The organism is Shewanella sp. 10B (assembly GCF_023475885.1).
Taxonomy (GTDB): domain Bacteria; phylum Pseudomonadota; class Gammaproteobacteria; order Enterobacterales; family Shewanellaceae; genus Shewanella; species Shewanella mangrovisoli.
The window spans coordinates 1-57,671 of record NZ_JAMDJO010000003.1; the positions used below are offsets into that span (position 1 = coordinate 1).

55 protein-coding genes, 3 tRNA genes and 1 rRNA gene (1 of these 59 running past the window's edge) are annotated in these 57,671 nt (G+C 48.0%); 33 read left to right on the forward strand and 26 right to left on the reverse strand.

The genetic code is table 11. The features are described from left to right. Nucleotides 1-329: ribosomal RNA gene (locus tag M0415_RS12300) — 16S ribosomal RNA — on the reverse strand; the annotation flags it as partial. Nucleotides 330-1,036: 707 nt separating this feature from the next. Further along, nucleotides 1,037-1,855, reverse strand: coding sequence for a CDP-diacylglycerol--serine O-phosphatidyltransferase (gene pssA / locus M0415_RS12305; protein WP_086904714.1), 819 nt, complete (start codon nt 1,853-1,855; stop codon nt 1,037-1,039). Between the two features lie 91 nt (nt 1,856-1,946). Here pssA and M0415_RS12310 point away from each other — a divergent pair, with 91 nt between their 5' ends. Next, nucleotides 1,947-2,411 carry a DUF4124 domain-containing protein gene (locus M0415_RS12310; RefSeq protein ID WP_086904721.1) on the forward strand — a complete coding sequence of 155 codons (465 nt, stop codon included), beginning with the start codon at nt 1,947-1,949 and terminating at the stop codon, nt 2,409-2,411. A gap of 183 nt (nt 2,412-2,594) precedes the next feature. On the opposite strand, the gene clpB is transcribed toward M0415_RS12310, so the two are convergent. The 3 genes from clpB to rluD form a co-directional block, all read right to left on the reverse strand. Next, a complete protein-coding gene (gene clpB, locus M0415_RS12315) occupies nt 2,595-5,168 on the reverse strand; it encodes an ATP-dependent chaperone ClpB (protein WP_249556057.1) in 2,574 nt (857 codons plus the stop codon). 117 nt (nt 5,169-5,285) lie between these two features. Beyond that, entirely contained in the window at nt 5,286-6,071 is a 786-nt protein-coding gene (gene pgeF, locus M0415_RS12320; protein ID WP_249556058.1) for a peptidoglycan editing factor PgeF, read from the reverse strand. 3 nt (nt 6,072-6,074) lie between these two features. Beyond that, nucleotides 6,075-7,046 carry a 23S rRNA pseudouridine(1911/1915/1917) synthase RluD gene (rluD, locus tag M0415_RS12325; RefSeq protein ID WP_011623739.1) on the reverse strand — a complete coding sequence of 324 codons (972 nt, stop codon included), beginning with the start codon at nt 7,044-7,046 and terminating at the stop codon, nt 6,075-6,077. A gap of 122 nt (nt 7,047-7,168) precedes the next feature. Between rluD and M0415_RS12330 the strand changes: the two genes are divergently transcribed. The 6 genes from M0415_RS12330 to hmpA all read left to right on the forward strand — a co-directional run bounded on the left by M0415_RS12330 (nt 7,169) and on the right by hmpA (nt 11,647). Then, the gene (locus M0415_RS12330; RefSeq protein ID WP_088210383.1) at nt 7,169-7,930 is read left to right on the forward strand and encodes an outer membrane protein assembly factor BamD; all 762 of its coding nucleotides are present in this window, start codon (nt 7,169-7,171) and stop codon (nt 7,928-7,930) included. 219 nt (nt 7,931-8,149) lie between these two features. Further along, nucleotides 8,150-8,225 (forward strand) — tRNA-Phe (locus M0415_RS12335). 55 nt (nt 8,226-8,280) lie between these two features. Next, nucleotides 8,281-8,367 (forward strand) — tRNA-Leu (locus M0415_RS12340). 44 nt (nt 8,368-8,411) lie between these two features. Continuing rightward, a tRNA-Leu gene (locus tag M0415_RS12345) sits at nt 8,412-8,498 on the forward strand. 163 nt (nt 8,499-8,661) lie between these two features. Then, on the forward strand, nt 8,662-10,287 hold the full coding sequence (locus tag M0415_RS12350; RefSeq protein ID WP_249556059.1) for a methyl-accepting chemotaxis protein: 1,626 nt from the start codon (nt 8,662-8,664) through the stop codon (nt 10,285-10,287). Between the two features lie 166 nt (nt 10,288-10,453). Beyond that, nucleotides 10,454-11,647, forward strand: a complete 1,194-nt coding sequence (hmpA, locus tag M0415_RS12355) for an NO-inducible flavohemoprotein (protein WP_249556060.1) — start codon at nt 10,454-10,456, stop codon at nt 11,645-11,647. A 98-nt stretch (nt 11,648-11,745) separates the two neighbouring features. Here hmpA and M0415_RS12360 read toward each other — a convergent pair whose 3' ends face one another. Together M0415_RS12360 and M0415_RS12365 are read right to left on the reverse strand one after the other, a co-directional pair. Then, a complete protein-coding gene (locus M0415_RS12360) occupies nt 11,746-12,471 on the reverse strand; it encodes a pseudouridine synthase (protein ID WP_249556061.1) in 726 nt (241 codons plus the stop codon). Nucleotides 12,472-12,485: 14 nt separating this feature from the next. Continuing rightward, the gene (locus M0415_RS12365) at nt 12,486-13,106 is read right to left on the reverse strand and encodes a helix-turn-helix transcriptional regulator (RefSeq protein WP_249556062.1); all 621 of its coding nucleotides are present in this window, start codon (nt 13,104-13,106) and stop codon (nt 12,486-12,488) included. A gap of 146 nt (nt 13,107-13,252) precedes the next feature. On the opposite strand from M0415_RS12365, the gene M0415_RS12370 reads away from it, so the two are divergent. The 3 genes from M0415_RS12370 (at nt 13,253) to M0415_RS12380 (ending at nt 14,949) form a co-directional block, all read left to right on the forward strand. After that, nucleotides 13,253-13,867 (forward strand): NADPH-dependent FMN reductase, encoded by a 615-nt coding sequence (locus M0415_RS12370; protein ID WP_249556063.1) that lies wholly within the window; start codon nt 13,253-13,255, stop codon nt 13,865-13,867. Nucleotides 13,868-13,917: 50 nt separating this feature from the next. Next, nucleotides 13,918-14,334: a VOC family protein gene (locus M0415_RS12375; protein WP_086904221.1), complete on the forward strand. Its 417-nt coding sequence runs from the start codon at nt 13,918-13,920 to the stop codon at nt 14,332-14,334. A 144-nt stretch (nt 14,335-14,478) separates the two neighbouring features. Further along, a complete protein-coding gene (locus M0415_RS12380) occupies nt 14,479-14,949 on the forward strand; it encodes a YcxB family protein (protein ID WP_011718001.1) in 471 nt (156 codons plus the stop codon). An 81-nt stretch (nt 14,950-15,030) separates the two neighbouring features. Here M0415_RS12380 and M0415_RS12385 read toward each other — a convergent pair whose 3' ends face one another. Continuing rightward, nucleotides 15,031-15,600 carry an acetate uptake transporter gene (locus tag M0415_RS12385; RefSeq protein ID WP_011718002.1) on the reverse strand — a complete coding sequence of 190 codons (570 nt, stop codon included), beginning with the start codon at nt 15,598-15,600 and terminating at the stop codon, nt 15,031-15,033. A gap of 727 nt (nt 15,601-16,327) precedes the next feature. Here M0415_RS12385 and M0415_RS12390 point away from each other — a divergent pair. The 5 genes from M0415_RS12390 to M0415_RS12410 all read left to right on the forward strand — a co-directional run bounded on the left by M0415_RS12390 (nt 16,328) and on the right by M0415_RS12410 (nt 20,186). Then, nucleotides 16,328-16,564, forward strand: a complete 237-nt coding sequence (locus tag M0415_RS12390; RefSeq protein WP_011718003.1) for a hypothetical protein — start codon at nt 16,328-16,330, stop codon at nt 16,562-16,564. A gap of 349 nt (nt 16,565-16,913) precedes the next feature. Further along, nucleotides 16,914-17,777 carry a MipA/OmpV family protein gene (locus M0415_RS12395; protein WP_249556064.1) on the forward strand — a complete coding sequence of 288 codons (864 nt, stop codon included), beginning with the start codon at nt 16,914-16,916 and terminating at the stop codon, nt 17,775-17,777. Between the two features lie 26 nt (nt 17,778-17,803). Then, nucleotides 17,804-18,196 carry a DUF3019 domain-containing protein gene (locus M0415_RS12400; protein ID WP_011718005.1) on the forward strand — a complete coding sequence of 131 codons (393 nt, stop codon included), beginning with the start codon at nt 17,804-17,806 and terminating at the stop codon, nt 18,194-18,196. Then, nucleotides 18,196-18,909 (forward strand): winged helix-turn-helix domain-containing protein, encoded by a 714-nt coding sequence (locus M0415_RS12405; RefSeq protein ID WP_011718006.1) that lies wholly within the window; start codon nt 18,196-18,198, stop codon nt 18,907-18,909. Before M0415_RS12400 ends, M0415_RS12405 begins: the two co-directional genes overlap by 1 nt. Nucleotides 18,910-18,917: 8 nt before the next feature. Further along, nucleotides 18,918-20,186: an ATP-binding protein gene (locus M0415_RS12410; protein ID WP_249556065.1), complete on the forward strand. Its 1,269-nt coding sequence runs from the start codon at nt 18,918-18,920 to the stop codon at nt 20,184-20,186. A gap of 28 nt (nt 20,187-20,214) precedes the next feature. Here M0415_RS12410 and M0415_RS12415 read toward each other — a convergent pair whose 3' ends face one another. Then, nucleotides 20,215-20,523 (reverse strand): DUF1289 domain-containing protein, encoded by a 309-nt coding sequence (locus tag M0415_RS12415; protein WP_088210376.1) that lies wholly within the window; start codon nt 20,521-20,523, stop codon nt 20,215-20,217. 157 nt (nt 20,524-20,680) lie between these two features. On the opposite strand from M0415_RS12415, the gene M0415_RS12420 reads away from it, so the two are divergent. Beyond that, nucleotides 20,681-21,217, forward strand: coding sequence for a DUF4136 domain-containing protein (locus tag M0415_RS12420; protein ID WP_249556066.1), 537 nt, complete (start codon nt 20,681-20,683; stop codon nt 21,215-21,217). 178 nt (nt 21,218-21,395) lie between these two features. On the opposite strand, the gene cysM is transcribed toward M0415_RS12420, so the two are convergent. Beyond that, nucleotides 21,396-22,274 (reverse strand): cysteine synthase CysM, encoded by an 879-nt coding sequence (cysM, locus tag M0415_RS12425; protein WP_011718010.1) that lies wholly within the window; start codon nt 22,272-22,274, stop codon nt 21,396-21,398. A 208-nt stretch (nt 22,275-22,482) separates the two neighbouring features. On the opposite strand from cysM, the gene cysP reads away from it, so the two are divergent. The 4 genes from cysP (at nt 22,483) to M0415_RS12445 (ending at nt 26,525) form a co-directional block, all read left to right on the forward strand. After that, nucleotides 22,483-23,490: a thiosulfate ABC transporter substrate-binding protein CysP gene (cysP, locus tag M0415_RS12430; protein ID WP_011718011.1), complete on the forward strand. Its 1,008-nt coding sequence runs from the start codon at nt 22,483-22,485 to the stop codon at nt 23,488-23,490. Nucleotides 23,491-23,673: 183 nt separating this feature from the next. Next, nucleotides 23,674-24,519, forward strand: coding sequence for a sulfate/thiosulfate ABC transporter permease CysT (gene cysT, locus M0415_RS12435; protein WP_088210373.1), 846 nt, complete (start codon nt 23,674-23,676; stop codon nt 24,517-24,519). A gap of 9 nt (nt 24,520-24,528) precedes the next feature. Next, nucleotides 24,529-25,398 (forward strand): sulfate ABC transporter permease subunit CysW, encoded by an 870-nt coding sequence (cysW, locus tag M0415_RS12440; protein ID WP_249556067.1) that lies wholly within the window; start codon nt 24,529-24,531, stop codon nt 25,396-25,398. After that, the gene (locus tag M0415_RS12445; RefSeq protein WP_249556068.1) at nt 25,395-26,525 is read left to right on the forward strand and encodes a sulfate/molybdate ABC transporter ATP-binding protein; all 1,131 of its coding nucleotides are present in this window, start codon (nt 25,395-25,397) and stop codon (nt 26,523-26,525) included. Before cysW ends, M0415_RS12445 begins: the two co-directional genes overlap by 4 nt. A 123-nt stretch (nt 26,526-26,648) precedes the next feature. Here the strand turns inward: M0415_RS12445 and M0415_RS12450 are convergent, their stop codons facing one another. The 4 genes from M0415_RS12450 to M0415_RS12465 all read right to left on the reverse strand — a co-directional run bounded on the left by M0415_RS12450 (nt 26,649) and on the right by M0415_RS12465 (nt 30,898). Next, nucleotides 26,649-27,794: an HlyD family secretion protein gene (locus M0415_RS12450; protein WP_086904230.1), complete on the reverse strand. Its 1,146-nt coding sequence runs from the start codon at nt 27,792-27,794 to the stop codon at nt 26,649-26,651. 1 nt (nt 27,795) lies between these two features. Beyond that, nucleotides 27,796-28,212: a DUF3302 domain-containing protein gene (locus tag M0415_RS12455; RefSeq protein ID WP_011718015.1), complete on the reverse strand. Its 417-nt coding sequence runs from the start codon at nt 28,210-28,212 to the stop codon at nt 27,796-27,798. Between the two features lie 509 nt (nt 28,213-28,721). Next, nucleotides 28,722-29,177: a hypothetical protein gene (locus M0415_RS12460; RefSeq protein ID WP_249556069.1), complete on the reverse strand. Its 456-nt coding sequence runs from the start codon at nt 29,175-29,177 to the stop codon at nt 28,722-28,724. A gap of 233 nt (nt 29,178-29,410) precedes the next feature. Continuing rightward, nucleotides 29,411-30,898 (reverse strand): AAA family ATPase, encoded by a 1,488-nt coding sequence (locus M0415_RS12465; RefSeq protein ID WP_249556070.1) that lies wholly within the window; start codon nt 30,896-30,898, stop codon nt 29,411-29,413. A 217-nt stretch (nt 30,899-31,115) separates the two neighbouring features. On the opposite strand from M0415_RS12465, the gene purT reads away from it, so the two are divergent. From purT to M0415_RS12495, 6 genes are all read left to right on the forward strand, one after another. Continuing rightward, the gene (gene purT, locus M0415_RS12470) at nt 31,116-32,291 is read left to right on the forward strand and encodes a formate-dependent phosphoribosylglycinamide formyltransferase (protein ID WP_248967435.1); all 1,176 of its coding nucleotides are present in this window, start codon (nt 31,116-31,118) and stop codon (nt 32,289-32,291) included. Between the two features lie 237 nt (nt 32,292-32,528). Continuing rightward, nucleotides 32,529-34,007, forward strand: coding sequence for a DUF3142 domain-containing protein (locus tag M0415_RS12475; protein ID WP_249556071.1), 1,479 nt, complete (start codon nt 32,529-32,531; stop codon nt 34,005-34,007). Beyond that, the gene (locus M0415_RS12480) at nt 33,997-36,294 is read left to right on the forward strand and encodes a tetratricopeptide repeat protein (protein WP_249556072.1); all 2,298 of its coding nucleotides are present in this window, start codon (nt 33,997-33,999) and stop codon (nt 36,292-36,294) included. Before M0415_RS12475 ends, M0415_RS12480 begins: the two co-directional genes overlap by 11 nt. 144 nt (nt 36,295-36,438) lie before the next feature. Continuing rightward, nucleotides 36,439-36,849 (forward strand): hypothetical protein, encoded by a 411-nt coding sequence (locus M0415_RS12485; protein WP_249556073.1) that lies wholly within the window; start codon nt 36,439-36,441, stop codon nt 36,847-36,849. Nucleotides 36,850-36,963: 114 nt separating this feature from the next. Further along, a complete protein-coding gene (locus tag M0415_RS12490; RefSeq protein ID WP_088210364.1) occupies nt 36,964-37,941 on the forward strand; it encodes a transposase in 978 nt (325 codons plus the stop codon). Between the two features lie 457 nt (nt 37,942-38,398). After that, nucleotides 38,399-38,980: an Rv1289 family protein gene (locus tag M0415_RS12495; RefSeq protein ID WP_249556074.1), complete on the forward strand. Its 582-nt coding sequence runs from the start codon at nt 38,399-38,401 to the stop codon at nt 38,978-38,980. Nucleotides 38,981-39,472: 492 nt separating this feature from the next. Here M0415_RS12495 and M0415_RS12500 read toward each other — a convergent pair whose 3' ends face one another. The 5 genes from M0415_RS12500 to M0415_RS12520 all read right to left on the reverse strand — a co-directional run bounded on the left by M0415_RS12500 (nt 39,473) and on the right by M0415_RS12520 (nt 43,821). Further along, nucleotides 39,473-40,426: a D-2-hydroxyacid dehydrogenase gene (locus M0415_RS12500; RefSeq protein WP_249556075.1), complete on the reverse strand. Its 954-nt coding sequence runs from the start codon at nt 40,424-40,426 to the stop codon at nt 39,473-39,475. A 46-nt stretch (nt 40,427-40,472) separates the two neighbouring features. Further along, nucleotides 40,473-41,117 (reverse strand): outer membrane beta-barrel protein, encoded by a 645-nt coding sequence (locus M0415_RS12505; RefSeq protein ID WP_249556076.1) that lies wholly within the window; start codon nt 41,115-41,117, stop codon nt 40,473-40,475. A 55-nt stretch (nt 41,118-41,172) separates the two neighbouring features. Beyond that, nucleotides 41,173-41,961, reverse strand: coding sequence for a co-chaperone DjlA (gene djlA, locus M0415_RS12510; protein WP_249556077.1), 789 nt, complete (start codon nt 41,959-41,961; stop codon nt 41,173-41,175). Nucleotides 41,962-42,064: 103 nt separating this feature from the next. Further along, entirely contained in the window at nt 42,065-42,733 is a 669-nt protein-coding gene (gene murU / locus M0415_RS12515) for an N-acetylmuramate alpha-1-phosphate uridylyltransferase MurU (RefSeq protein WP_249556078.1), read from the reverse strand. After that, a complete protein-coding gene (locus tag M0415_RS12520) occupies nt 42,730-43,821 on the reverse strand; it encodes an aminoglycoside phosphotransferase family protein (RefSeq protein WP_249556079.1) in 1,092 nt (363 codons plus the stop codon). Before M0415_RS12520 ends, murU begins: the two co-directional genes overlap by 4 nt. Before the next feature lie 115 nt (nt 43,822-43,936). Here M0415_RS12520 and lptD point away from each other — a divergent pair, with 115 nt between their 5' ends. The 7 genes from lptD (at nt 43,937) to M0415_RS12555 (ending at nt 52,972) form a co-directional block, all read left to right on the forward strand. Continuing rightward, nucleotides 43,937-46,234 (forward strand): LPS assembly protein LptD, encoded by a 2,298-nt coding sequence (gene lptD / locus M0415_RS12525; RefSeq protein ID WP_011718027.1) that lies wholly within the window; start codon nt 43,937-43,939, stop codon nt 46,232-46,234. A gap of 219 nt (nt 46,235-46,453) precedes the next feature. Further along, nucleotides 46,454-47,758, forward strand: coding sequence for a peptidylprolyl isomerase SurA (gene surA, locus M0415_RS12530; RefSeq protein ID WP_220056350.1), 1,305 nt, complete (start codon nt 46,454-46,456; stop codon nt 47,756-47,758). Between the two features lie 6 nt (nt 47,759-47,764). Next, nucleotides 47,765-48,751, forward strand: a complete 987-nt coding sequence (gene pdxA, locus M0415_RS12535) for a 4-hydroxythreonine-4-phosphate dehydrogenase PdxA (RefSeq protein ID WP_011718029.1) — start codon at nt 47,765-47,767, stop codon at nt 48,749-48,751. 14 nt (nt 48,752-48,765) lie between these two features. Continuing rightward, complete coding sequence (gene rsmA, locus M0415_RS12540) at nt 48,766-49,572, forward strand: 16S rRNA (adenine(1518)-N(6)/adenine(1519)-N(6))-dimethyltransferase RsmA (protein ID WP_011627022.1); 807 nt, start codon at nt 48,766-48,768, stop codon at nt 49,570-49,572. Nucleotides 49,573-49,627: 55 nt separating this feature from the next. After that, complete coding sequence (apaG, locus tag M0415_RS12545) at nt 49,628-50,008, forward strand: Co2+/Mg2+ efflux facilitator ApaG/CorD (protein WP_011718031.1); 381 nt, start codon at nt 49,628-49,630, stop codon at nt 50,006-50,008. 21 nt (nt 50,009-50,029) lie between these two features. Beyond that, complete coding sequence (locus tag M0415_RS12550) at nt 50,030-50,854, forward strand: symmetrical bis(5'-nucleosyl)-tetraphosphatase (RefSeq protein WP_220056351.1); 825 nt, start codon at nt 50,030-50,032, stop codon at nt 50,852-50,854. 96 nt (nt 50,855-50,950) lie between these two features. After that, nucleotides 50,951-52,972 (forward strand): methyl-accepting chemotaxis protein, encoded by a 2,022-nt coding sequence (locus M0415_RS12555; protein WP_011718033.1) that lies wholly within the window; start codon nt 50,951-50,953, stop codon nt 52,970-52,972. Nucleotides 52,973-53,375: 403 nt separating this feature from the next. Here the strand turns inward: M0415_RS12555 and M0415_RS12560 are convergent, their stop codons facing one another. The 7 genes from M0415_RS12560 to rplU all read right to left on the reverse strand — a co-directional run. Beyond that, nucleotides 53,376-53,789 (reverse strand): DUF3718 domain-containing protein, encoded by a 414-nt coding sequence (locus tag M0415_RS12560; protein ID WP_011621696.1) that lies wholly within the window; start codon nt 53,787-53,789, stop codon nt 53,376-53,378. 202 nt (nt 53,790-53,991) lie between these two features. Continuing rightward, nucleotides 53,992-54,474, reverse strand: coding sequence for a type 3 dihydrofolate reductase (gene folA, locus M0415_RS12565; RefSeq protein WP_086902727.1), 483 nt, complete (start codon nt 54,472-54,474; stop codon nt 53,992-53,994). 22 nt (nt 54,475-54,496) lie between these two features. After that, nucleotides 54,497-54,970: a threonine/serine exporter family protein gene (locus tag M0415_RS12570; RefSeq protein ID WP_011621694.1), complete on the reverse strand. Its 474-nt coding sequence runs from the start codon at nt 54,968-54,970 to the stop codon at nt 54,497-54,499. Then, nucleotides 54,967-55,728, reverse strand: coding sequence for a threonine/serine exporter family protein (locus M0415_RS12575; RefSeq protein WP_249556080.1), 762 nt, complete (start codon nt 55,726-55,728; stop codon nt 54,967-54,969). The genes M0415_RS12570 and M0415_RS12575 overlap by 4 nt, the downstream gene beginning before the upstream one ends. Nucleotides 55,729-55,755: 27 nt before the next feature. Beyond that, nucleotides 55,756-56,922 carry an Obg family GTPase CgtA gene (gene cgtA, locus M0415_RS12580; RefSeq protein WP_011621692.1) on the reverse strand — a complete coding sequence of 389 codons (1,167 nt, stop codon included), beginning with the start codon at nt 56,920-56,922 and terminating at the stop codon, nt 55,756-55,758. A gap of 212 nt (nt 56,923-57,134) precedes the next feature. Beyond that, nucleotides 57,135-57,389: a 50S ribosomal protein L27 gene (rpmA, locus tag M0415_RS12585; RefSeq protein WP_007650346.1), complete on the reverse strand. Its 255-nt coding sequence runs from the start codon at nt 57,387-57,389 to the stop codon at nt 57,135-57,137. 14 nt (nt 57,390-57,403) lie between these two features. After that, nucleotides 57,404-57,671, reverse strand: partial view of a 50S ribosomal protein L21 gene (rplU, locus tag M0415_RS12590; protein ID WP_011073451.1) — the 3' portion only. Its footprint extends 44 nt past the window's final position; 268 of the gene's 312 nt are visible here — the last part of the coding sequence; the start codon falls outside the window, past its right edge; its stop codon occupies nt 57,404-57,406.

Consider the following 57,671-nt stretch of genomic DNA (forward strand, 5'->3'; position numbering starts at 1 on the left):
TGTCTCAGTCCCAGTGTGGCTGATCATCCTCTCAGAACAGCTAGGGATCGTCGCCTTGGTGAGCCATTACCTCACCAACTAGCTAATCCCACCTAGGTTCATCCAATCGCGGAAGGCCCGAAGGTCCCCTCCTTTCCCCCGTAGGGCGTATGCGGTATTAGCAGTCGTTTCCAACTGTTATCCCCCACGACTGGGCAGATCCCTAGGCATTACTCACCCGTCCGCCGCTCGCCACCTCAGGAGTAAACTCCCTTGTGCTGCCGCTCGACTTGCATGTGTTAGGCCTGCCGCCAGCGTTCAATCTGAGCCATGATCAAACTCTTCAATTAAAAGTTTTTTGTTTAACTCGCGTTAAACGACTCAATGAATTCTGATTTGTCGTTTCGACTCGAAAGTCAAAACAAACTGTACATATTGCTATGAACACTCATTCATTGATTTAAATTTTGATTACTCGCCAAACGGCAGAGTAATTTCGATTAACTCAACACCTGTGAGTGTCCACACAGATTTCTTGTTTAGATTGTTAAAGAGCATTTGACCATCTACTTCGCGTTACCGCTCAGCGGGTCAGGGCTGCGTATTCTACGCATTTCCCATTTGGCGTCAAGGCGTTTTTGCAAACTTCTTGATGCTTTCGAACCAAGTGAACATTTTGCATCCGATTCGCACTGATACCGCGCTTGCTTTCGCTGTCTGCCGTGTCAGTGTATGCGCATTATAGGCAGCAGAACTTTTTGTGCAAGGGCTTTTTTAACAAATTACGTTAAGTGAGCAAATAACCAGCAAAACTGAGAATATCGGATAAATATGCTGCTATCTTTGTCACTTGGGTTGATAAGTTTGGCATACGCGGAATGGATGTGCAGGGAATTCTATAGACTGAATAGCCTTAAGAAAGGACGCTTTAAAACTTTTGCATATATAGATGTATATATGTTGGATGAGGGAAACGGTTCAAGAGTAACGAATAGCGACTCTTGAACCGTAGAACTAACTCATGGAATAAAAGCTTGTGAATGTAGGAACTGTCGGCCTAAGGCTTATCCGCAGAATTTGTTGAACTCTTTCTGCTCTCTCCCGCGTCCTGTTCCTTTTCATGCTCTCCATCGCCCACAATGTGCGCCACTTTTAGTTTTCTCACGGTACGAATAGTTATCACTGGCCCCGAGATGGCGTAGAGGTAAAAACCAATACAGAGAATTAATGCTGGTTGCACCGACACCACCACGAATACGCCAACCACAAATAAGATAGCAATGAAATTCACTTTGCCGCGCCAGTCAATTTCCTTAAATGAGTGATAACGGAAATTACTCACCATTAATAATCCCGTGGTGGCCGTAATCAATCCGGCAATCCAACTGATATTCTTACCATCGAGGTTGTACTGATTACCAAGCCAAATACTACCTGCAATGACGGCCGCGGCAGCAGGACTCGCTAACCCTTGAAAGTAACGCTTATCTGCCACGCCGACCTGAGTATTAAAACGAGCAAGCCTTAATGCGGCGCCCGCACAATAGATAAATGCTGCGAGCCAACCAACTTTGCCTAAATCCGCAAGCGCCCAATTATAGGCGAGCAACGCAGGCGCCATACCAAATGACACCATGTCCGCCATGCTGTCATATTCGGCACCAAAGTCACTTTGGGTATTCGTTAACCTTGCCACTCTGCCGTCTAAGCCATCGCAAATCATGGCCACAAAAATCGCAATCGCCGCCGCTTCAAAGTTAGCATTCATAGAGGCAATCACAGCATAGAAGCCGGAAAACAAGCCTGCAGTGGTGAATAAATTCGGCAGTAAATAGATACCTTTATTCTTTACTGTTTGATTCGTGGAATTTTGCATACACTTATAAAGCTATGAGCTGAAATGGAAGTAGGCTTCAAGATAGCATATTTTACTATCATGTCGATGGTGACCCTTAGGGATGATTTTTATGTTAAGAAAAGCCAAGGTTAGCGCAATGTTTCTGCGGATTGCATGCTTAATGCTGCTCACTCAGCCCGTATTAGCTGGGGTGATTTACACTTGGGTCGATGAGAATGGTGTCACCCATTACAGTCAGCAGCCACCGGAGCAGGAGCAACCCAAAACGCAGCAACTTTATAGCGAAGATATTGAGCCAGGTAAGATTGGCTATATCGCTCCCGTTAAAAAAGATGCCCCTCCTGAAATGTCCGAGTCCGAAAAGTCGGCGGCGTTAATTAAAGAGAAAGACGCTAAGCAAGCCGAAGCGATTTGTGAAAATGCTAAACATAATTTAGATGTGTTAACGACTCATACCAAACTTACCCGCCAAGCAGACGGTAATAAAGAACCTGTCGCGATGACAGAAGAAGAACGCCAAGCGGCGATTAGCGAGAATCAGCAACGGATAAAACTGTTTTGCGATAAGAAATAGCGTTCTGCGTTTGTTATAGGATCTACTGAAGCCTTAATAGCAACGCCACGCTATTGCTAGCCATTCTTTTAGGGTTAGCGAACATTATATCTGTAGCATATAGATATAAAAAAACCGAAGCCTGAGACTTCGGTTTTTTTATTTAAGTTAAGCAGTATTTAGCACGTTAATCATCCGCGCAAATTATTGCTCGAATACCAACTCACCACTGGCGCAACTGACCTTGATAGGTTTGCCGGGCAGTAAATCGCCACGCAGTAATTTTTGCGCTAATGGGTTTTCCATCTCTTGCTGCAAGGCACGTTTCAGCGGTCTTGCGCCATAGACTGGGTCGAAACCAATTTCGGCGATTAATGATAATGCCTCGTCGGTGATCTCCAGCGTATAGTCTTTCTCTGCCAAACGCTTACGCAATGAAGCAATTTGGATAGAAGCAATATGCTTGATATTTTCCGCATCCAAGGGATGGAATACCACAGACTCGTCGATCCGGTTTAAGAACTCGGGTCTAAAGCTATGAGTAACCACATTCATCACCGCGCTCTTCATTTCGCTGTAACTTAGGTGACCAAATCCTTCTTGGATAATGTCAGAGCCTAAGTTTGAGGTCATGATGATCACCGTATTTCTAAAGTCGACGGTACGGCCTTGACCATCGGTTAAGCGGCCATCATCCAGCACTTGCAGCAAAATGTTGAACACGTCTGGGTGTGCCTTTTCCACCTCATCGAGCAAAATCACTGAATAAGGTTTACGGCGCACCGCTTCGGTTAAGTAGCCGCCCTCTTCATAGCCGACATAGCCTGGAGGCGCCCCCACTAAACGGGAAACCGCGTGTTTCTCCATAAATTCAGACATGTCGATGCGCACTAAGGCCGATTCCGTATCGAAGAGGAACTTAGCCAACGACTTACACAGCTCAGTTTTACCCACACCGGTTGGTCCTAAGAACAGGAACGAACCAATAGGACGATTCGGATCGGCAAGCCCTGCGCGGCTACGGCGAATCGCATTGGCGACCGCATCCACTGCTTCGTTTTGGCCAATCACCCGCTCATGCAGTGCCACTTCCATTTGCAGCAGCTTTTCACGCTCGCCTTCGAGCATCTTAGAAACCGGAATCCCCGTCGCCTTTGATAACACTTCGGCGATTTCTAAGTCTGTGACTTTATTGCGTAGCAGCGTCATGTCCTGCATTTCGGCTTGCGATGCTAAGTCCAATTGCTTTTCAAGCTCTGGAATACGGCCATATTGCAGCTCGGACATACGGGTCAGGTCGCCCGCGCGACGTGCCACCTCTAAATCCATCCGTGCTTGTTCAAGGTCAGCTTTAATATGCTGAGTTCCTGCCAGCGCTGCTTTTTCGGTGCGCCAGATTTCGTTAAGCTCCGACGCCTTAGCCTCAACCTCATGCAACTCGACACGTAAATGTTCGAGTCGACGGCGGCTCGCCTCATCGTTTTCTTTGGCTAATGCCTGCTCTTCCAGTTTCAACTGGATAGCACGGCGCTCCAATCTGTCGAGGGATTCGGGCTTAGAGTCCATCTGCATACGGATACTCGATGCCGCCTCGTCAATCAAGTCGATGGCTTTATCGGGTAATTTACGGTCCGACACATAACGGTGCGACATAGTGGCCGCCGCCACAATCGCCGGATCGGTAATTTCCACATGGTGATGCAGCTCGTAACGCTCTTTGAGACCACGCAAAATCGCAATGGTATCTTCAACGCTAGGCTCATCCACTAATACTTTTTGGAAGCGGCGCTCAAGGGCGGCATCCTTTTCAATATATTGACGATATTCGTCGAGAGTGGTCGCGCCCACACAGTGAAGATCGCCACGGGCCAGCGCAGGCTTTAACATATTGCCCGCATCCATAGCGCCATCGCCTTTACCCGCGCCCACCATAGTGTGCAGTTCGTCGATAAAGAGGATCACTTGGCCTTCTTCCTGCGCCAGCTCGTTAAGCACAGCTTTTAAACGCTCTTCAAACTCACCACGGTATTTAGCGCCCGCAATCAGTGCGCCCATGTCTAAAGATAAAACGCGTTTATTTTTAATTCCTTCAGGCACTTCACCGTTCACAATACGCTGAGCGAGACCTTCAACAATCGCGGTTTTACCCACGCCTGGCTCACCAATCAACACAGGGTTGTTTTTACTACGGCGTTGCAGCACTTGAATGGTGCGGCGGATCTCATCGTCACGGCCAATCACAGGGTCAAGTTTGCCCTGCTCAGCACGCTCGGTGAGATCGACAGTAAACTTTTTCAGCGCTTGGCGTTGGTCTTCCGCGTTAGGATCATCCACATTTTGACCACCGCGTACTTGCTCAATGGTTTGCTCCAGCAGCTCTTTGGTGGCGCCGGATTTCTTTAAGCATTGTGCTAAGGCATCACTGCCTTCGAGTGCCGCTAAAACAAACAACTCACTGGAAATATATTTGTCTTTGCGCTTTTGCGCCAACTTGTCGCACAGGTTTAATAACCGAATTAAACCTTGGGATAATTGCACATCGCCACCAGTGCCTTCGACTTGTGGCAGACGTTCAAGTTCTTGGCTTAAGAGCGAGCGCAGCGCACTCACCCGAATGCCAGCTTGAGTTAATAAAGGATGGATTGAACCAGAATCCTGGTTGAGCAGCGCCATCATCAAATGTAACGGTTCGATAAACTGATGATCACGCCCGAGCGCGAGCGACTGGGCATCTGAGATGGCAAGCTGAAATTTATTGGTCATACGATCGAGTCGCATACAGCCTCCTAAAACTCACAAATGAGGTATAACATTTTGTTAGTTAAAAGATGGGGGCTATTTAACCGATTTCAAGCAAGACGGCGGGAAATTAATACAAATTGTAGGGGAATAAACCTAAGACTTAAGCCAGATCAATGACGCCATACGGCCAGTAACTTTATCGCGGCGATAAGAGAAATAATCTGGGCTAGAGACAGTGCAAATATCGGCGCTGTAAACCTGCGTAATGCCAAGTTGCTTTAAGCGCAATTTGGCTAATCCGATAATATCGGCGAGGTACTTGTCCGGTTTAGTTGCCTGACATTGAGCGACAAAGCAGTTTGCAGCGTTAGGATCTGTTGCAATAAAGGCTGCACGCACCTCGGCGCCAACCTCAAAGGTCTTGGGCCCAATGGCAGGCCCTAGATAGGCAATCAGCTCACTCGGCTCAGAGGCAAATTTTGCCACACTCGCCTCAATTACCCCATCACAGAGTCCGCGCCAGCCAGCATGGGCAGCGGCGACTTCAGTACCTTGTTGATTACACAGAAGTACTGGCAAACAGTCAGCAGTCATCACCACACAAACTCGCCCAGCGAGATTGCTATAACTGGCATCGGCCACCAAAGGTGGCGCTTGCGCGTCCACACTCTCTGATTGAGCTTCTTGGGCAAGATTGATTGGGGCGATATCCGCCAAATCAACCACCTGAGTACCGTGAACTTGTTCCAACCACACAGGCTCAGTCGCAAGCCCTAGCAGTTTTGCCAAAATGCCACGATTAGCCAATACCTGCTGCGGCGCATCCCCCACATGCAGCCCCAAGTTCAGGCTGTCGTAGGGCGCGAGACTCACACCGCTGTGGCGGTCAGTCATCGCAATTGCCACATTATCCGGTACAGGCCAATCGTGAAGCAGCATAGCTTAGTACTCGACTGGATGTTCTAAGGTATCTTGACGCAGTGCTTTGGTCAGAATCACCATATCTTCTGGAATAGGCGCGGTCCAGCTCATGATTTCACAGGTAACAGGATGCGCTAACTCCAGACGCACCGCATGCAGCGCTTGGCGTTTAAAGTTTTTCAGGATCTCGAAAAACTCAGGGCTTGCTGCCTTGGGTGGTTTTGGACGGCCGCCATAAACTGGGTCACCCACCAACACATGGCCAATATATGCCATATGCACGCGGATTTGGTGAGTACGGCCCGATTCTAAACGCAATCTTAAACGGGTGTGATTACGGAATTTTTCCGCCACACGGTAATGGGTCACCGCGGGTTTCCCCGAATGATGCACCGCCATGTGGGTGCGTTTTGTCGGATGACGACCAATAGGCTCATCGACTGTACCGCCCGCTGTCATAGTGCCGAGGACAATCGCCTCGTACTCACGGGTGATTTCACGGGCTTGCAATGCAGCCACTAAATGGGTTTGTGCTTCAACCGTTTTGGCCACCACCATCAAACCTGTGGTGTCTTTATCCAGACGATGCACAATACCCGCACGTGGCACGTGCTCAATATTCGGGCAGTGATGCAACAGGGCGTTCATCAGAGTGCCATCGGCATTGCCAGCACCGGGGTGAACCACTAGTCCCGCTTGTTTATTGATCACTAAGATATCATCGTCTTCATAGACAATATCCAGCTCAATAGCTTGTGCGGCCGCATGCACTTCTTCTTCGAGCGTGGCATTAATTTCAATGCGCTGCAGCTCGAATACCTTTTCGCGCGGCTTATTCACCATCACGCCATCAACATAGACTGCATCAGATAGGATCCATTCCTTGATGCGCGTGCGCGAGTAATCTGGGAACAACTCAGCCAGTGCTTGATCCAATCTCAGGCCAGTTTGTGTTGCCGAAATCTCGCTTTTTAGATTAATCTCTTGTGTCATAGGAACCGTATCCCCATTTTGGGGTCAAAAAATGTGTGCTATCTGTTACAATCGAATGCTTTCTATTTTATCGTGAAATGGAAAAATTCTTAACTACAACTTATAAAGAATTGAATTCAAGTATGTATAAATTCTCCAAAGGCTTAACCTTAGTCCTATTTTCGCTAGCGTTATCAGCCTGTAGCAGCAGTCCTGAAGATAACGATATTGCCGCCAAAACCTCACCTGATGTGCTCTATTCTCAGGCAAGAACCTCCATGGAACTTGGCAATTACTCTAAAGCCGTCCGTTCATTGGAAGCGTTAGACTCACGCTTTCCCTTCGGACCACATAAAACTCAGGTTCAGTTAGATCTGATTTATGCCTATTACAAAATGGACGATGTTGCCTCTGGCATTGCCAACATTGACAGATTCATCCGTTTAAACCCAACTCATCCGAATATCGACTATGTCTACTATATGCGTGGACTCGTCAATATGCAGGCGGACAGCTATCTGTTCCACGATATGTTGAATATCGATAGAACCGACCGCGATCCTAAAAATGCCCAAGATGCCTTTAAGGATTTTGATCGTTTAATCAAAACCTATCCCAACAGCAAATATGCTGCCGATGCGCAAAAACGCATGTTGTCGCTGAAAAACCGTTTAGCAAAATATTCCATTCAAGTTGCTGAGTATTATCTCAAAATGAACGCTTGGAGTGCTGCGGCCGTTCGTGCTCAATCTGTGTTGGAAACATATCCCGGCACCCCTTCAACGGAACGAGCACTGGAAATTATGGCAGAAGCTTATGGCGAGTTAGGTCAGAACCAACTGAAGCAAAACGTGCTCATGGTAATGCAAGCTAACTTCCCAAACAACGAAATCTTATCGAACTAAGCGTAAATGCCCCTTTATAAGGGGCATTTTTTTATCTTAAGTTCACCGTTTGATGCCCCTTCCCTTTTAGGTTCTGCAGCGCGCCAAGTTCCTTTTCATCTGGGTAAGAGTCAATAAATACGCTATTCGAGTAAAACTTATCCAACCGCACTACTTTTTACATTATTTCGTAAAAATCAGTTGACTCAAAAGCCGAAAAGCCTTTAAATTGCGCCCGTCGCCCGAATAGCTCAGTCGGTAGAGCAGAGGATTGAAAATCCTCGTGTCCCTGGTTCGATTCCGGGTTCGGGCACCATCTTTAAATTGGTTGCCTTAGCGACTAGTGTTAAAGAATCGCAATAAAGTACAGTGCAGGTGTGGTGGAATTGGTAGACACGCTAGCTTCAGGTGCTAGTGCCCTTGCGGGCGTGGAGGTTCAAGTCCTCTCACCTGTACCAAATTGCGATTCAAATTAAAATTCGACACAATGTCGGATACCAATGCAGATGTGGTGGAATTGGTAGACACGCTAGCTTCAGGTGCTAGTGCCCTTGCGGGCGTGGAGGTTCAAGTCCTCTCATCTGTACCAACATTTAAACCTCGCTTAGCGAGGTTTTTTTGTATCTGCGATTAAATTTCCTTAAGTAACTTATCACCTTCCTTAAATTTGCTATAACTATTCATACAGACTCATCATAGGGACAGCTCGAGCTCTGCCTAAAGGACTCCCTTGTTTCACCGAGGAAATCCATATGAATGGTCTACAAATAAAACAAAAAATGTTTATTGGCATTCTCGTGCCGCTCCTAATGCTACTGACTATCGGTTTTATCGCTATCAATATGATGGGAAAAATCGAATACGGCGTCGAACGCATCTATAACGATCGAGTCGTCCCCCTTGATGATCTCAAAGTGATTGCCGATAAATATGCCGTGGATGTGATTGATGCGGTGAATAAGGCTAATGCCGGCGGCTTTACGGCTTCTCAGGCCATCAATGCCCTTGAAAGTGCTAAATCCACAGTCAATCAACGCTGGCAGAAATACCTATCAACTGAGCTTACCAAGGAAGAATCGCAACTCGCGCAGCAAGCTGAGCGTTTATTTACTCCCGCCAATGAACAAATAGAGCTGTTAATCACGTATCTTCGGGGAATAAATGGCGATGTGGTGCATCAACTGAACGACAAAATATTACCTTTGTATAACGCCATCGATCCCATCAGCGGTAAAGTCTCCGAACTGATTGATCTGCAAATTAAGATCGCCGGTCAGGAGAAAGATGGCGTAAACGGTATTTACCAATCCTCCATTTCTATTTTTATCACCCTTGCGGGTATCGCCATGCTGATCAGCATAGTGATTGGGCTCTGGGTGAATCGCAGCGTGATGAATCCGATACGTGATATTGTTGAAAATCTTAAAACGATACGACAAGACTCTGATCTCACTGTTAAGTTTAAAACCTTCAACGACGATGAACTCGGGCAGATCTCCACTAGCCTGACCCAAGTGATTGAACATCTGCGGGGCATTTTGCACTCGATTGCCGAAGCCGCAAATACGGTTAATAGCTCAGCGACAGAGCTGAGCAGTTTTACACAAGCGACCAATAAACGTATGCAGCAGCAACAGGCGGAAACCGAACAAACGGCAACGGCCATGAATGAGATGACGGCCACCGTTGCCGAAGTGGCTCAAAGCGCCGCAGCGGCTGCAGATTCCGCCAAGGATGCGGATAATTATGCCGCCAATGGTAATCATATTGTGATGCAATCCATCACCAGCATGTCGCAACTTTCTGAGCAAATTCAAAAAACGGCGCAAGTGATTGGCTTTTTATCGAATGAAAGCCAAAACATCGGTCGGGTATTGGATGTGATCAAAAGTATTGCCGAACAAACCAATCTACTAGCATTAAATGCGGCGATTGAAGCCGCCCGCGCCGGAGAGCAAGGTCGAGGTTTTGCGGTGGTCGCCGATGAAGTCAGGACATTAGCGCAGCGCACCCAAAAATCGACTCAAGAAATTGAAGCGATGATCGCCACTCTACAACAAGGCGTAAAAGAAGCGGTGAATGCGATGGAGGTCGGTATCAATCAAGTGGATGATGCCAACGATAAGGCGAATCAAGCTGGCCAAGCATTAAAAGAGATTGTCGCCTCCGTCGACAATATCACCGAGTTAAATACTCATATCGCTACGGCTGCCGAGGAGCAAAGCAGCGTAGCCGAGAGCATCAACCGCAGCATTATCGCCATCAGTGATATTGCCGAACACTCCACTAACTCAGCCTTAGAGTTGAGTGAATCCGTACTTAATCTCACAAAACTTGCCAATAGTATGCGTAATCAGGTGAGCGCATTTAGGCTTTAACATTTCTTCGTAGGCACAGGTTCACTGTGCCTACGACTTCATTACTCAATACCTATCCTCGCAAAAATCACACCTAACAGTTTTAGGTGTGATTTTTATTGATCTAAATCAAATGTACCTTTAAACTTATATAACATTCATAAATAAAGCATGTTAAGGATTCATTATGTTGGATAGCCGTACCATCCAAGTGATTAAAAGCACCATTCCCCTACTCGAATCTGCTGGTCCCGCACTCACTCAACATTTTTACGAACGGATGTTTAAACATAATCCTGAGTTAAAAGATGTATTTAACTTGGCACATCAGCATTCAGGCGGTCAGCCCGTCGCGCTGTTTAACGCAGTTGCGGCCTATGCCAAAAACATTGATAACTTAGGTGCACTCGGTTCGGCTGTTGAGCGCATCGCCCACAAACACACAGGATTTTTAATCCAACCAGAACAATATGCGATTGTCGGTAGCCACCTATTGGCGACACTCAAAGAGCTGGGCGGAGAAGCCGTCACAGAAGAAGTATTAACGGCATGGGCCGATGCCTATGGATTTTTAGCCAATATCTTTATCAATCGTGAAGCACAGATTTATCAAGAAAGTGCACAGCAGGATGGCGGCTGGTCGGGAGTGCGTGAATTTATCATTAGTGAGAAAAAAGCCGAGTCCTTAGAAATAGCCTCCTTTGTATTAACGCCCGTGGATGGCAAAGCGGTAAAAGACTTTGTTCCAGGACAATACTTAAGCATTAAGGCGCAACATCCTAAGCTTGCCTTCGATGAAATTCGCCAATATTCACTCTCAGATGCTCCAAATGGTCAAAGCTATCGGATCACGGTAAAGCGTGAGCTTAATGGCCAAGTATCAAATCTACTGCACGATGTACTGCAAGTCGGTGACACACTTTCAGTGATGCCACCTGCGGGCGATTTCACTTTAGCGATTCAAGCTGAAACGCCTGTCGTGTTAATTTCGGCGGGGGTTGGGCAAACGCCGATGAAAAGCATGTTAAATCAACTCTTAAAGCTTAAACATCCAAGTGCAGTGACTTGGTTACATGCCTGCGAACACGGTGGAGTACACGGATTTAAATCGGCCATCAAAAACAAACTCGGCCAACATGCGAATCTTGCCAGCCATGTATGGTACAGAGAGCCGACAAAGGCTGATGTGTTAGGCCAAGATTATGATTTTAAAGGCACAATGGACTTAACCTCCGTCGCCGATAAAATCGTGGCCAACGCACATTACTATTTCTGTGGCCCGATTGGCTTTATGGCTTCGATCAAACAGCAATTACTCGCCTTCGGTGTACCTAGCAAGCAAATGCACTACGAAGTCTTTGGCCCACATGCCGAACTCTAAGGCTGCAACGTCATTATCAATCATCGATAGATAACTCAGGCACAGAGCCATCTTCCCGCAAGGCAAGGTGGCTTAATGCTTGTTCCATAAACGCTGAACTAGGCTAACTTCCCTGCAAGATAGACAGAAGCCACCTCCTGCGCCGTTAACATGCGACTCTCGCCCGGCTTTAAGCCATCATCCAAGGTAATCTCACCGATAGAAAGGCGATGCAATCCCACCACTGGATTACGGAAACGACCAAACATCCGCTTGATTTGATGATACTTTCCTTCCCTTAGCGTGACTTCAGCAATATGAGTGTCGAGGATAGTCAGCTTTGCTGGCTGCGTGGTGATATCTTCAAAGCCAAAATACATCCCCTGCGCGAATGCCGCGATATACTCCTCACTCAAAGGATTCGCTAAAGTCACCCGATACACTTTATCCACTTTTTGATCGGGCGACATGAGCGCCTCGGACCAACGGCTATCATTGGTCAGCAGCAATAAACCCGAAGAGTTTAAATCTAACCGCCCTGCAATATGCAGCTCATTGCGAGCATCACAGTCGAGTAAATCAATCACTGTGCGGTGCTCTGTGTCTTTGGTGGCACTCACTACGCCAACGGGTTTATGTAGCATCAGATACACAGGCTTATTGGCCTGTAAGACTTGTCCATCAAACACTATATGGGAAAATTCATCCACCAGCAGATCGAGCGCTTTCGCAGGCGCGCCATCCACATACACTCGCTCCGCCAGCAAGAGTTCTCGCACGGCTTTACGGTGAATTTGCAGCTTAACGGCAAGATATCTGTCGAGACGACCACGTTTTGATTGCATAACCCCACCCAGCGCTAAGATAAAGGCGCAATGCGATAGGCGCAGCGACGGGCGCCGTCGATGATATGCTCTTCACGGCTCACAGTGGCGATATCGGCAAATAATTGCTGGAACTGTTGCAGTTCGGAGCGGCAAAAGTTTTGGCACTTAGTTGCTGCGCTGCAAATTGGGCAGTGATTTTCAAGCAACCAGAAAACTCCATCCGCTTGTTCCTGCGTAGCCATATAGCCTTCAAGGGTACGCAGCTCCACCAATTTAGTTAAACGACTGGCAATATCCGTCATGCCTTGCATCGCGCTGCGATACTGCTGCATAGCCGTGTGCTCCCTATGCTCAATCAGTTTATCTAGGCCTTGATCACCAAATATCATTTTAACGGAATCAATCAATTGCAAACTAAGCTCACTGTGACGATCGGCAAAGTGAGTCCGACTCTGCTCCGTTAGTCCCCAATATCGGGTTGGGCGTCCACGACCTTCGACTCTATCTTCAATATCGACATCACCCGCATCCTCTAAGGCCTGCAAATGCTGCCGAACCCCCATAGTGGTCAGGGCCAGTTCTTCCGCTAGGGCCTTTGCCGTTAAAGGGCCATGCAGCTTGAGTAATTGAATAATCTTATCAGTGGTTTTCATATGCGCTCTCCGCTCTTCGCCTCGGATTATCCCTCAATCGCCCACCTTTTAACAGAATAAATAAAGTTTTTTATTTATTTTATCCTTTACAAGATTATATAAAGTAATTACCTTATAAATAATTTATAAACAAATAGGTTTACATAATGAACTTACTCATCATCAGCACCAGCCAAAGAGCTCATTCACAAAGCGCTAAAGTCGCGAGATACATAGCCGAAACCAGTTTTTTATCGCCCCATAGTGTCGGTTACGACGCTATCCATCACTTAGAGCTTTGCCAGTTCAATTTGCCATTTTGGGACGGTGAAGAAGACAACAAGGGCGAACATTGGCCTGAGATTGAGCAAAGGGTGGATGCTGCGGATGCCCTGGTTTTGATCACACCGGAATGGGGTGGGATGGCATCGCCACTGCTTAAAAACTTCCTTTTGATGTGTAGCCGTCAGGAAACCGCCCATAAGCCGGTGTTGTTGATTTCAGTTTGCAGCGGCATTAGCGGTGCTTACCCCATTGTGGAAGTCAAAATGAATGCACTCAAAAACAATAAATTAGTGCCGATTCCCGACCATTTGATCATCCGTAATGTCGAGAATGTACTCAACGCTACGCCCCAAGGAGCGCGGGATATCGACCTCAGGGAAAGAGTGCAATACAGCCTGTTTATGTTGCACCAATACGCCCAAGCCTTAGCACCGATACGCCAACGCCATATTCATCAACCCTACCCCAAGCAGCAGGAATACTGCTACGGTATGTAAGCAGCTTGGATGTTTATCACTCTGACTAAAATCATTACAAGGAACGCATCATGATCCATTTAGAACACATCAACCTAGTCGTTGACGACATCCCCAAAGCACTCACTTTTTATCAAGCCGCCTTCCCCCATTGGCGTGTCCGTGGCGGAGATAAAGGGACTTGGTACGGCAAGCCGCGCAATTGGATCCACTTTGGCGATGATTATCAGTACATTGCCTTTAGCGATAACGGTGAAGGCGAAAACCGCGACTTAACGGGCCATCAAATTGGTTTAGCCCATTTTGCCTTTGTGGTGAGTGATTTAGATGCCGTGATAGCAAGACTAACCCAAGCCGGTTTTCCGATAGCCAAAGATGGCATGGAAGATCCTTTCCGGCGCAATATCTACTTCTTCGATGCCCATGGCTTTGAGGTCGAATTTGTAGAGTATCTCAGCGATCTGCCCAACGAACGCAATCGTTATTAAGTGTTAATCCGAAGGCGACGGGATACATAAATTTAGTATTCCTCGCCTTATCCACTCCTTAGATCCAACCCTAAAAATCGTTACTTTGACAGGCTAAACCGCTAAACTAGCGCACAATCAGGCTTTCCAATATTAGATAACTCGATGACAACACCTTATTGTTATTCCACTACTTATATCTTAGATAAAGCGCATTTTGACGAGTGTTATACCCAGTCCGTTAAACCCGATCCCACGCTCAAACCTTACTATAAGGCTATGGGGTTTGGACTCATTGGTATTGCACTGATTTTTGCGGATGTCAGCCTCTATCTGGCCTATTTTTTTGTCGGACTCGGGGTAATTGAAGCCTTGAATGTGAAATACAACAAAGCCTGGTGGTTGATGCGGCAGATGATGAGCAAGGCCGCCAATAATGAAGTCACGCTGATTGTCGATGAACAAGGGATTAGCACCCAATCACAATACGTTAAAAGCCAAATCCTTTGGACGGATATTTACCGTATTGTGCCAACGGAAAAGGGTTTTCTTATCACCCATAAAACCGGCACCAGTTATATTTCCAATCGCAGTTTAGATGAGGCCTGTAGCGCGTTTATTAAAGCAAAAATCTAACCTAAACGGCACAGGCTTTCAAAAACAAAAAGGCTGAATCATTCAGCCTTTTTGTTAAATATTAAACGCCATGAATGACGCTTAAGCCTTTGCTTTTAACTCACCAATCGGCAAAATCGTGCGGCCATATTCATTGTTGAGCACTTGCGCCATGGCAAAGTAAATCGCACTCGCGCCACAGATAATCCCTTCAAAACCCGCGATAGTGCCAATCAAGGCGCTGCCAGTGAAATCTCTTGCCGCCAACAGGAAGAACAAAATGGTGAGCGAGGCAAACACAAACTGTTTCGCTCTTGGGTAGCGTAGCGAACCGACGAACATAAAAGCAGTAAAGATCCCCCACAGGGTTAAATACCATCCCATAAAGTGGGTTGGGCTCGCCGCAATTCCGGCATTAGGCATTAAAATCAACCCGACTAAGGTTAGCCAAAATAAACCGTAGGAAGTAAATGCGGTTGTCCCGAAGGTATCACCTCGCATAAAACACATAATGCCGACAATGATTTGGCCGAGTCCGCCATAGAAAATGCCCATCGCTAAGATCATTGCATCAATAGGAAAATAGCCCGCATTGTGAATGTTCAGCAGGATAGTCGTCATACCAAAGCCCATTAAACCTAATGGAGCAGGATTCGCCAGTTTCGTCGACACAGGAAGTCCCCAAAAATAAGTAAGTTAATCTCAGCACCTAGATACACTCTAGGTACTTATTATTTTATAAAAAGCGGCGAATTCTAGATAACTAATAAGGAGATCACAACCAAAATATCAATACCAGACAAAAACAATGATTTATCATTTAAAATCATAAACATATCGAAATTAAAACTCAATTAAACCTAAAGTTTAAAAATTAATCCAATAAGATTCAAACAACTACAAAACATCGGAACAAAGAGTGCGCCACATCTGATTTATCGGTTAATTTTGCTCGACTTCAAACTTCCCATTTTCCCACCTAAAAATAACGTTAGCCCACATAGGGATAAAGCCTAAAAAACATTAACTTCATCCCATAACGCCATCAAAGATGAGATAAGTCTAGTTTTAGACAAATTGATAACATTTAAGCGCGCGTGGCAAGGAAACTTAAGCCCTTTTAGAGAGTCTTAGAAGGAAGAGCTCAAGCTTGGCGTAAGAGAGGATGCGATTGAGTGGCATTGTATGGTGGGTTCATCTTTGCAAAACAGCCCTCAATCCTCGATAAAGCTGCCCATAAAACAAGCGACTTTTGCTGGCAAAAATGGCTCACCAAATTAGCGAAAAATTATTTATATCTAAAAAATAATAGCAGTGATAGATTGCTATCTGTTGACGCAGCGGCATGATGGGAAACCAGTTAGGCTGTTGTTAACTATCAATAACTAAAGGAAATAAAATGAAAACCTTATCAGCTGTTATCACACTATCGGCACTTATGAGTTTCGCAACCTTTGCCGACGAATCGACACTTCCTCCCGCCCCTGCAAATGATATCGCTCAACTGACAGAAGTGTGCCAACAAATGGCCTCTGAAGATCAGGTCGAAAATGCCGAGCTTAAGCAATATGTGCTCGACTGCGTGAATGACCAGCTAACAGAAATGGGTTATCAAACCGTAAAAGAACTTAACTGATCGTTTTAACTTCCTTTAGCCTATAAGCTCTTTCGGGTTTTAGCGCCTTGTCCTTATGCCATTCACATTCTGAATGGCATTTTTATTGGGCAGACAAACAGATTTTGCAAACTTTCACTTCGAAAAACACAACAAAATAGCAACCAAAAATCAGCAACCTTAAAAACCCTAAACAAAGGTATTTTTTGCTTTTATTTTGTCTTTCAAGTGATTGCGTAATCTACATATCAGCTATTTATATGATATCTGTATCATTTTGCATCCCTAAAGGTGAAAGCACTGTGGAATTAAGCATAAAATGCTAATCTGTTGCCCATTATCGACAGACATTAAATCCGAACGCAAAATCATGTATCGAATTCTATTTATCTTACTCGCCGCACTTAGCCTGCCTTCAATAGGAATGGCGAAGGAGCCGTGCGTCACTAAAGATGAATGTATTGAAATGCGTAACTGGGATTTAGGGGTAGCGATCGGCTGGGGACAGAAGACCAATCCATTGCGAGATTTTGATGATATCCCAGTCTTCTTTATTCCCACCGTAGCTTACTATGGTGAGCATTGGTTTTTTGATAATGGCAACTTGGGCTACAGTTTAACTGAGCAGAAGTACTTCAGCTTAAACTTAGTCACCAGTTATAGCTTAGATAGGGCCTACTTTTACCGTTGGGATCCGTCCAATATCTTCCTAAAACGCAGTTCACAGGAAGACGCCAGACTGCTCTCAACGAATACCGCCCTGAGCAGTGAGCCAGACCCCGTATTTAACTCCTTAGAATCGCGCAACTTTACTATGCTCGGCGGCGCTGAAGCCTTTATTTATAGCCCGTTAGGTGTAGTGAGATTGGCCTATACCCATGATATGTTTAATGTACACCAAGGGTCTGAAGCGCAAATCAAATGGACCTATGGCTGGCATTTAACGCGCTGGGTGATGGATATGTCACTCGTATTCGATTGGAAGAGTACCAATGTGGTCGATTATTACTATGGTGTTCGCCCGAGTGAAAATGATTATTGGAGCCAACATTACCATGCCGATGCAGGTTGGAATAAAGGGATAGAAATGACAGCCCGTTATATCTTAACTGATAACTGGGACATGCTGTTTGCGTTCCGCTACACACAACTTGCAGACGAAATTGCCGCCAGCCCCTTGCTCGATCAAGACTATAGCAGCACATATTTTATTGGCGCAGCGTATAGGTTCTGACACTAGTGACTCCTCTTCATATCAGGATGCTGTGCGTGTTAGGCCTAAGCGTTAGCTTGATGGGGCCCAGTTATGCACTTGCAGCATCAGATGAAGAGTCAACCTTAAAACTCACCCCCGAAATCTGTATCACTGGGGATGAAAGCCAAGCCTGTGAGATCCGCGTAGAGCTACAGTGGCAACTCGTTAATGACGAGCTAGTCTGTATCTTGTCCGATAATAACGCCTATCCTAAATGGTGTAGCGAATCACTGGAACAGCATGCAATAACGTTGAATGTCAGTACGTTAAACGATATTCAATTTATCTTAGTGAGTAAGGACACCAATCAAACACTGGCTGGAGCCAAATTAAAAATTACGTCAACCTCGCAGCCTCAGGTGCGCAGACGTTACCGTAACCCTTGGAGTTTATTTTAATGACGAATCCACAATCACCCCACAGAGTGTTATTGGTTGAAGACGATGTCCGTCTTGCGAATTTAATCGTAGATTATTTGAAATCACACGGTATGCACGTTGAAGTCGAGCGCCGCGGTGATACAGTCTTAACCCGCTTAATCAACTACAAGCCCGATATCATACTGCTAGACATTATGCTGCCAGGTCTAGATGGCCTTAGTCTGTGTGAAAAGCTGCCCGATTACTTTGCCGGCCCGATCCTGCTGATGAGTGCCCTAGGTTCGAGCGAAGATCAGATCAAAGGCTTAGAACTCGGCGCCGACGACTATGTGGTGAAACCCGTCGACCCAGCACTACTGGTTGCCCGTATCAACAATCTGTTACGCCGCCAAAACCAACCGCCGCAGGCCGAATCCCACTGCCTGACCTTTGGTAAGCTGAGTATCGATCCCCATACCCATGCTATCCGCCTCGACAATAAAGAAGTCGACCTCACCAGCCATGAGTTTGAACTCCTCTGGTTACTGGCCTCACAGGCGGGACAAGTGCTGAGCCGTCAGTATATCTATCAATTACTGCTTAACATTGATTTTGATGGTAAAGACAGAAAAATAGATGTGCGTATTTCAAGGCTGCGTAAAAAGCTCAACGACAATATCGAGACCCCATTCAGAATTAAAACCGTCTGGGGACAGGGTTATCTCTTCGCCCCTGAGGCTTGGAACAACTAAGAGCTGCCGTGAAACGTCTCTTTATCAGCTTATATTTACTGCTGAGCCTCAGTTTTCTGGGCATAGGCTGGACACTGGACAGCCTGTGGCAGAAAAATGTGGATGAAAATAATGCGTTAGATGCTCCTCTGGTTGCGTTAGCCCAGTTGCTAACACAGCTACCAGAGGAGAATCGTAACGCCTATCTTGAGGCGCTGCCCAGCCATGATCAGTTGCCCCTTAATCTGCTCAGCCCAGATCAAATCGCGCTAGCCAAGGATCAACAGCTCACGCCCAACCATGTGGTCACCACCACAACCAGCGAGGGCGAGCAATTCCAGTTTATTCAGGTTGGCGAGCAAGTGTTGATGGCGGGTCCCATAGAGATAGACCCAAGAGCCTCACTGCGAAATCTGTTTACGCTGTTTTTCTATCTATCACTGGCGTTAGTTGCGCTGATTTGGGTCGGCCCGTTGTCGCGGGATTTAAGCATCTTACGTAAGGCCACCAAGGATTTTGGCGAGGCCAAATGGGATACACGCATTAGCCTCTCAAACCGCTCGCAGGTCAAACCCTTAGCAAACACCTTTAATGAAATGGCGCGCCATATCAGTGCGTTAATCGAAAACCAAAAACATTTATCCAATGCGGTTTCCCACGAGATCCGCACCCCGCTCGCGCGGCTGAAATTCGCCCTCGCCCTAATGCCTATGTACTGCCAGCCCGATTCCGACGAGCAAAAGCGTCAGGATTTTCTCAATGAGATGCAGCTCGACATTAAGGAAATGGAAAACCTGCTGCAGGAACTGCTGACTTACGCCAGCCTAGAGGCTCAGCGCGAAGGCACACCTTTGGACGAATACGATCTGCTCAGCTTAGTAAACCAGAGCATCAAACGCTTAAGCAGCTTAAGTGATACCCCCATCCACTTACAGGCGGAGATGACGACTCTCCCTTTAGTCGGCGAACCCGCACTGATTGAACGCGCACTACAAAACCTGCTGACCAACGCCCAGCGTTTTGCCCGCCACCAGATCCTGATTGAAGTCAGCCAAACCCCGCAAAGGGTGACTTTAAGTGTCAGCAATGATGGGGAGCCTATTCCCGAGGTGGATTTACCTATGGTGTTTGAGCCCTTTTACCGCAGCCAATCGGTGCAAAATGGTAACAAGGGTCATGGCTTAGGTCTGGCGATTATCAAACGAATTATGCAGCGTCATCAGGGCGAAGTGAGCGTCAGCAGCAATCCCACTCAAACGTGTTTTACCTTAAGCTGGCCAAAGAAACGAGAAATTTAAGCGTTTAACTGGCGCTCTCAAAGTTAGATTATTCCTCGAGGTCAAAATCCCCAAGGTCTAACTCAGCGGCGTCTTGCGGCTCAAAATCGAGTTGCGGGTTAAGCGCAGCCCTCTCCTGCTCAAGTGCCTGCTGACGGGCTTTATATAAGGCCAACTGCCGCCGACGTTTACGTTGATGGCATAAACGGATCACATCGTGTTTTTGGGCATCGGTAAAATGCAACCAATTGAATCGCTCCTCACGATTACGCAGGCAACCTTTGCAATAGCCGCGGGCATCGGTTTGGCACACACCGATGCAGGGGCTAGGGATTTCGAAAAAGGCTAACTGTTCCATGATGTTGAGCGACTCTACCAGTTAAGCATCTAAAATGCGTGACCTTAGATACACAAGTAAAACAATACAAAAATTAAACACTTTTCACTAAATTACTTGCAGTCTTACTGTTAATCAAGGCACATTGAACAGAGTTTGTACAACTTGGAGTGCCATCATGGGATACAAAAATATCGCCAGTCTGTTTGTCGCCTTGGTCTTCGTCAGCGCCTGCAGCAGTAAGCCGAAAAACGATTACGATCTCAATTACGACTTTAAGGCATTACAGAGCTTCACCCAGCTCGCTCCCCAGCCTAGCGACGACCCACTCAGCGCCCAGCGCATTCAAACCGAAATCACCCAGCAATTAAGCCAAAAAGGCTTTACCGAAAATGCCTCTTCCCCCGATTTTAAAGTCGCCTATGGTTTACTAACTCAAGACAAACCCAAAGACTCAGGCTTATCCATAGGCTTAGGCACGGGCAGTTTTGGCCGCTCTGGCGGCATTGGCGTAGGTACGAGCGTCGGCGTGCCGCTTGGCAGTGACACGGCAAAAATCCAAACTATTCAAATTGATATTATCGACACTAAAACCAATAAGCTGATTTGGCGCGGCACTGATAGTTTCGATTTTGATGGCGGCGGCGATAAAAAAGCTCAAGACACAGCCAAAGCCGTTAGCCGGATTTTGGCGCAGTTTCCACCGCAGCCATAAGCCTGATTAAAACGGCACTGATTGATCTGATGGCGGTTAGCCCTTGATGGTTTAAACCATAATGACTTTAACCATTAATGGTTTAAATCACTGTGGCTTATACAATAGCCAATAAAAATGGGCGATAAACGCCCATTTTTATTGCCGAAGAAAAGACAAATTTCTATCTAAGTTAGAATTAAGAAAATAACCCAGATGATAGATAACGGTCGCCCCTATCGCACACAATTGCAACCACAACGGAACCCGGATTCTGCCTCGCAATCTCGAGCGCCGCAAATACCGCGCCGCCAGAACTCACGCCAGCACAAATGCCTTCTTCACGGGCCAAGGTTCTTGCCATGGCTTTCGCATCTTGCTCCTCAATATCCATCACCGCATCGACACGGGCAGCATCGAAAATACCCGGTAGATACTCCTGTGGCCAGCGGCGGATCCCCGGAATCGAACTGCCATCGGCGGGTTGTAGCCCGACAATGGTGATATCGGGATTACGGCTCTTTAGGTATTTAGACACGCCCATAATAGTGCCTGTGGTACCCATACTGGAAACAAAATGAGTGATCTTACCTTGGCTCTGCTGCCAAATTTCAGGGCCAGTGGTCTGGAAATGGGCGTTGGCGTTATCTTGATTATTGAACTGATCCAGCACCTTACCTTTGCCTTGTGCCTGAAGATCTAAGGCTAAATCGCGCGCGGCTTCCATATTGTCCACCAGCAACAACTCGGCGCCATAGGCCTGCATGGCATCCTTACGCTCCTGGGTCGAATTCGACGGCATAATCAGGATCATCTTGTAGCCTTTAATCGCCGCAGCCATGGCTAGGGCGATGCCCGTATTGCCACTGGTGGCTTCAATCAGGGTATCCCCGGGGGCAATCTCTTGGCGAAGCTCCGCCTGAATAATCATATTCAGCGCCGCACGATCCTTTACCGAGCCAGCAGGGTTATTCCCCTCCAGCTTTAACAATACCGTTGAGCTACCACAATCAAGCCGCTGCAAACGCACCAGCGGAGTTTGCCCAATACAGGCTTCAATAGTCGGAAAGTCAGACACTCGGTTATCCTTTATTTGATAAAAGCGACTCAGTATTCGAGTATTTTAAGATGCTTGGACGCAACAAACACGTGAATATCATCGACGGCATACAATTAATCGCTCATAGTTATTCAAAAAAGTTCTATTTATGTGGCTTTTTATAAATAAAATCTTCTATTACTCTATTCCTATACACTGACACAGTTGCCAGATTAAGGAGTACAAAATGCCAGTAAAATTGACTAAAGCCCTGCTGGGAACCCTATTACTGGGAACCTCCCTCAATGTGGCAGCCGCCGATCAGACACTATTAAATTCCTCATACGATATCGCACGGGAATTATTTAATGCCTATAACCCTGTTTTTGCTAAACATTGGCAAGAACAAACCGGCAAGACCGTTGAAATCAAGCAATCCCATGCGGGTTCTTCCGCTCAGGCTCGCTCGATTCTTCAGGGCTTACCCGCCGATGTGGTGACCTTTAACCAAGTCACCGATGTGCAAATTCTGCATGACCGCGGCAAGTTAATCCCAGAAAACTGGCAACAATTGCTGCCGAATGCCAGCTCACCTTACTACTCTACCATCGCGTTTTTGGTACGTAAGGGCAATCCAAAGCAAATCAGCGACTGGAATGATTTAGCTAAAGATGACGTTAAGCTAGTATTCCCGAACCCAAAAACCTCGGGTAATGCGCGCTATACCTACTTAGCAGCCTTAGGTTATGCCCAGAAAAACTATGGCAAAGATAATCAGGCCTCATTAGATGAGTTCTTGAAGAAGTTCCTCGGTAACGTTGCAGTATTCGATACAGGTGGCCGTGGTGCAACCACTTCGTTTGTAGAGCGTGGTATCGGCGATGTGCTGATCACCTTCGAATCTGAAGTGAACAATATCCGTCAGCAATATGGTGCCGATGATTACCAAGTTGTCGTGCCTAAAACCTCGATTCTGGCGGAATTCCCCGTTGCCGTAGTTGAGAAAAACGCTAAGCGTAACGGCACGCAAGAACTCGCGACCGAGTATTTAAACTATCTTTACAGCGAAGAAGCACAACGTTTGTTAGCCGGATTTAACTACCGCGTTCACAACGAGAAGGTTGTTGCCGAATTTACCAAGCAGTTCCCTGCGGTTGAGTTAATGACCGTTGAGCAAATCATAGGTAACTGGGACAACGCTATGAAGACCCAATTTGCCAATGGCGCCAAACTGGATCAGTTATTAAAACGTTGATCATCCGCTTGGGTACCTAAGTCACCAAATCCACAACCCGGGCAATGTCCCGGGTTTTGTGGTTATATTGCGGCAACGGACAAGGTCGCTATCACAAGTTGTCTTTATCGCGATTGAGCAATAACGTGCTAATGGCATAATAATATTGGATTAACTCCATTAACCTTATCGGGTGGTTATTCAGTGATATTTAATAATGGGCGCTTACGCCACAAGCGGGTTTTGCCGGGGTTTAGTATCAGCCTAGGTGTGTCTCTGCTGTTTGTCAGCTTGATTCTCTTACTCCCCACCACAGGCCTGATTATGCAAACCAGCCAGATGAGCTGGGCCGAGTATTGGGGCGTGATTGCTGATCCCCGCGTACTGGCAAGTTATAAAGTCACTATTTTATCTGCACTGGCCGCCTCCCTGTTTAACTGTCTTTTCGGCCTGTTACTCGCTTGGGTGTTGGTGCGTTACGAGTTTCCGGGTAAACGCATCCTCGATGCCTTAGTCGATTTACCCTTTGCCTTACCCACAGCCGTCGCGGGTATTACCTTAGCGACCCTGTACGCCGAGAATGGCCAGATTGGTAGCCTGTTGGCCGAAATCGGGATCAAAGTGGCTTACACACCATTGGGGATTGTGGTTGCGATGATCTTCACCAGCATTCCCTTCGTGGTGCGAACCGTCCAGCCCGTACTGGAAGAGTTATCCCACGATGAAGAAGAAGCTGGCATGACCTTAGGCGCAACCGATGGCGCCGTGTTTTGGCGGGTGATTTTACCTTCCCTCTGGCCAGCCTTAGTGGTCGGTACAGCACTGTCTTTTACCCGCAGTCTGGGTGAGTTTGGTGCGGTGATCTTTATCGCAGGCAATATGCCCTACATCAGTGAAATCACCTCCCTGATGATTTTCGTTCGTCTACAGGAATTTGATTTTGCCGGCGCCAGTGCCATTGCCTCCGTCGTGCTGCTGACCTCGCTGTTGCTGCTACTGCTGATTAACCTGTGGCAGGCGCGTTATTTACGCCGCATTCACGGCCGATAAGGAGCCACCATGAACTCATTTAAACCGTTAAGAGTCGGTGAAGCGCCCCTCATCAAATGGAGCCTAATCACCCTAGGCGTGTTCTTGGCCATGGTGTTGTTGCTACTGCCCTTAGTCAGTATTTTCCAGCAGGCCTTCGTCGGTGGTTGGGAGCGTTATATCGAGCATCTCAGTCAACCCGACTCACTCCATGCCATTGGGTTGACCCTTATGGTCGCGGCGCTGACCGTGCCGATTAACTTAGTGTTTGGGGTACTGCTCGCCTGGAGCGTAACACGCTTTGAGTTTCCGGGACGCAAGTTACTCATCACCTTGATTGATATTCCCTTTGCCGTATCGCCCGTGGTCGCAGGCTTACTCTATCTGCTGCTTTACGGCAACAGTGGCTGGCTCGGCGCTTGGCTATTTGAGCACGATTTACAGATCATGTTTGCCTGGCCGGGGATTCTGTTAGTCACCATTTTCGTGACTTGCCCTTTTGTTGCCCGAGAATTAATCCCATTGATGCAGCAACAGGGCGCATCGGAGGAAGAAGCCGCGGTTATTCTTGGCGCCTCATGGTGGCAACTGTTTCGCCGCGTGACTCTGCCCAATATCAAGTGGGCGCTGATTTATGGGGTGATCCTCACCAACGCCAGAGCTGTGGGTGAGTTTGGTGCCGTTGCCGTAGTATCTGGCAATATCCGCGGTGAAACCAACACCTTACCTTTGCATGTGCAATTACTATACGAAGATTATCAAGCCGAAGCCGCCTTCGCGAGCGCGTCACTGCTTGCCTTGATCGCCCTATGTACCTTACTGCTAAAAGCCTTAGTAGAGTGGCGCCAACAACGCAGCTTATCCGCCAATGACAACCAAGAGCAGAGCCAATCATTATGAGTATTCGTTTAACTAATATTTCCAAAAAATTTGGCCAATTTCAGGCGCTCTCGCCGCTCAATCTGGATATTCAAGAAGGTGAGATGATAGGTCTTCTCGGCCCTTCTGGCTCGGGTAAAACCACCCTATTGCGGATTATTGCCGGCCTTGAGGGCGCAGATAGCGGCCAAATCCATTTCGGTAATCGCGATGTGACTCAAGTGCATGTGCGTGACCGCAGAGTCGGCTTTGTGTTTCAAAACTACGCCCTATTCCGCCATATGACGGTCGCCGACAACGTCGCCTTTGGGCTCGAAGTCATTCCGAAAAAACAGCGCCCGTCGAAGGCCGAAATCCAAAAGCGCGTCAGCCATTTACTCGAAATGGTGCAACTTGGCCACCTAGCACAGCGCTACCCTGAGCAGCTTTCGGGCGGACAAAAACAGCGTATCGCCTTGGCACGCGCCTTAGCGACTCAGCCCGAAGTACTGTTACTGGATGAGCCCTTTGGCGCCCTCGATGCCAAGGTGCGTAAAGAACTGCGCCGCTGGTTGCGCAGTCTTCACGATGAGCTGAAATTCACGAGCGTGTTTGTGACCCACGATCAGGACGAAGCCTTAGAGCTTTCCGATAGAGTGGTGGTGATGAGCAACGGCCATATTGAACAGGTTAATACGCCCATTGAGTTGTATGCCCAACCCAATAGCCGCTTTGTGTTTGATTTCTTGGGTAACGTCAATCGGTTTGAAGCGAGCTGGCAACAGAATCGTTGGACCAATGGTGACGCCTTCTTAGTGCCGCCAGAGCAAGCGCCACTGCAACAAAACGGCGCGCTCTATGTGCGTAGCCATGAGCTGGCACTGGCGGATAAACCCAATAGCCAAGCCCATATTCCCTTTACCATAGTGGCAATAACACCAGTTGGCGCAGAAGTACGTGTCGAACTGGCGCCTATCGGCTGGCAGAGTGAAGAACTGTGGGAAGCCACCTTTACCCACCATCACCTGCAAGAATTAGGACTGCAAAAAGGCAGTGTGGTCTACGCCACCCCAAGAACGGCTTATTTCTTTGGTGAACAAGGTGATGGCTCGCCCGTGCGTCAAAGCTGGCCCTTCCTCCCGCCAGGCAGCTTGGCCTTCGATATTTAATCGCAGCCAGCATTTACCTACTACACATAACAAAAAAGCGCTGACAGTCATGTCAGCGCTTTTTTTTAAACTCTTGGATAGCTTAATACCAGTTCCAAGCAAAGTCGTTAGCGTAAAACTCTGCTAGTGCCCATCGAAGAACAGATAGTTTAACCAGCCCTGCATCCGCAGCAGCACTTTACGCATCACGGCGACATGGTGAAAATGTTCAGTGTACACAGCTACTTGCCCAGCAACACCCGCCGGGAATTGGCGGCGTATCGCATCATCTTCAATATCGATTAATACGATAACCCGACCACTTTGGAACAACTGATTAGACGATTGCAGCGTGCCATTCATCTGAATTTCCCCCTCGGCCATCGCGGGGAGTACCTTAGCAACTTTGCCCTTAAACACTTGCCCGGGCGCTGCATCTAATACCACTTCCGCCTCATCCCCTTCCTGTAATCGCAGCAGGGAGTTTTGCCAGAATGCGCCGGCAAAATATCGCTGCTCATCGGGAATAAAACTCATCACCGGCCGTAAAGGTAAAGGCACAGCCATCGCACCTGGGCGCAGCGCCATTTGAGTCACAATACCATCGGCCGGAGCCCGCACTACGGTTTGCTCGAGATTATAGAGCGCGCTTTCAAGATCCCCCTGAAGCCCAGCGACCTTCGAATTTACCCCATCCACATTGGACTCATAGGCAAGACGTGCGCGTAACTCTTCGGCCTGTGCGGCCGTTAGCTGAGCCTCAGAGGCTAAAAACAGTTGGCGACGATTGTCTAATTCCAGCGCAGTGAAGGGAGAATTTGCCCCACCTTTACGATGGCCTTGCTCATAGCGATCATAGGCCGATTTATTGCGCTCCCTATCCGCAGCCACTCTGGCCACATTCGCCTTGGCTGCCTCCCAAGCGGCCGCAAGTTGTGGCACTTCCTGCTCCGCCGCTAACAACGCCGCTTTTTTACGTTTTACCACGGCCTCAAAGGGTGTTGGGTCGATTCGAAATAGCACATCCCCTTGTTTCATCGGCGTATTTGGCTTAGCTTCCACCGAGATCACTAAACCTTTTACCGCGGGCGTAATGGGGATAGTGACATAGTATTCCCGCGCAAAACGGGAATAGGGATGGTTGTAGTTCATGATAAGTAGCAGCGCCCCAATCAACACCACGCCCCCTAATACGGCGGTCGGCACAGTCCATTTATTCATTGGGATCTTAAACACTTTAAAAATCACAATGCAGATCGAGGCGTAGGTTAATATCAGTAGTAAATCCATGTTACACCTCGGCTTTTTGGCTAGTTTCGGTCACACTGGCTTCTGTGGGTATTGCCTCGGATTGCTTCACCACCGCAGGCTTGGCTGTCGATTCCAGTTGTTCAAGCTTTGCCTGCAAGGCCAATACCGTTTCCCTTAGCGCTTTAACATCATCCTCCAACGCCTGCTCGCGCTTCATCACGGTATTAAAGCCCCAGCCTCTATCCTCTCGATATAAGGTCGCCCAAATCCACAGAAACGGCCAAAGGGCATGCAGGGTAAATAAACTGACCCAGCCCGCGATATGCAATGCATCCTGCTGGGGATGATTGCGCTTTTTCGCAATTTCATAGGGGATGTCGTGAATGGCAATCACGCCATAAAAAATCACCACTATGACAAAAAACAAAATGCCTAAGGCAAAATAATCCAAAAACATGTTCAGCTCCCACTCCCTTCCCGCTCTTTATTTCGGTTAGAAATCAATCCCCTTGCCGAAACCGCCCTTTGCCAACCGTGCCTATCAATGTGCAGCACAATATAGTTCTACACCATGAAAACAAATTCGCAACAAATCCATTTAAATAGCTTGACCCAAAACACAATTGTTTATTCCGATGCTACAAATCGCATCCCAAGGTGCACTATTAGTGACGACGAATTGCGATAACTAAGTGGGATTGTTGTTTGCCAAATGCAGCAAATAGCAGGAAAGGGGTCTTTAAAAGCCTAGGCCTTTACCTTTTGTTTTGAGAAGGCGCTAGCGTGAGTGAGCAACGCGTAAAGTAAGTAAAGACAAGATTGCAGTAAGCTAATATCAGCTTAGGTTTCTATTGGTTTTCATAAGTTAACACTTGATGTAGAGGCGCAGGATAGCAATGTCACTGCTCCACAATGCAGAGTATTACGCCAAGAACCACAACAGCAAAGTATTTAACTTCAAGCGAGTTAACCTCTTTCTTGCCACTGACACTCGACTAAATTGAATTCATAGTGGCTATCATGGGGGGCGATATTGGCGTTTAATTTAAAGCTTTGACCACCCGCGGCAATCCAGCACTTGGAGAACCATTCAATAAGCGCGTTTGTTGCAATCTGCCAAGGGTCAAGATCTTCATCCTTTTCGATATATTCCTCTTCAAATTCATCGGGATAAACATGGTCTATGTCGAGTAAATGAGGATTAACTGGCGATGGGTATGCGGCCTTGCCATCGATATCCATAAAAAATACCCGCACAGGAAATTGGGATGAAAAACCATCGACAAAGACTTCAAATGCCAGCGTGACCACCTCTTGGGGATAATCATGCGCAATCAATTGCTTAAGAACGGGCTGTAACTCATCGGTGAGATTGTCTAAGTAGACACCGACTTTTTCTGTAAACTCTTGCTCGAAACTCATCTCTTCCCTGCTTATCATGCGGTACGACTCGAACGGCAAATATTACTCAAGCTAAAAACTTGCCATTAAAACTGAAAAATAATCCATATCGACCAGCAAGTTAACACCGACTGCGCTGATATCCAACTCTTCCCCAACCAAAAGCCACCACTGAAATTTAAAGTCGTTTTATGGCGAATAAGGCTCGGCCCCATACGCAGCCATAACACAATCAGTGATAATGGGTTAAGTTGCTACTCATGGGCATTGACTGTGCGTCCTGCGGCCCATTGTCTTAGGGCATTAATCTTATCGCCCATCACTATGGATAAAGGTTTGGTTTTGGTCAGTTCTTCTAACAACATGTCTTGGTCAAGATTGCGCGCTAAACTGCGGGCGCTGTACATGGCGGCGATAACGGCCTGCTCGATTTCAGCCCCCGAAAACCCTTGGCTGTGGCGCGATAGCTGCGCAAGGTCGAGCCGAGTCACATCAATACTGCGGCGCTGGCAATGGATCAGGAAAATCGCCTTACGTATGGCCTCGTCGGGTAAATCGACAAAGAAGATTTCATCCATTCGCCCCTTACGCATCAGCTCAGGCGGCAGGGCTTGAATATCGTTAGCGGTAGCGACCACAAACACCTCGGACTTACGCTCCGTCATCCAAGTTAACAGTGTGCCAAGAATGCGGGTCGAAGTGCCCTCATCACTGCTACTGCCGCTTAAACCTTTCTCTATTTCATCAATCCAAAGGATACATGGCGACATCATATCGGCCAGCTCGAGAGCATTACGCAGGTTCTTTTCGGTTTCGCCTATGTATTTGTTATATAAGGTGCCCATATCGAGTCTGAGCAAGGGTCGTTGCCACACGCCCGCCACCGCCTTGGCCGCAAGGCTCTTGCCGCTGCCCTGCACCCCGAGTAATAACACCCCCTTGGGGGCATCGGGTTGTACCGTAGCCTTGTCATCTGTGGTTACCTGCACCGCTGGCGCGCGCTGCTTTAACCATTTCTTGAGATTATGTAATCCGGCAATCTGCGAAAAATCACTGGTGTCGTATTCAAATTGCAGCACACCGTTGAGATCGAGTAATTGGAATTTGGCTTTGTTGATAAGATCGACATCCGAATGGGTAATGGCGCCATCATCCACAATGGCCTTGTGGATCAACCGTCTGGCATCATCTAAAGTCACACCACGCAGGTTTTCCGCCAGTTTACCCACGGCTTTATCATCCACAGTGAGCGGCATGCCTTGGCCGCGCACTTTATCCACTTCAAGGTAGATCAAGTTCTCAAGCTGGGAGGTACTCGGCAAGGTGAGCTGAAAATAGGCGCAATAACGCTTAATTTCGGGCGGGATCTCAAAAGCATGGCTCACCAGCACCAGCGTGTGTTGCAGCGCATCGTATTCGAGGGCGATTTCTTTAAGCAAACGGACATTCTTTGGCGCATCAACCACAAAGGGGTGAAAATCACAGAGCACATAGATGCCCTGCTGGGTTGTCGATTTAATCTGCCCTAGGATGTCGCCAGGTTCAGTATTAAATTTCTGCGCCGCCATGGGTTTATCGACCCGCGTCAACCCTTGGGTAATGCTCCAAGTAAATAAGGGCTGATAGAGCACATTCGCCACCCGCTTAAGCATGTCTACAACACGGTATTCCTCATAGGTTTCAATCACTACGATGGGCGTTTTAGAACGTAGTACAGCGGTTAAATCGCGAATGTCTTGCATCTTAGTTTTCCATAATCCGTTATGAAACGAAAAGTTAACATAAAACACCGCCACAAACAGGATTTTTACCACGCCCAAGCACTAATCGCTCTTAAATAGCTTGATCGAAAACACAGTTGTTAATTTCAGTCTCATGCTTTAGCGCCAATCGGGGTAGACTATGGCCCAAGAACGTCTAAAGGCGTCAATTATCCCAATATAAAAAGGTACCCACACCATGATAGGAACTCCCTACACAGAGGGCGCTCGACGCGCCATGTTGCTTGGCTGCGGTGAGCTAGGTAAAGAAGTCGCCATCGAGCTCCAACGCTTAGGTGTTGAAGTGATTGGCGTCGATCGCTATCCCAATGCCCCTGCCATGCAAATTGCCCATCGCTCCCATGTGATCAATATGCTCGATGCTAAAGCGCTTCGCGCCATTATCGAGCTAGAAAAGCCCCACTTAGTGATCCCCGAAATTGAAGCCATCGCCACTCAAACCTTGGTCGAGATGGAAGCAGAAGGCCTCAATGTCGTGCCGACCGCACGCGCGACTCAGTTGACCATGGACAGAGAAGGCATTCGTCGCCTCGCCGCCGAAACCTTAGGTTTGCCGACCTCGCCCTATTTCTTCTGCGACACTGAAACCGAATTTAATCAAGCCATTGGCAAGATTGGCGTGCCCTGCGTGGTCAAACCCGTGATGAGTTCATCGGGCAAGGGCCAAAGTGTTATCCGCGATCTGGCCCAAAGCGCCAAAGCCTGGCAATACGCCCAAGAAGGCGGCCGCGCGGGCGGTGGTCGTGTGATTGTCGAAGGCTTTATCCCCTTCGATTACGAAATTACCCTGCTAACCATTAGCGCTGTGAATGGCATCCACTTCTGCGCACCAATTGGCCACAGACAAGAAGACGGCGACTACCGCGAGTCATGGCAGCCTCAAGCCATGTCGGCCGACGTGCTAGCAAAATCCCAAGCAATCGCCAGTAAAGTGGTTGAAGCCCTCGGCGGTTACGGCTTATTTGGGGTCGAGCTGTTTGTGAAGGGGAGCGATGTGTATTTCTCTGAAGTCTCGCCTCGTCCGCACGATACCGGTTTAGTCACCTTAATTAGCCAAGATTTATCCGAGTTTGCACTGCATGTTAGGGCGATTCTTGGTCTGCCCATTCCGAACATCCACCAACATGGCCCCAGCGCCTCGGCGGTAGTATTGGTGGAAGGCAAATCGAAAAACATTCGCTATCAAGGTCTTGCCGATGCCTTGGCGGCAGAGAATACTCAGCTCAGATTATTCGCTAAACCTGAAATCGATGGTCGCCGCCGTTTAGGGGTGGCCCTCGCCCGCGATAAGGATATTGAAAGCGCAGTCAACAAAGCGCTGGATAGCGCATCTAAGGTAAAAGTGATTTTCTAGGCATGAATGCTTAACGACTTGTCACCGACAACTTAGTGTTCTGTACCGTGATTAGCACCGCGCCCAGCACTATTGCTGGGCGCGTTATTAAGGCGTTTAAGCCGAGTTAACCGCCATACCACTTCTACTCAAATTGATTTCGCGACTAATGCAAAAGCCTGATGCAATCCAAGGTGGTTTTGAGGCATAGTAGTCCTCTATTTGGCATGCCCCACGCTAGGCTTTTACTCTGATCCCATGGATTTACGCAGTCGTTATTCCACTCTCTTTCACTCTAAGCGCTTTCAGTCCAAGCGATTTGAGCCCAAGCGCTCAAAATCCTTGCAAGCGGTAAATCGCACCCTTTCACTTTTGCTCAGGTTATCCCTGTTACTGGCGTTATCCTTTGGCTTAGTTTTCCTGAGTGCCTGTCAACCTGCGAATCAAGATACATCGAGCATAAAAACAGACACTTCCGCTCCGCGTGAATTAAGCCAAGAGGTGTATGTGTGGCAGCGGCAATGGCGCGATGCCAATCAAAACGCCTTGTTCGAAAGCCAAAGCACATTTAATGGCGTGCGCATTCTTGCATTGCAAGCCCATCCCAAACCCAATGGCGCGGATATCTGGTTTGAGGTGCAAGTCAACCATGAATGGTTACAGGCCGATCCACGCCCTAAAGTGGCGGTAATAAGATTAGATGGCCAACTTACGCGCCTTAATAATCGCGAAGCTCTCCAAAAAATCCTCACGCTCATTCAAGACTGGCAAGCAAAGGGCACCAAGCTTGCGGGAATTGAAATCGACCACGATAGCGCCAGCAGTAAACTCGCGGCCTATAACGCCTTTTTACGCGAGTTAAAAAGCCAATTACCCCACACGCTTAAACTCAGCATAACCTCACTGCCCGCTTGGTTGAGCAGCACAGAGTTTCCGCCGTTGTTTGACAATATCGATGAGCTGGTACTGCAAATTCACAGTGTCAGCCACCCACGTTTAGGGTTGTTCGATGCTGCGCAAGGCTGGCGATGGGTCGAGCAGCTGTCACGGTTAGCCAAGGTGCCCTATCTCATCGCCCTGCCGTCCTATGGTTCGGCGGTGTATAGCACTGCATCGGGTTATCGGGTGGAGAGTGAGGTGCCGATGCGAATGCCATTGGCAGACACGGTATCTTCGCAGCATGTTGCGCGCCAAGAGTTGATGGCCGATCCACAGGTATTGCAGTCCTTCGTCAAACAATTGCACACTATTGCCGACCCCAAGCTTAAGGGGATGATTTGGTTTCGATTACCTCTCGAAGGCGATAAACGGGTTTGGCCACTCTCGACCCTGATTGCGGTCGCCAAGCAGCAACCACTCGCCCCGCAGATTGAGCTAGAAATCTTAAACCAAGCCAATACTGAGCCAGCCCAACATGAGGCGACCAGAAGCCACTTATTTCAACTGGTGTTAGTCAATAAGGGCAATATTGCGGGCAAGTTACCGAGCCAGTTGTCCCTAGCGGCGCAGGCGTGCAGCGGGTATGATGCCCAAAACGGTTATCAAGCCAAATTAACCCAAGGAACATTAGTGTGGCAGTTACCGCAAGCCACCTCAACGGAGCGCACAGCAGAGCCTGCCTCCTCGCAGTTTGCGCCGAATTTAATCTCAGCGGTCGAGCTAAGCCCAAACGGGCGTAGAGTTATCGGTTGGGCACGTTGTGAGTCATTACATTTACAGGGAATTTATGCGCCATAAGCCACATTCATTATCAGCGAATCCTCTCCCTCGCTGGAAAACCAAATTAAAACAAACCAGTCTGATTGGCTTAAGTCTGTTTTCCCCCGCACTGTTAGCCTGTGGCCCAGACTTTCCGCTGCAATTAACCCAAGACAGGCAGTACAACCTAAGCTATTTACCGCAAACCAGTTTTAGCCAACAACTTAGCGGTTTAGCTAAACCACTGGCTTGGCAGTTTCAAGATGAACCTGCGGCGCAGGAATACCTCTGGGACGAAGTGCATAGTCGCTATCTTTCCCAGACTCGCGCCTATGAAAACAGCGAGTTATCCGAGGCTCAGCTCGCGCTAGTCAATAGCCTGCGTGATGCGCAAAGCTTAGCAGAGGCCGAGCAAATCGCCGCGCAGTTAAAAGAGAGCTTAGCGCCCGCCTTAACCTGGTACAGCCTTGGCGCCATGGCGTTTGATGCCAAAGAGTACGATAAGGCCAGCGATTACTTTAAAAAAGTCATCGCCCTACCTGCGACTGAGCGCGCGGGTCGCAGCCTGTGGGCGCTGTATAGCTTGTCTCGTATCGAGCTGATAAAGAGCAAAACCGCTAGCGATAATAGCCATTTTGTCCAAGCCAATGCTTACTTGCAGCAGCTACAAACTGAGGTAACCCAAGGTACGCCCGATCCGCTGCGCTTAAGCTTGGCTGGCCTTGGCGAGCAGGCTTATATTCTGCTGCATCAAGGCCAAGCTCAAATTGAAGTCACTCGTGGGGAATATGAGCCGCCTAAAATAGATGTAGCCTTAAATCCCGCCACCTTAGATAAGGTTATTGAACTCTATGCCACCCAGTCGGTGCAGGGAGACAGTAGTGGCTATGATTCGCTGCTGATGTTAAGTCGCAGCTTAATGTCTAAAAATATCAATGAGCTAAAACCATTATTACAGCAGCCGAGTGTGCAACAGTTACTCATTGCCTACTGGCAGAGCAGTGCTAATGATTTCGCCTTCGACGGACAACTGATGGAGATGGGCCAAAAGGTTGCCGAAATCCTCACTGTATTCCCAACCGATGGTGTAGTACTGAGCCAGGGTGATAAGTTAGCGGCGATTTACTATCAATTGGGTGACTATGCCAGCGCCGAGCGCATGCTGGCACTCGCCAAACCGAGCGGCTTGACTTGGTGGCTCACGGCGAAGCTTATGCTGCAAAAGGGTGATCAAGCCCAAGCGGCTAAGGCCTATGCCCAAGCAGTGCATCATTTTCCAACCGATGCGACTTCAGGTACTGAGCACTTAAATGCTAAGGATACTCAACAACAGGCCATCGACGCCGATGCCCAGCAAGCCACCTATTGCCGTATTCGCGCCGAGCAGGGCGTGCTATCCCTCGAACGTGGTGAATATGTCGATGCTCTAGGCCAATTACTCGCCAGTGGCGATGAGTATTGGCAGGATATCGCCTATGTGGCCGAGCGCGTGCTCACCACCGCCGAGCTTAAGCTGTTTATCGACAAGCATGTGCCGGTAATGACTTTCGAGTATCCCAAGGACAGTGATTGGTACGATAGTGTCGAGCCAATCAACAATCGCCTGCGTTACTTACTGGGTCGTCGCTTACTGCGTGAAGGTGCCATTGCCGAGGCGCCTGTTTATTTCAGTAATCCCACACTCAACGCCAACGTGCTGGAGTATGGCAAGGCGCTGACCACTGCCAAGAATAGCAAGGGCATTGAGAGCGCCCGCGCCTATTGGGCGGCTGCCGAACTCGCGCGTCATCAAGGGATGGAAATCTTAGGCTTTGAATTAGCGCCGGATTATTCGATTTACGCTGGGATGTTCGACCTAAGGGATTGGTACGCTGCGGATAAGCTCAGCGATAAAGAGCAGCAACGCATTAGTGCCAGCCAAGCGATCCCCGATAAACGCTTCCACTATCGTTACCAAGCCGCCGAGCTAGCAAGCAAGGCCGCCGATCTCGTGCCCCACAACAGCCAAGCCTATGCGGCGCTATTGTGCCAAGCCACAGGTTGGGTGTTATATCGCGATGATGAACTCGCCCGCCGCTACTATAAAAAATACGTCGCCAATGGTCCCTTTGTGCCTTGGGCGGAGAATTTTGGTACGCAATGTGAAACCCCAGATTTTGACCGCGCCGTCGAACGGGAAAAAGCCAACCAAATCGCCAAGTGGAATGCGATTTACCACAAACTGAAAAAGCCCGTGGCCTATGGCTCACTGGTTATCACTGCAGCCTTGATCGGATTTATTGGTCTACGCAGACGATCTCGCCGAGCAAAAAACCATCAAAGCTAAAATCAACTGAGATGAAAAGTTAAATATGCCCAAACAACCCGAAGAGGCTGGATTCAGGTAGTTTGGGCATAAAACTAAAATTTTGTTGTTAGTCTCTATGATGGCTCCGAATACACAACAAATTGACCAATTACAACGAAAACAATGAAGAATCTAATATACATTACAATACTGTTACTTATTTTGAGTTCAAACAGCTATGCACGGATTTGTTCGTCAGACGAGCCGACTGTCTGTATAGTCTCAATAATACATTTAATAGCCAACCCTGATGATTTTAACAAGAAAATAATAGTTGTTAGCGGTGTATATGATGAATTTGAAGATACATATCGACTCTACCTAGATTATGAGAAATATGAACGCCGAATGTCAGTTTATGCGGTCGAGCTTGAACTATCAGAAACTCAAAAGAAATCACTTCGGGCTCTCAAAGGCGAATACGTTCAAGTTAAAGGGGTGTATAATGCTGATTTAACTGGGGTAATTGGACTTTCTGCTGGTACGGTTACGAAAGTCACTAAATGGTTGCATGATGAACGTTTACAAAAGTAAAGAATCCACCTTCTGAAGAAGGTAGAAGATGAACAAAACCGGACACCCAACCTCAATAGCGCAGTAGCTAACCTCCGACTATGCTTTGGTTAAGCATTGAACAAGGAGGTTTGTATGCCGCGCCCTCGTAGAACTCAGATAAGTCTTGAAGACACACCTTATTATCATTGCTGTAGCCGCGTTGTTCGGCGGGCATTTTTATGTGGTGATGATACCTATTCGGGTAAAAACTACGACCATCGCCGCGCTTGGGTAGAGTCATTATTGTTTGAACTTGAAGCTGTTTTTGCTATTGATATCGCAGCCTTTGCCGTGATGTCTAATCATCTGCATGTGGTGCTGCGAGTCGATATCGAGACGGCCAATCGTTGGACAGACCGCCAAGTGCTTGAGCAGTGGCATAAGTTGTTTAAAGGCGATGAATTAACGCAAAAATTCGTGAAAGGTGAGTTAGTTGAAGCCCATGAGGTGAGCAGATTAAAGCACTCAATCGCTCTTTATCGCAGTCGATTATGCGACATTAGCTGGTTTATGCGCTGCCTCAACGAACCGATTGCAAGGCAAGCAAATCAAGAAGATAACTGCACAGGCAGGTTCTGGGAAGGGCGGTTCAAATCGCAAGCCCTACTCGATGAAGCTGCGGTGTTAGCCTGTATGGCCTATGTTGATTTGAATCCGATTCGAGCGCAATTTGCTGATACACCAGAACAATCCGACCATACCAGTATTCAACTACGTATTCGGGCCGCATTAAAAGGTAAGCAGCCAAGCAATCTCCTGCCTTTTATTGGTAACGAGTGCGACAACCAACCCAATGGCATTGCGTTTTCATTAACGGACTACCTTAAATTGGTAGATGATACGGGCCGAATTATTCGCAATGATAAACGTGGATACATCAGTGAAAGTAGTACCAAGATACTGAACAGATTAAATATCCCCCATGACAATTGGCTCAAGCTGACCACCGAGTTTGGCAAGCTATTTCATGGTCCTGTAGGCACATTGCAAGCACTAACCGATTATTGCGAACACTTAGAAAAGCGACGACGGCATTTTGCTAAATGCTGCCAGCACTTTTACAGCAACTGAAAACTACTTATATCATTTCAAAAGCCCCATCCAGAACACATCCCAAGCACTAAGGGATGAGTTATCTCGTCTGAAATGCTCTATTTTTAAAGGAATTAGCGCAATTTATTGCCTCAGATGTTGTCCCTGCGACTTTGATGGTTCTTTTTTAAACAACATTAACTGTTACAAGTTGTAGGTAAACCGAAAGTGCATTATGTTGTTGATTTAAAATGGGTGGCCAGATTTACTCAGTAGCCCTTATTTTTGTGCTTTTACGTTACGTTAGTATCCAGTTGGCTTCAACAACCGCTGTAGGTAAAAATAAGGAGGTGTCTATGGTAGAAACATTTATAGCTCGTGCTCGTACTCTGTTAAGTTCTGTGTTTGAAACAACATGGGCTACAGGAGTCAGCTACGCTGCTGGCCACCTATCAACCTAAGTGCATTCGGCATGTAATTAGGCGTTAGGCATACTATGAAAAAACCAACCGGCGTCAGCCGCAGAATACTTCAATGTGTAAAACATCTTCAGGAAAATGATCTTGAGGGGGCGTTGGTTAATTTGTTTCCTGCTATCGATCAAACAGCAAAGAGACGACGACCTAAAGATGGTGTTGGGAAACGCATAAAGGCCTTTCTTGAAGAGGAAGAAAAATTAATCTCAGTAATTGCTACTGGAAATTTCTTATCAAATATTAGATGCAACGATATCAGCATTACCGACGCATTATATAAATTTGGCCGCACATCGATTGCACATGAGGGTGAGCTAGATCCTAGACTAGAGTTTAATGCTAATGGTGCCATTGAAATTGGTACTGAAAAATGGAATTTGCCTAGCGGTTATATTGTTGGCATGTGCATAGCGGTTATAACAGCATCTGAAAATGTAAATGAGCAAATTGAAATGCCTTTTTCAATTACCGTATTTGAAAAAAGTTTCCCATTAAACGCTATGTGGGGAGATTCAGCAGTAATAAAAGTTCATATTGAAGAGCATTTTAATAAGGTTTACGCCAGCGTAGGTATGCCTAACAAACAAATTAACTGGGACTAAAAAAGCTTGGCTCAGCTCGTGCCTCGCTAATTTTAGCCAAACTTTTTTAGCCCGTTATTTGGGCGTTATCTCCATAGATATTTTATCTAAAACAGACTCGTTAGAGTTAAGGCTCTAACTCAAAAATGTCCCAAAACATGTTGCGTATTTCTTTGTTAATACCCACATGCGACGCCAATGCTGAACAGGTGAGCCATGGTGATTTGCGAGACGACCGTCCGCCCCATGGCCGCTCTTTGGCATCCATGCCATCGCGGCATTTGTGAATCCATTCACATCAGACGGGCGGTCGAGCATCCAAGGATGGACTTGCTGCGCGTCGGTGAGCGAATACCATGGCTCACGATAATTGAATGTTTAGAAGCTAAATTCCCAAGATTTATCCCTTTAACGTCACTATCTACTCAATGTATTACACTCTTCAGCACACAACGGAGTGACTTTGGAATAAACGCATTATCTCTTATCAAAAGCCCCCCAACCCCATAAGCCTTAGGGATTCACCCAATTAACTCGCTCGCCAGCTAGATAAGCGCTGAGATTTGCCGTTGCGATATTAAGCAGGTTCTGCCGCGCTTCCTTGGTTGCCCAGGCATTGTGGGGGCTGATACTGATATTGGGCGCAGTTAGTAGCGGATTATCCACACTCGGTGGTTCGGTAGAGAGTACATCGACGCCGGCAAAGACTTTGCCCTGCGTTAATGCGGCCGCAAGCGCCGCCTCATCAATTAAGCCGCCGCGCGCGGTGTTGATCAGTAGCGCCTGCGGCTTCATTAATTCGAGGGTTTGAGTGTTAATTAGCTCGGTGGTCTCAGGGGTGAGTGGGCAGTGGAGCGAGAGAATATCGGACTCCTTAAATACCGTATCACGGGATGTCCAACTTACGCCTTGAGGTAAATAGCTAGGTTCGGTGCGGGTATTGACTAATACCTTCATACCGAAGGCTAAGGCGAGTTTAGCGACCTGCTGACCAATATCCCCATAACCAATCAAGCCTAAGGTTTTGCCTTTGAGGGATTGCAGCGGCATTAAGGTAAAACAAAAGTCACTGCAATTACTCCATTGTCCTGCGGCAACGGCTTGATGGTGCACCGCAACCGCCTGCGTATGATGCAAAATATGAGCAAACACCATCTGCGCAACGGCATCGGGGCCATAGGCGGGTACGTTGGTGACCACTATGCCTAACTCTTTTGCGGCGGCGAGATCCACCACGTTGGTACCCGTAGCGAGCACGCCGATATATTTAAGCTTAGGCAGTTGGGCTAAGGTGTTGGCATCGAGGGGCGTCTTGTTGGTGAGCACAATTTCGGCATCCTGAGCGCGGGGGATAATCTCGGCCGAGGGCGTGCGGGCAAAACAGCTAAACTCCCCTAATTCGCTGACCACTTGCCAAGTTAAATCCCCAGGATTTAAGGTTTCACCATCGAGTACGACTATTTTCATCTTTACCTCTTAACTGCGTTTGCGCCTTGCCCATAAAGCAGGGGAATTAAAAACTGAGTTTGACCCCAAGATTAGCTTGCACTTGCCACATAACATCCGATGTTACATGCCATAGACATTGGTCTTCATTACAAAAAAGTGAGCTGTCACCGTCGATAAAGGTGGCGTAGCCACGCAAGTCCGCAAACAGCGCGAAGTTTTGCGTCATGCGGTATTCGGCGCCACCACCAATGCCCATGGAGAAACGGGTTTCCGTTGACCAATCATCGGGCATCATCCGAGTCACCCCGGCGCTGGCGGTAATGTAGGGCTGAAAATCGCCACTTGGGAAGAATAAGGTGCCGCCAAGGTGAATATAGTCCACATCTAAGGAGGCGACTAAGTCAGGGGTAAACAGGCCGCCGCTTTTCAGCTCAGAGGATTGGCGACTGTAGAGCAGGTAAATATTGCCGGGATCGTTAGTGCCAATCCCTAACATGATGCCGTAATGGCTCGCCTCTTCGATACCCACACTCTGCTTATTATCGGTTTCAGCCTTGTTCGCATCGAGTTCATTGATATCGAACGAGCTACCACCAAAGCTGTAACCACCGTAGGGAGCGACAAACAACTCGGGTTCGGCATAGGTTGGTAATGCGAGGGTTAGAGGTAATAAACCAGCAATCACCGTTAATCGGTTAACGTATTTCATCTTAATCCCTTATCTGTCGTTATTATTCCTTGCGTCGACAACGTTAACCGAAGCGTTAGCGCATGCCGCGCTCCGATTTCACCCTGTCGTACGCAGCTTGGATGTCCTGCGCCTTACGATTGGCAATTTCCATCATCTCGGGTGGTAACCCCTTAGCGATTAACTTATCGGGATGGTGTTCATTCATCAACTTGCGATAGGCCCGCTTGACCTCTTGATCCGTCGCCTCAGCATTAATGCCAAGCAAATTATAAGCGTCGGTAATCGAGGTTTTATTCCCATTAGAGGTCTGGTGGAAACGGTATTCCGCTTGCCAACGTTTAAGTAATTCATCGAGTTGCCCACGACCATAACCTAACTCTTGGGCCACCGTCATCAGAATTGCATGCTCAGCGGGATCGAGCTCACCGTCCGATAAGGCGGTTTGAATTTGGATCTCGATAAACATTTGCACCAGTTCTTGGCGACCTTGGGTCACAGCGCGAAAGGCTTGCAGGCTGCTGCGCAGGTCAAAGCCTGGCTCTTTACCCTCACGGAACGCCTGCTGCGCCTCTTTACGGGCTTCACCCGTTAAGCGCATCTGGTCCATCAACATAGTCGCGATACGAATATCGGTCTCAGTCACACGACCCGACGCCTTGGCCACATGGCCCATTACGGCGAAGGTAGTGTTAAAAAATATCCCCTGTCGATTCTTGGCCTGACCTAAGATCTGACTAAAACTGGCGCCACCACCGGCGCGTTTGTCGTAAAGATGCCCAAGCCATAAGCCCAGTAGCGCACCGAAAATACGGCCAAACATAAACCCGATAACAAATCCAAAAAACTTACCCCAAAGGCGCATCTTAATTCCCATTTGATAATTTATTCAGTCACTCAATCGACATAGTGAGTGAAACCTTTCACTCAAGGCGCTAAACGTTAGGCGATATGCCTATGCCTTGCCATTACGCCAGCGCTGACTCTAATGCTTGCAGACGAGGAATCGTCCCAACATCGCACCAGAGTCCATTAAAGTGTGTCCCGGTGATCAGGCCATCGGCCATTTTAGCCCGCAGCAAAGGCCCAAGGGCAAAGGCACCATCCGGCGTGCCGTTAAATAATGATGGGCGATATAAACCCATGCCAGAGAAAGTGTATTTCTGCTCGCCCTGCTCACGTACAAGGCCCTGCTCCAAGGCAAAGTCACCGTTAGGATGTTGCTCGGGATTCGGCACCAACCATAGATGCGCCAGAGCAGTATCTGCCAAGGGAGCAATCGTAGGCAAGGCATCGATAAACACATCACCATTGAGCACTAAAAACGGCGCATCCGAGTCGCCGTCAGTCAGCAAAGATAAGGCCTGCTTAATTCCGCCACCGGTTTCGAGGGCCGATGCTTCGGCGCTATATTGGATCTTGACCCCAAAGGCGTGACCATCGCCTAAGGTTTCGACCAGCTTATGCCCAAGCCAAGCGTGATTTATTACGATATCGACGATACCCGCCGCGGCCAACTTCTCGATATGGTACACAATCAGCGGTTTACCTAGGACGGGCACTAAGGGTTTGGGCAGCGTGTCGGTCAAGGGGCGTAAACGCTCTCCCCTGCCTGCCGCCAGGATCATGGCCTTCATTGCTTATCTCCCTGCTGAGTATCCTTTCCCTTGGCCGCAAACGCAGGCAATACGCGCGATTGCACCCAAGCGGAAAATGGCATGAGCGCTGGATAAAGGCTGGCAATATCCACAATGTAGGACAAGGTTAACGGAATATCGGCCATATAGGCGGGCTTGTTATCCCGATAGTGCAAACGCGCAAAAATCCCTGCGGCCTTGATATGGCGCTGCAATCCCATTAAATCAAACCAAGTTTGATACTGGGTAAAGGATGTTTGTGTGGGGATTTGCCCTAACTCAAGCACTTGCTGATAATGCTGCCGCATTAATTCCTGCACCATGGTTTGCGGCCAACGCACATAGCAATCCCGCAGTAATGACACGGCATCGTAGGTCACAGGCCCGAGCACCGCATCTTGGAAATCAATCACGCACAACTCGCCCTCTTTGAGCATCAAGTTACGGCTGTGGTAATCGCGGTGCATTCCCACCTTAGGCTGCGCAAGGGCATTGTCTACCAAGAGGTCAAAGCTCTTTTCAACCAGAGAGCGTTCCTCATGGCTGAGTTCGAGCTGTAAATGTCTTTCTAACAGCCACTCGGTAAAAATCCCCAACTCACGACGCACAAATGCCTCATCATATAAAGGCAATGGCTGCGTGCTGCCAGTAACAGGGTCAAGGCTCTCAACCACTGAGGCTACCTGAGGTAACAATGCCAAGGCGCGGCGATAGTAGTCCGCCACATTCGCATCGGTCAGCACAGACAATAACTGAGTATCCCCAAGATCGCTCAGTAGCATAAAGCCTTGCTCGGCATCGGAGGCAATGACTTTTGGAACTGTCAGTCCCGCCGCCGCATAGGCATTGGCGAGGGCGATAAAAGGCGCGATAGGCACTAAGGCGGGCGGCGAATCGGCAACAATGTAGCTCGCATCGCGGTCCGTGACCCGAAAATAGCGCCTAAAACTGGCATCACCAGAAATCAGAATCGGGGTCACATCATAGGAAAAATAACGGTTCAGCCACTGATTAAGGGAAATAAATCTCGAGTCGGATAAGGTCATTTCATGGCTCTTATAGAAAAATTGCTTTATTATAGCTGGCATATAATTTGGAAACAGCTAAGAAATTGAGAGATTTATTTGCTGCGTTGCACTTGTAGTTTGCAACTTTCCCCGTCGATACTTGTCCAGACAAAGAAATCATTATTATTGACCTAAGATGCAGATCCGTTACTTTCTGGCCTTGAGCCTGTTACCGCAAGTTGTCCTGGCAGACGAATCTCCCACAGCCTCAGCGTCACAATGCGTCATTGAACCGCCAGTACCTCGTATCGTATCTCAACCCGGCCTGAGCGCCGCCGATCAAGAGAAAATTCGTATCGTGTCGGACCGCTCCAACGCCGAAATGGGCAAACAAGCCATTTTTACCGGTGATGTGGTCTTCAGTCAGGGCGACAGACACATTGCCGCCGATGAAGCGATTCTCGACCAAGCGACCGAGCAATTCGATGCCAATGGCAACCTCGTTTTCCAAGACAGTATTTTTACCGTTACCGCCGATTCACTGCAGGCACAAATGCGCAGCAACCGTGCGACCCTAAAGGGTGCCCAGTATTGGCTACATGGTCAGCAGGTTCACGGCGATGCCGAAAAGCTGCAAATCACCATGAACAACAACCTGATCTTAACCAACACTAACTTCACCACTTGTCCGCCAGACAATGTTTCTTGGCTGCTCGAAGCAGAAAAAATCAAGATTAACAGCGAAGAAGAATGGGGCGAGATTTGGAACGCCAAACTGAGAGTCGCCGATATTCCGGTGTTCTACATTCCTTATATGACGGTGCCAGTTTCCGATAAACGTAAAACCGGTTTCCTCTACCCAAGCTTTAGCACCAGCACCACCAACGGTTTTGAAGTTTCCGCGCCCTATTATTGGAATATCGCGCCGGAATACGACCTCACCTTTACACCTAACTATATGTCTAGCCGTGGTCTATTCACCAAGACAGAGTTTCGTTATCTCGCGGGTGAGGCCCAGAGTGGTCGCTTGAATTTAGAATATTTGGGTAATGATCAGATGATCAGCGGCAGCCCAAATCGTTACCTCTATAACTGGCAACATCAAGGCGCCATCGATAAAAATTGGCGGGTACTCGCCAACTTTACTGAAGTGTCTGATAACAACTATTTCAACGACTTAAAGTCTGATGTTAACCGCGCCACCGATAACCAATTATCGCGGATTGGTGAAGTCAGCTACTTCGAACGAGATTGGGATATCAGCACTCGGGTGCAAGATATTAAAGTGCTGGGTGAGGACGAAAAGCCTTATCAAGTGATGCCGCAGGTGAACTTTAACTACCGCGCCGCCGACTTTTGGAACAACTTGGACTTTGGCTTCAATTCAGAGCTAACCAACTTCGCCCATCAAGATAGCGACATGAATACCGCCACCCGTTTGCATATGGCACCTAGCCTGACGCTGCCAATTCACGGCCCTTCGGGTTCGTTGACCAGCCAAGTCAAACTAATGCAAACCAACTATTGGCAGGAAAAAAACAACAGTGGATTCGATGGTTTAGACGATACTGTGAGTCGCACCATTCCGCAGGTGCGGATCAATGGTCAAATCAACTTCGAGCGTTTTACCGAACTGTTCGATCAAAACTACCGCCAGACACTCGAACCTCAGTTCCAGTATTTGTACGTAGGTTATGAAGATCAGCGTGGCATCGGCATTTACGATACCGCCCAATTGCAGGACGACTACTTCGGTCTGTTCCGTGACCGCCGCTTCTCAGGCCTTGACCGTATCGCCGATGCAAACCAAGTCACGCTCGGTGTAACCACACGTTTCTTCGACGATCACAACCAAGAGGCGACTAAGTTCAGCCTAGGTCAGATCCTCTATCTGCAGGACAGTAAGCTGGGTTACGAAGATAACCTCTTCGAGCAGAATCAATCGACCTCAGTCTTGGCCGCCGAGTTAGATACCCGCTTAAGCCATGACTGGTATTTAGGTGCCGCGATTCAATACGACACCAACTCGAGCGATAACAAGAAGACCGAAGTCACCTTAGACTTCCGCCCAGAAGCCAATAAACTCTTGCAGCTCAGTTATCGTTATGTGCCGGATCTGTTGAACTCCAACACCAACGATCTGGTGAATATTTCCCAAGCGGGTGTGCGTGGCGCATGGCCGATTAACGACAGCCTGTATTTTGTCGGTAACTGGTACTACGACCTCAACGAGAGCCGCAGCATAGAAACCTATACAGGTTTCCAATATGAATCATGCTGTTATGCAATCCGTCTCAGCTATCACTACCGAATTAAGACCAATTACGATGACAACATTGGCTCGGCCGTTATCGATGAGCGCGAGCAATTTGAAAGCGGTGTTTACCTGAATTTAGTCATCAAAGGACTCGGTGGTTCGGGCCCATTAGGCGTATCGGATATGCTCAATGACGGTCTGTTTAACTACAGAAAACCGCTTTATCTGAGGAATTAGCAAAGATTTGTGGTAGATTGCTGAACCTCAACAAGGACTGAGAGTCCAAACAGGTTAATGAAAGCCGTGCGCTCCCCCCAAGAGAGTCTCGGAACGCACGCTTTTAGAGTTACTAACAAAAGAACATTTAGGCAACTCACTGTAATTTCGATATAAATGGTAAAGTTAACTTAAATAAGCCGTCGAATTTGACCTTAGAACGTGCCAAGGATTTTGTGGATGAAACCCAGTAAACATCTGATTTTTGCTTTATTTGCACTCGCTATCAGCCAGCCTACTATGGCCGCTCCCCAGCCAATCGACCGTGTTGCCGTTCAAATCAACGACGGTATTGTGCTCGAAAGTGAAATCACCAATATGATTGACACTGTAAAAGCCAATGCAAGAGCCGCGAATCAATCGTTGCCATCCGACAGTGCACTGCGTACTCAGGTTATCGAGCGACTCATCCTCACCCGTTTGCAGTTGCAGATGGCGGATCGTATCGGTCTGCATATCGGTGACTTGCAATTAGACCAAGCGCTTGAAAACATTGCCCGCGAGCAAAAAATGACCGTGGCGCAAATGCAGCAAAAAATCGAGAGCGAAGGTTTAAGCTTCAGCCAGTATCGCGAGCAACTGCGTGAAGAAATCACCCTAGGTGAAATTCAACGTATCCAAGTTCAACGCCGTATCCAAGTGTCACCACAGGAAATCACCGGCCTGGTAAAACTGATCCAAGAGCAAGGTATGAAGGACGTCGAATACCAAATCGGCCATATCCTGATTGATGTACCGAACAACCCAAGCAGTGAACAGCTGGAAGCCTCGAGCAAGCGCGCGAACGCCGTACTCGAGCGTTTAAAGAGTGGTGAGGATTTCCGCCGCACCGCTATCGCGTCATCATCAGGTCCTAAGGCGCTGGAAGGCGGTATCTGGGATTACATGAACATCAACGAGATGCCAACGCTGTTTGCGGAAGTCATCAACGGCGCGAAGAAAGGCGATATTATCGGCCCAATCAAGAGTGGCGCAGGTTTCCATATCATCAAGATCATGGATGCCCGTGGTTTACAAACCAAAGAAATTGAAGAAGTCAGAGCGCGTCATATCCTGCTCAAGCCATCACCAATTCTGTCGGAAGACCGCGCTAAGGCCATGTTGGAGCAGTTCTTAAAGCAAATTCGCTCTGGCGAAGCTAAGTTTGAAGATTTAGCCCGTCAGTATTCTGAAGATCCAGGTTCAGCCACTAAAGGTGGTGAACTGGGCTGGGCAGAGCCAAGCATTTATGTGCCTGAATTTGCGCAAACCCTTAATAGCTTAAGCCCAGATCAAATCAGTGAGCCTTTCCGTACTACCCACGGCTGGCATATCACTCAGCTGGAAGAGCGCAGAAAAACCGATGCCACGGATCAATTTAATACTAACCGTGCGCATCAACTGATCTTCCGTCGCAAATTTAATGAAGAACTGCAAAACTGGCTAGACGAAATGCGTGCCGACGCATACATTGAAGTCTTTCAGCCTGAGTCAAACCGAGGTTAAGGTAAATTGACCACTAAACGTATTGCCGTTACCCCCGGAGAACCTGCGGGTATCGGCCCCGATTTAGTCGTACAACTCGCTCAGCAGGCTTGGCCTGCTGAGTTAGTCGTTTGTGCGGATCCCGAATTATTAGCCAGCCGAGCGAAACGACTCGGCCTGTCTGTTACTTTTCGCCCTTACCTGCCCGAGCAACCGCCGAAACCGCAGGAAGCAGGCACGCTCACCATTGCACCTTTCAAACTGGTGACCGACGCCGTTTGCGGCCAGCTCGATGAGCAAAACAGTGCCTACGTAGTTGAAACCCTGCGTTATGCGGGTGAGAAAAACATGAGCGGCGAGTTTGATGCAGTGGTTACTGGCCCTGTGCATAAAGGGATCATCAATCAAGCGGGGATTTCCTTTAGCGGCCATACCGAGTTTTTTGCCCATCAGGCCAACTGCCCCGATGTGGTCATGATGCTAGCAACCCAAGGTTTACAGGTGGCACTGGTGACCACCCATATCCCTCTGGCCTATGTTGCAAAAGCCATTACGCGCCAGCGTTTGCATCATATTATTAAGATTTTACACGCTGACCTTATCAGCAAGTTTGCCATTGCTTCCCCTAAAATTTATGTCTGTGGCTTAAACCCACACGCGGGTGAAGACGGCCATCTTGGCCGGGAAGAAATCGATGTGATTATTCCGGCTCTGAATGAACTGCGTGAAGAATATCAAATGAACATTGTCGGCCCTCTGCCAGCCGATACCCTGTTCCAACCTAAATATTTACAGGACGCGGATGTCGTGTTGGCCATGTACCATGACCAAGGCTTACCCGTTCTAAAGTCACAGGGATTTGGCAAATCGGTAAACATTACCTTAGGTTTACCTTATATCCGTACCTCGGTTGACCATGGTACGGCGCTCGATCTTGCGGGAACTGGCAAAGCCGATATTGGCAGTTTTGTCTGCGCCTTGAATAAAGCCATTGAGTTATCCTCAAAAAACTAAACGATTAGATATTAATGAGTAGCAAAGTACATTTAGGCCACACGGCCAGAAAGCGTTTCGGACAAAACTTCTTAACCGACGACAATGTGATTAACCGCATTGTGGGTGCGATCGCCCCCGATAATGACCACGTGATGGTCGAAATCGGCCCCGGCCTTGGCGCCTTAACCGAACCAGTCGCCACGGCGATAGATAACCTGACCGTTGTCGAGTTAGACCGCGATCTGGTTGAGCGCTTGCAGAATCACCCTGTACTTAAGGATAAGCTCACGATTCACCAAGGCGATGCGCTGCAATTCGACTTTAGCCAGTTGGTGGTACCGGGTAAAAAACTCAAAGTGTTTGGTAACTTACCCTATAACATTTCAACCCCTTTGATGTTCCATCTGTTCGAGTTTGCCGAGCAGATTGAAACCATGCACTTTATGCTGCAAAAAGAAGTGGTGCTGCGTTTATCGGCAAGCCCGGGTAATAAAGCCTATGGCCGCTTAACTGTGATGGCCCAGTACTTCTGCCAAGTGGTTCCGGTACTCGAAGTGCCGCCCCATAGCTTTGCGCCACCGCCAAAGGTGGATTCTGCTGTGGTTCGTTTACTGCCCTATGCCGAAAAACCTTTCCCCTGTAAGGATGTGAATGTACTGCGCCAGCTGTGCACCACGGCCTTTAACATGCGCCGCAAAACACTGCGTAACAACCTCAAGCAAGTGTTAAGCGATGAAGAGTTTGAACAACTAGGCATAGATCCCAATCTGCGCCCTGAGCAAATCAGTGTTGAGCAATATGTCGCCATGGCGAATATGGTGTGTGATAAGCAGGCTTAAGCAATATCAGTTTGATGGGCACTTTAGGGTGCCCTATCTTATTCAAGGGAGCAGCATGAGCGCATTGGATGACTCAATCCGAGTCGAAGTCAAAACCGAATACATTGAACAACAGTCCTCGCCCGAGGATCAGAAATACCTCTTTAGCTACACTATCACCATCATCAACCTCGGTGAGCAAGCCGCCAAACTCGAAACCCGCCACTGGATTATTACCGACGCCAACGGCAAAATCAGTGAAGTGCAAGGCGCAGGTGTCGTCGGCGAAACCCCAACCATCCCCCCCAATACCGCCTACCAATATACTAGCGGTACCGTACTCGATACGCCCCTTGGCATTATGTATGGCACTTATGGTATGGTCAGCGAATCAGGCGAGCACTTTAAGGCAACGATTAAGCCCTTCCGCTTAGCACTCCCCGGTTTATTACATTGATTTAATTATAGAAAGGATATTGTGGCCCATTATTTTGTTGGTGATGTCCAAGGCTGTTTTGCCGAACTTCAACGATTACTTGCTAAAGTCGACTTTAATCCATCCCGCGATGAACTCTGGGCGGTGGGCGATCTGGTCGCCAGAGGGCCCGATTCATTAGCCACACTGCGCTTTTTTCAATCCTTAGGCGATGCGGGCAAAACCGTCCTCGGTAATCATGATCTGCATTTACTCGCCCTCCACGGCAAACTCAAGCGGGATAAACCCAGCGATAACTTAACGCCACTGTTAAACGCGCCCGATATTGCGAGTTTAATCGACTGGCTGAGACAACAGCCGTTGATGCGGGAATTACCTGAGCATAAGCTCATCATGACCCACGCTGGTGTGCCGCCACAGTGGTCATTAGAGGTGTTAAGGCAAGAGTCGCAACTTGTCAGCCAAGCACTCAAGCAGAGTGATTACCTCGACGCGCTGATAAGCCAGATGTACAGCGATACTGCGGAGCGGTGGGAGCCCAGCGCTATAGGGATCAATCGCCTGCGTTTTTGTATCAACGCCTTGACCCGCATGCGTTATCTGTATGTCGATGGCCATTTAGACTTTGACTGCAAACAACCGCCAGAGGATTGCACTAATCCACAGCTACGGCCTTGGTTTGAATTTACCTCTGCGTTACGTGAAAGTCACACCTTAGTGTTTGGACATTGGGCGGCATTGATGGGTAAAGTCAACGACCCTAAGCTAAAAGCACTAGACACAGGCTGTTGCTGGGGGGAATATCTAACCCTATGGCATCTTGAAAAAGACCAAAAAATTACCCAAAAAAGGTTAAAAAAGGGTTAAACTAAGCCCGAGAGTGGTCGATATACGACAGTACCCTATGCCCTGAATTTAATAATCTTTTCATTCGGAATAATATAATAATAACCGGAGTATCCTATGAAAGTTAATGTAGCCACCCGAGTCATTGGCGGGTTTAGTGTTGTTACACTTTTACTTGTGTTGTTAGGATTTACCTCGTACCTGACGAACATTAGCCTCAAAGATAGTTCGGCCATGATGCAAGAGTTAAGCTTGCCAGCCCTAAAGGCGACCAACCACTTAACCGAAACCCTGAGTGAACAACAGCGCCAAGTGCTGATCGCCTATCACGCACCAAAGTCCTCGAACATTCCCGATATCCGTAAAGTCTTTAACGACCACGGCACTCAGTTTAAAAACGAGATCAGCAATCTGACGCAATTGGTTCAAGGGCAAGCCAATCTTTCTGCATTGATCTCGCAACTGGATGGTAGCTTCTCGACCTTCGAGCGCGATAGTCTCGCCATGCTCACTGAACGTGAAGCCGCCCTCAGCAAACAAGAGCAGCTAATCGGCTTAAAGAAGAAGCTTGAAAATGCCGCCGATGACGCCTCGTCGGTATTGCTCGATATTATCGATTTAGAAAACAGCCAAAACCCAGATGCTCAGAGTATCGCGGCCTCTGCCAGCGCTATTGATACCAGCATGGGTAATATCATCACTACCATTGCCGATTTAGTGACTAATGAAGAAATGAGTAAACATGAACTCATTTCCAAAGAACTCGACTACATCCTGAGCGAGACCAAGAACAAACTCGAATACGTGAATCGTCATGCGCAGGACATAATTGATGCTGACACCTTAAAATCCGTCAATGAAGACACTAAAAAGGTGCTCGCGTTGCTCGAAGGCCCTGATTCTATGGTGCTGTTGAAAGCAACCCAATTGAATCACGCCAAGAGTGCCATGAATCAATTGGCGACCATTGAGAAAGATGTCAAAGTCATCGATCGCAATATGGAAGATGTGAGCAATAACATCGAGTCTGTGGCGGCCAATATGAGCCAAGAAACCATAGCCAAGATTGATGCCGCCAGTATCCGCACTATTATTGTGGTGCTAATCGCCATTGTCGCCGCGGTTATCATCAGCTTTGCCGTTGTAGCCCCGTTAAAGCGCTCTCTCTATCAAGTCAATAACGCGCTGAATGTCCTAGCTTCAGGTAACTTAACCCACAAATTAGATGATTCTGGCCACGATGAATTTGCCGAACTTGCGAAAAACTGTAACCGCTTAGTCGATAGCTTACGCGGCTTAATCGTCGGTATTTTGGACCGTTCTAACCAGTTAGCCGCAGCAGCGGAACAAACGTCGGCTATCACGGCGCAAACCACCTCGGGTATCCAAGAGCAAAAGAGCCAGGTCGACCAAGTCGCAACCGCAACCACAGAATTAAGCTCGAGTGCACAACAAGTATCGATGAGCGCCGATGACGCTCTGGCGCAAATCAAGCAGGCCGATCAAGAAGCCAAACATATGCGCACGATTGCCGAAGAGAACAAGCGCACCATTTTAGCCCTAGCAGACGAAGTCGCTAAGGCTGGCCAAGTGATCAACAAGGTGCAATCGGATAGCGCTTCTATCGGCTCAATTCTCGATGTGATCCGTGGCATTGCCGAGCAGACTAACCTACTGGCACTAAACGCAGCTATCGAAGCGGCACGCGCCGGTGAGCAAGGTCGCGGCTTTGCGGTCGTGGCCGATGAAGTACGCAGCCTGGCCTCACGAACTCAAGTCTCGACCCGCGAGATCCAGCAAATGATCGAAGTGCTGCAACAGGGCGCGCAGCAAGCCGTAGCAGCCATGGATATGGGCCGTGCCCAGGCCAATGCCTGTGTAGATAAGACAGAGCAAGCTAACCTCGCCCTAGAGACCATCAGCCAATCTGTACATAAAGCCTATGATGCGGGCACGCACATTGCCCATGCCGCGCAGGAGCAGAATGTGGTTAGTCAGCAAGTGTCTGAGAAACTTGAGCATATCGCAGCAATTTCGGAAGAAACCGCGATTGGCGCCGATCAAACCGCGCAATCGAGCCATCAAGTGGCTAAACTCGCCGAAGAGCTGCAAGCTTCTGTCGGTGAATTTAGAGTGTAAGCAAACGCTCAAGTATGAACAGGGTCGCAATTGCGGCCCTTTTCTTTGGATTGTGATTGTGCTTGTGCTTGTGCTTGTGCTTTCGCTTGGCTTTTAGGCTTTTAGGCTTTTAGGCTTTTAGGCTTTTAGGCTTTTAGGCTATTAGGCCTTTAGGCTTTTAGGCCTTTAGGCTTTTAGGCCTTTAGGCTTTTAGGCCTTTAGGCTTTTAGGCTATCCCGCTGCTAGAGCAGATAGCAGAGGCAATAAACTCAAACTCGGCAGTCAATATCCAACGCAATATCAATACAGGATATTTGGCAAAAACTAACAAACGACGCCCATAAAAAATGCCGAACTCAGTTCGGCATTTTAAGCATCATTCTTTCCTTGTGTTAAAGCACACTAAAAATGATAGAACAGATGATTACTCTTCTTCACCGCCGGCAGCAGCGCCTAAACGCTCTTTCACTGCAGCAGTGATAGGGCTAGCACCGTGACCATTTGCTTCGGCCCACGCTTGAATCGTCATGCCATCGGCTTCTGGTACGCTCAGTTCGTTAACTGATAGACGTTTAGCCACAAACTCACCGGCATCATTCGCATTCGCGGCATAGGCAGTACGCAACAAGCTTTGACCATCACAGCTAATCCCGCTGTACACTTGGCGTAACTTAACACGGCTTTCTTTTAGTTTTTTACGTAGACGGTTTTTATCGTTCGCTTTTACGTAATCACAAATACTCGCGACAAGTGGATCAGCTTCGGCTTTTGCCGTGGTTGGCACAGAAACATAGCTAAATCCGATTAGTGCAGCCAAAGCTACAGGCATAAGACGCATCCGATACTCCTTAATACTTTCTTATAGTTTTATTATGTTTTATATGGGCTGCGTCTATCTCTAGCGGATATTGGCCTCCTAGGAGTCATTAGTGTCGAAGCCGTAAAATACCGCTATCTCAACTAAGTCAGGCCTATCGGATCTAATACCTTAGACATATTGACAATCCATACGCACAGGGTACACAACAGAACAACGTAATTTAACATTTTTTTGCCAAATTGATAAAGCGATATTCCAGCCCATCAGCATTTATACTAGTGAGCGATTCGGTTTCTTGCCATTTATCGCTATCCCATGCGGGGAAAAAGGTATCGCCTTCAACCTCTAAGCTAATTTGCGTCAGGTAGAGCCTGTCGGCTTGAGGTAATAATTGTTGATACAATTGCCCCCCACCGATAACGACTAACTCTTCACACTCGCCCGCCGCCAGTTTAGCGTCTTCAAATGAGGTCACGCAGGTCACACCTTCAATCTGCAAATCCGCTTGGCGGGAAATCACAATGTTGTGGCGTCCTGGAAGGGGTCTACCAATGGATTCAAAGGTTTTACGCCCCATCACCACAGGCTTGCCTAAGGTCATGGCTTTAAAGTGGCGTAAATCTTCGGGCAGATGCCATGGCATTTTATTGTCTTTTCCGATGACTCGATTATTTGCCATCGCGGCTATCATAGCAATGCGCATGGGCACTCCTTTGGTATTGTTTTTATTGAATAACAGGGCGGGTTCTAAAATACAACAGACTCGGTAAAGCAAGGCCCACCGACAGTGCGCCTAAGATAAACACGGTTTTTAAGCCGTTACTGATCACTTGTCCGGTCAGCTCTTGGCTGACCTGCGACTGCGCAGTTAATTGCACTAGGGCTATTACGGTATTAAAGGCGTAGGTGCCAGGGATCATCGGGATAATCGCCGCAACGGCATACATCAAGGGCGGCGCGAGGTGACGCTTGGCAAAGCCGATAGTGATAGTCCCCACTAGAGCCGCGGCGGCAAAGGTCGCCCATTCGATAGGCAAGCCAAATTGCAACATTAGCGTGCGTGAGCTATGCCCTATGGCGCCTGCAAGCGCGCAGTAGGGTAAGAAACGTTTCGGCACGTTAAACACCATGGCAAAGCCTACAGCGGGAATTGCCGAGAAAAAGGCATCGTGCAATAGCGTCCACAGTAAGGCGATCATAGGAAGATCCCCCCTAGCTGCATCGCAATGGTGATACCAATAACGGATGACACCGTAAGCAAGGTGGCATGACCCCAGCGGGAAATCCCCACGTTCATATGGCCTTTGACCATATCAGAAATCGCATTGATCATCGGAAAACCCGGCACCAACATCAACACACTGGCCGCCATGGCCGCCTGCGGGGTCTCACTCAAGTTAAACACATAACCCGTCTGCGCCAATAAGCTAGTGACAAATGCCGTCACCGCAAAATTAACCAGCAAATTAAAATGCCGTTTGGCGATTGCAAGGCGCACCGACATCCCCACTGCTGAGGCAAAAAAGGTGATGGTTGATGCGGCGACATCGCCATTAAATAGATGACAGAAGCTTGCGCAGGACAGGCCTATCATCAAGATCACAAGATACGGCGGGTAGGTCTTAGGTTCAATCCGCGCTAGGCGTTTACGCACTTCGTTGGGACCATAGAGACCTTTTTCAGTCAATAAACAGATGCGCTGCAACTCGCAGACTATGGTCATATTGATTCCATGCTCGCGGATCCGACGCGTCGTCGTGATACAGCGACCATGCACTAAACTGGTTAACACGAGGGAATTAGAGGAGATGGAAAGCTCAACACTTGCCAATCCTAAGGCCTGACCTAGGCGCTGACTGATTTCTTCAACTAAATCAGATTCAGCACCGTAGGCCAGTAGCAGTTGTGCGACACGCACAACCTGCCGAGTAATATCATTTTGAGTATCTGCGTACACGGGACTCTCAAAACTTAGATAGGGATATTATCTTTGGTAGATCACTTCTACATCGTAGTCGTCATCATCAAAGTCATCGTCGAATTCATCGTCATAGTCTTCATTGATCGCATCAATGTTGGCTTGATGATAATTGTCCCACTTGAACTCAACCTCTGCGTCTGGGTTCGCATCTTTATCTTCCGGTGGAAGACTTTGGATGAAGTCCAGCAGCTTGGTGGCTAATTCTTTAGTGCCATCACGGCTATAGGCTGAAATGGTATAAACATCACCTTCCCAACCTAATTCTTTAACTACGCGAGCGACCTTCTCTTTCAGCTCATCTTCGAGCAGCAGATCCGCCTTGTTAAAGACTAACCAACGAGGCTTGCTTGCCAATTTTGGCGAATATTTTTCAAGTTCACCGACGATCGCACGGGCAGAATCCACAGGATCTGTACCATCAATTGGCTCGATATCGATTATATGCAACAAAATACGGCAACGTTCTAAATGCTTCAGGAAGCGAATACCTAAACCTGCACCTTCTGCCGCGCCTTCGATCAAACCAGGAATATCGGCGATCACAAAGCTTTGACCAGGGCGAGGGTTAACCACACCGAGGTTAGGCACTAACGTCGTGAAGGGGTAATCGGCAACCTTTGGTGTTGCACGAGATACCGCGCGAATAAAAGTCGATTTACCCGCGTTAGGCATACCCAGCAAGCCTACGTCGGCTAACAACAGCAGCTCTAATTTCAGGCTACGGACTTCCCCCGGAGTACCTAAGGTCTTCTGACGTGGCGCACGGTTAGTACTGCTCTTAAAGCGCGTGTTGCCTAAGCCGTGGAATCCACCTTTAGCCACTAATAGCTTTTGGCCATGGGTGGTTAAATCGCCGAGGACTTCTTCGGTTTCATCATCAATAGCACGCGTACCCACAGGCACTTTTAAAATCAAATCTTTACCGCTATGGCCGGTACAGTCACGGCCACGGCCGTTTTCACCGCGCTCAGCCATGTGAAAACGTTCAAATCGGTATTCAATCAGGGTGTTGTGGTTTTCATCGGCCTGCAGATAGACACTGCCACCATCGCCACCATCACCACCATCAGGACCACCATCGGGGATATATTTTTCGCGTCTGAAACTCACACAACCGCTACCGCCGTCGCCTGCTTCGACCCTAATTACTGCCTCATCGACAAACTTCATACTTACTCCTGGCATCACTGAATGAAGGAATTATACCGTTTAACTTCATCGGTCGCCAAAAAACTCGAGATACTTGCTCCCAATCTTACCAGCCAACGCCCTCAATTTGATAAAGATTTACCAAACTCACCAGAAACGCAGGTAAATAGAAGCATAAAAAACAGAAAGCCCCACCAATGGCGGGGCTTTACAGTATAAGCTAGACTCGAAAATTAAGCTTCGATGCTAATAAACTTACGGTTATTAGGACCTTTAACTTCGAATTTTACTTTACCGTCAGTCAGAGCAAACAGAGTGTGGTCACGACCAATACCCACGTTTACACCAGCGTGGAATTTAGTACCACGTTGACGAACGATAATGTTACCAGCTAGAACTGATTCACCGCCAAAGCGCTTAACACCAAGACGTTTACTTTCTGAATCACGGCCGTTACGAGTAGAACCGCCAGCTTTTTTATGTGCCATGAGTTAGACTCCTATTATGCGTTGATAGCAGTAATTTTAACTTCGGTGAACCACTGACGGTGGCCCAACTTCTTGTCGTGGTGCTTACGACGACGGAACTTAACGATAGTTACTTTCTCGCCACGACCATGACTTACTACTTCAGCAACGACTTTACCGCCAGCTACTAAAGGAGCACCAACGTGCACTTTTTCACCGTCAGCGATCAGTAATACTTGATCGAATTCAACAGTTGAACCAGTAGCAACTTCTAATTTTTCTAAACGAACTGTGTGGCCTGGG

Excerpts from the sequence above, each read along its gene's own strand:
- pssA (WP_086904714.1), bottom strand. The coding sequence starts at position 1,855 with ATGCAAAATTCCACGAATCAAACAGTAAAGAATAAAGGTATCTATTTA.
- M0415_RS12310 (WP_086904721.1), top strand. The coding sequence starts at position 1,947 with ATGTTAAGAAAAGCCAAGGTTAGCGCAATGTTTCTGCGGATTGCATGC.
- clpB (WP_249556057.1), bottom strand. The coding sequence starts at position 5,168 with ATGCGACTCGATCGTATGACCAATAAATTTCAGCTTGCCATCTCAGAT.
- pgeF (WP_249556058.1), bottom strand. The coding sequence starts at position 6,071 with ATGCTGCTTCACGATTGGCCTGTACCGGATAATGTGGCAATTGCGATG.
- rluD (WP_011623739.1), bottom strand. The coding sequence starts at position 7,046 with ATGACACAAGAGATTAATCTAAAAAGCGAGATTTCGGCAACACAAACT.
- M0415_RS12330 (WP_088210383.1), top strand. The coding sequence starts at position 7,169 with ATGTATAAATTCTCCAAAGGCTTAACCTTAGTCCTATTTTCGCTAGCG.
- M0415_RS12350 (WP_249556059.1), top strand. The coding sequence starts at position 8,662 with ATGAATGGTCTACAAATAAAACAAAAAATGTTTATTGGCATTCTCGTG.
- hmpA (WP_249556060.1), top strand. The coding sequence starts at position 10,454 with ATGTTGGATAGCCGTACCATCCAAGTGATTAAAAGCACCATTCCCCTA.
- M0415_RS12360 (WP_249556061.1), bottom strand. The coding sequence starts at position 12,471 with ATGCAATCAAAACGTGGTCGTCTCGACAGATATCTTGCCGTTAAGCTG.
- M0415_RS12365 (WP_249556062.1), bottom strand. The coding sequence starts at position 13,106 with ATGAAAACCACTGATAAGATTATTCAATTACTCAAGCTGCATGGCCCT.
- M0415_RS12370 (WP_249556063.1), top strand. The coding sequence starts at position 13,253 with ATGAACTTACTCATCATCAGCACCAGCCAAAGAGCTCATTCACAAAGC.
- M0415_RS12375 (WP_086904221.1), top strand. The coding sequence starts at position 13,918 with ATGATCCATTTAGAACACATCAACCTAGTCGTTGACGACATCCCCAAA.
- M0415_RS12380 (WP_011718001.1), top strand. The coding sequence starts at position 14,479 with ATGACAACACCTTATTGTTATTCCACTACTTATATCTTAGATAAAGCG.
- M0415_RS12390 (WP_011718003.1), top strand. The coding sequence starts at position 16,328 with ATGAAAACCTTATCAGCTGTTATCACACTATCGGCACTTATGAGTTTC.
- M0415_RS12395 (WP_249556064.1), top strand. The coding sequence starts at position 16,914 with ATGTATCGAATTCTATTTATCTTACTCGCCGCACTTAGCCTGCCTTCA.
- M0415_RS12400 (WP_011718005.1), top strand. The coding sequence starts at position 17,804 with ATGCTGTGCGTGTTAGGCCTAAGCGTTAGCTTGATGGGGCCCAGTTAT.
- M0415_RS12405 (WP_011718006.1), top strand. The coding sequence starts at position 18,196 with ATGACGAATCCACAATCACCCCACAGAGTGTTATTGGTTGAAGACGAT.
- M0415_RS12415 (WP_088210376.1), bottom strand. The coding sequence starts at position 20,523 with ATGGAACAGTTAGCCTTTTTCGAAATCCCTAGCCCCTGCATCGGTGTG.
- M0415_RS12420 (WP_249556066.1), top strand. The coding sequence starts at position 20,681 with ATGGGATACAAAAATATCGCCAGTCTGTTTGTCGCCTTGGTCTTCGTC.
- cysP (WP_011718011.1), top strand. The coding sequence starts at position 22,483 with ATGCCAGTAAAATTGACTAAAGCCCTGCTGGGAACCCTATTACTGGGA.
- cysW (WP_249556067.1), top strand. The coding sequence starts at position 24,529 with ATGAACTCATTTAAACCGTTAAGAGTCGGTGAAGCGCCCCTCATCAAA.
- M0415_RS12445 (WP_249556068.1), top strand. The coding sequence starts at position 25,395 with ATGAGTATTCGTTTAACTAATATTTCCAAAAAATTTGGCCAATTTCAG.
- M0415_RS12450 (WP_086904230.1), bottom strand. The coding sequence starts at position 27,794 with ATGGATTTACTACTGATATTAACCTACGCCTCGATCTGCATTGTGATT.
- M0415_RS12455 (WP_011718015.1), bottom strand. The coding sequence starts at position 28,212 with ATGTTTTTGGATTATTTTGCCTTAGGCATTTTGTTTTTTGTCATAGTG.
- M0415_RS12460 (WP_249556069.1), bottom strand. The coding sequence starts at position 29,177 with ATGAGTTTCGAGCAAGAGTTTACAGAAAAAGTCGGTGTCTACTTAGAC.
- M0415_RS12465 (WP_249556070.1), bottom strand. The coding sequence starts at position 30,898 with ATGCAAGACATTCGCGATTTAACCGCTGTACTACGTTCTAAAACGCCC.
- purT (WP_248967435.1), top strand. The coding sequence starts at position 31,116 with ATGATAGGAACTCCCTACACAGAGGGCGCTCGACGCGCCATGTTGCTT.
- M0415_RS12475 (WP_249556071.1), top strand. The coding sequence starts at position 32,529 with ATGGATTTACGCAGTCGTTATTCCACTCTCTTTCACTCTAAGCGCTTT.
- M0415_RS12480 (WP_249556072.1), top strand. The coding sequence starts at position 33,997 with ATGCGCCATAAGCCACATTCATTATCAGCGAATCCTCTCCCTCGCTGG.
- M0415_RS12485 (WP_249556073.1), top strand. The coding sequence starts at position 36,439 with ATGAAGAATCTAATATACATTACAATACTGTTACTTATTTTGAGTTCA.
- M0415_RS12490 (WP_088210364.1), top strand. The coding sequence starts at position 36,964 with ATGCCGCGCCCTCGTAGAACTCAGATAAGTCTTGAAGACACACCTTAT.
- M0415_RS12495 (WP_249556074.1), top strand. The coding sequence starts at position 38,399 with ATGAAAAAACCAACCGGCGTCAGCCGCAGAATACTTCAATGTGTAAAA.
- M0415_RS12500 (WP_249556075.1), bottom strand. The coding sequence starts at position 40,426 with ATGAAAATAGTCGTACTCGATGGTGAAACCTTAAATCCTGGGGATTTA.
- M0415_RS12505 (WP_249556076.1), bottom strand. The coding sequence starts at position 41,117 with ATGAAATACGTTAACCGATTAACGGTGATTGCTGGTTTATTACCTCTA.
- djlA (WP_249556077.1), bottom strand. The coding sequence starts at position 41,961 with ATGCGCCTTTGGGGTAAGTTTTTTGGATTTGTTATCGGGTTTATGTTT.
- murU (WP_249556078.1), bottom strand. The coding sequence starts at position 42,733 with ATGAAGGCCATGATCCTGGCGGCAGGCAGGGGAGAGCGTTTACGCCCC.
- M0415_RS12520 (WP_249556079.1), bottom strand. The coding sequence starts at position 43,821 with ATGCCAGCTATAATAAAGCAATTTTTCTATAAGAGCCATGAAATGACC.
- lptD (WP_011718027.1), top strand. The coding sequence starts at position 43,937 with ATGCAGATCCGTTACTTTCTGGCCTTGAGCCTGTTACCGCAAGTTGTC.
- surA (WP_220056350.1), top strand. The coding sequence starts at position 46,454 with ATGAAACCCAGTAAACATCTGATTTTTGCTTTATTTGCACTCGCTATC.
- rsmA (WP_011627022.1), top strand. The coding sequence starts at position 48,766 with ATGAGTAGCAAAGTACATTTAGGCCACACGGCCAGAAAGCGTTTCGGA.
- apaG (WP_011718031.1), top strand. The coding sequence starts at position 49,628 with ATGAGCGCATTGGATGACTCAATCCGAGTCGAAGTCAAAACCGAATAC.
- M0415_RS12555 (WP_011718033.1), top strand. The coding sequence starts at position 50,951 with ATGAAAGTTAATGTAGCCACCCGAGTCATTGGCGGGTTTAGTGTTGTT.
- M0415_RS12560 (WP_011621696.1), bottom strand. The coding sequence starts at position 53,789 with ATGCGTCTTATGCCTGTAGCTTTGGCTGCACTAATCGGATTTAGCTAT.
- folA (WP_086902727.1), bottom strand. The coding sequence starts at position 54,474 with ATGCGCATTGCTATGATAGCCGCGATGGCAAATAATCGAGTCATCGGA.
- M0415_RS12570 (WP_011621694.1), bottom strand. The coding sequence starts at position 54,970 with ATGATCGCCTTACTGTGGACGCTATTGCACGATGCCTTTTTCTCGGCA.
- cgtA (WP_011621692.1), bottom strand. The coding sequence starts at position 56,922 with ATGAAGTTTGTCGATGAGGCAGTAATTAGGGTCGAAGCAGGCGACGGC.
- rpmA (WP_007650346.1), bottom strand. The coding sequence starts at position 57,389 with ATGGCACATAAAAAAGCTGGCGGTTCTACTCGTAACGGCCGTGATTCA.